Annotated in this window: 51 protein-coding genes (1 of these 51 running past the window's edge); 10 read left to right on the top strand and 41 right to left on the bottom strand. The window is 52.3% G+C overall.

Features of this window, described 5'->3' with window-relative positions:
• The 7 genes from A8O25_RS11575 to A8O25_RS11545 form a co-directional block, all read right to left on the bottom strand.
• Positions 1-509, bottom strand: the 5' portion of a protein-coding gene (locus tag A8O25_RS11575) for an RNA polymerase sigma factor (RefSeq protein ID WP_066834969.1). 46 nt of this gene lie to the left of the window's left edge; the window shows 509 of its 555 coding nt (coding positions 1-509); it begins with the start codon at positions 507-509; its stop codon lies off the left edge, out of view.
• Positions 510-600: 91 nt separating this feature from the next.
• Positions 601-1104: a hypothetical protein gene (locus A8O25_RS11570; RefSeq protein ID WP_066834968.1), complete on the bottom strand. Its 504-nt coding sequence runs from the start codon at positions 1102-1104 to the stop codon at positions 601-603.
• Positions 1105-1178: 74 nt separating this feature from the next.
• Entirely contained in the window at positions 1179-2507 is a 1329-nt protein-coding gene (locus A8O25_RS11565; RefSeq protein WP_153042714.1) for a hypothetical protein, read from the bottom strand.
• A complete protein-coding gene (locus A8O25_RS11560; RefSeq protein ID WP_066834966.1) occupies positions 2435-3142 on the bottom strand; it encodes an exodeoxyribonuclease X C-terminal domain-containing protein in 708 nt (235 codons plus the stop codon). The genes A8O25_RS11565 and A8O25_RS11560 overlap by 73 nt, the downstream gene beginning before the upstream one ends.
• A 1-nt stretch (position 3143) precedes the next feature.
• Positions 3144-4841, bottom strand: a complete 1698-nt coding sequence (locus tag A8O25_RS11555; RefSeq protein WP_066834964.1) for a hypothetical protein — start codon at positions 4839-4841, stop codon at positions 3144-3146.
• Complete coding sequence (locus tag A8O25_RS11550; RefSeq protein ID WP_066834957.1) at positions 4841-5074, bottom strand: hypothetical protein; 234 nt, start codon at positions 5072-5074, stop codon at positions 4841-4843. The genes A8O25_RS11555 and A8O25_RS11550 overlap by 1 nt, the downstream gene beginning before the upstream one ends.
• A gap of 225 nt (positions 5075-5299) precedes the next feature.
• Positions 5300-5575, bottom strand: a complete 276-nt coding sequence (locus tag A8O25_RS11545; RefSeq protein WP_153042713.1) for a hypothetical protein — start codon at positions 5573-5575, stop codon at positions 5300-5302.
• Between the two features lie 396 nt (positions 5576-5971).
• On the opposite strand from A8O25_RS11545, the gene A8O25_RS11540 reads away from it, so the two are divergent.
• On the top strand, positions 5972-6379 hold the full coding sequence (locus A8O25_RS11540) for a DUF5675 family protein (RefSeq protein WP_066834944.1): 408 nt from the start codon (positions 5972-5974) through the stop codon (positions 6377-6379).
• A 119-nt stretch (positions 6380-6498) separates the two neighbouring features.
• Here A8O25_RS11540 and A8O25_RS11535 read toward each other — a convergent pair whose 3' ends face one another.
• The 23 genes from A8O25_RS11535 to A8O25_RS11420 all read right to left on the bottom strand — a co-directional run bounded on the left by A8O25_RS11535 (position 6499) and on the right by A8O25_RS11420 (position 28483).
• The gene (locus A8O25_RS11535; RefSeq protein WP_066834942.1) at positions 6499-6867 is read right to left on the bottom strand and encodes a hypothetical protein; all 369 of its coding nucleotides are present in this window, start codon (positions 6865-6867) and stop codon (positions 6499-6501) included.
• Between the two features lie 18 nt (positions 6868-6885).
• Entirely contained in the window at positions 6886-9012 is a 2127-nt protein-coding gene (locus A8O25_RS11530; RefSeq protein WP_066834940.1) for a hypothetical protein, read from the bottom strand.
• 168 nt (positions 9013-9180) lie between these two features.
• Entirely contained in the window at positions 9181-9438 is a 258-nt protein-coding gene (locus A8O25_RS11520) for a hypothetical protein (RefSeq protein ID WP_066834935.1), read from the bottom strand.
• A 3-nt stretch (positions 9439-9441) separates the two neighbouring features.
• A complete protein-coding gene (locus A8O25_RS11515; protein WP_066834933.1) occupies positions 9442-9942 on the bottom strand; it encodes a DUF6712 family protein in 501 nt (166 codons plus the stop codon).
• 19 nt (positions 9943-9961) lie between these two features.
• A complete protein-coding gene (locus A8O25_RS11510; protein ID WP_153042712.1) occupies positions 9962-10453 on the bottom strand; it encodes a hypothetical protein in 492 nt (163 codons plus the stop codon).
• Positions 10416-11732: a phage portal family protein gene (locus tag A8O25_RS11505; RefSeq protein ID WP_066834929.1), complete on the bottom strand. Its 1317-nt coding sequence runs from the start codon at positions 11730-11732 to the stop codon at positions 10416-10418. Before A8O25_RS11505 ends, A8O25_RS11510 begins: the two co-directional genes overlap by 38 nt.
• A 19-nt stretch (positions 11733-11751) precedes the next feature.
• Positions 11752-12540 carry a hypothetical protein gene (locus A8O25_RS11500; protein WP_153042711.1) on the bottom strand — a complete coding sequence of 263 codons (789 nt, stop codon included), beginning with the start codon at positions 12538-12540 and terminating at the stop codon, positions 11752-11754.
• Between the two features lie 62 nt (positions 12541-12602).
• Positions 12603-12842: a hypothetical protein gene (locus tag A8O25_RS11495; RefSeq protein ID WP_153042710.1), complete on the bottom strand. Its 240-nt coding sequence runs from the start codon at positions 12840-12842 to the stop codon at positions 12603-12605.
• A 123-nt stretch (positions 12843-12965) separates the two neighbouring features.
• Entirely contained in the window at positions 12966-13415 is a 450-nt protein-coding gene (locus A8O25_RS11490) for a hypothetical protein (protein ID WP_153042709.1), read from the bottom strand.
• Positions 13416-13539: 124 nt separating this feature from the next.
• On the bottom strand, positions 13540-14409 hold the full coding sequence (locus tag A8O25_RS11485) for a hypothetical protein (RefSeq protein ID WP_066834921.1): 870 nt from the start codon (positions 14407-14409) through the stop codon (positions 13540-13542).
• Between the two features lie 15 nt (positions 14410-14424).
• Complete coding sequence (locus tag A8O25_RS11480; protein ID WP_066834919.1) at positions 14425-14892, bottom strand: hypothetical protein; 468 nt, start codon at positions 14890-14892, stop codon at positions 14425-14427.
• Between the two features lie 64 nt (positions 14893-14956).
• A complete protein-coding gene (locus A8O25_RS11475; protein WP_066834917.1) occupies positions 14957-15556 on the bottom strand; it encodes an XkdF-like putative serine protease domain-containing protein in 600 nt (199 codons plus the stop codon).
• Positions 15557-15573: 17 nt separating this feature from the next.
• Complete coding sequence (locus A8O25_RS11470) at positions 15574-18351, bottom strand: hypothetical protein (protein WP_066834915.1); 2778 nt, start codon at positions 18349-18351, stop codon at positions 15574-15576.
• Positions 18352-18420: 69 nt separating this feature from the next.
• Positions 18421-20787 carry a hypothetical protein gene (locus A8O25_RS11465; RefSeq protein WP_066834913.1) on the bottom strand — a complete coding sequence of 789 codons (2367 nt, stop codon included), beginning with the start codon at positions 20785-20787 and terminating at the stop codon, positions 18421-18423.
• The gene (locus tag A8O25_RS11460) at positions 20788-21186 is read right to left on the bottom strand and encodes a hypothetical protein (RefSeq protein WP_066834911.1); all 399 of its coding nucleotides are present in this window, start codon (positions 21184-21186) and stop codon (positions 20788-20790) included. It abuts the gene before it with no gap.
• 17 nt (positions 21187-21203) lie between these two features.
• Positions 21204-23039: a hypothetical protein gene (locus A8O25_RS11455; protein ID WP_066834909.1), complete on the bottom strand. Its 1836-nt coding sequence runs from the start codon at positions 23037-23039 to the stop codon at positions 21204-21206.
• Between the two features lie 13 nt (positions 23040-23052).
• A complete protein-coding gene (locus tag A8O25_RS11450; protein WP_066834907.1) occupies positions 23053-23622 on the bottom strand; it encodes a hypothetical protein in 570 nt (189 codons plus the stop codon).
• A gap of 145 nt (positions 23623-23767) precedes the next feature.
• On the bottom strand, positions 23768-24253 hold the full coding sequence (locus A8O25_RS11445; protein ID WP_066834905.1) for a hypothetical protein: 486 nt from the start codon (positions 24251-24253) through the stop codon (positions 23768-23770).
• A 62-nt stretch (positions 24254-24315) separates the two neighbouring features.
• Entirely contained in the window at positions 24316-25035 is a 720-nt protein-coding gene (locus A8O25_RS11440; RefSeq protein WP_066834903.1) for a hypothetical protein, read from the bottom strand.
• A gap of 32 nt (positions 25036-25067) precedes the next feature.
• Positions 25068-26222, bottom strand: a complete 1155-nt coding sequence (locus A8O25_RS11435) for a phage terminase large subunit family protein (protein ID WP_153042708.1) — start codon at positions 26220-26222, stop codon at positions 25068-25070.
• Positions 26223-26523: 301 nt separating this feature from the next.
• Entirely contained in the window at positions 26524-27063 is a 540-nt protein-coding gene (locus A8O25_RS11430) for a hypothetical protein (RefSeq protein WP_066834899.1), read from the bottom strand.
• A 14-nt stretch (positions 27064-27077) separates the two neighbouring features.
• A complete protein-coding gene (locus A8O25_RS11425) occupies positions 27078-27941 on the bottom strand; it encodes a hypothetical protein (RefSeq protein WP_066834897.1) in 864 nt (287 codons plus the stop codon).
• A 29-nt stretch (positions 27942-27970) separates the two neighbouring features.
• A complete protein-coding gene (locus A8O25_RS11420) occupies positions 27971-28483 on the bottom strand; it encodes a hypothetical protein (protein WP_066834895.1) in 513 nt (170 codons plus the stop codon).
• A 739-nt stretch (positions 28484-29222) separates the two neighbouring features.
• On the opposite strand from A8O25_RS11420, the gene A8O25_RS11415 reads away from it, so the two are divergent.
• Together A8O25_RS11415 and A8O25_RS11410 are read left to right on the top strand one after the other, a co-directional pair.
• A complete protein-coding gene (locus A8O25_RS11415; protein ID WP_066834894.1) occupies positions 29223-29423 on the top strand; it encodes a hypothetical protein in 201 nt (66 codons plus the stop codon).
• 408 nt (positions 29424-29831) lie between these two features.
• Complete coding sequence (locus tag A8O25_RS11410) at positions 29832-30974, top strand: DUF2652 domain-containing protein (RefSeq protein ID WP_066834892.1); 1143 nt, start codon at positions 29832-29834, stop codon at positions 30972-30974.
• A 75-nt stretch (positions 30975-31049) separates the two neighbouring features.
• Here the strand turns inward: A8O25_RS11410 and A8O25_RS11405 are convergent, their stop codons facing one another.
• A complete protein-coding gene (locus A8O25_RS11405) occupies positions 31050-32237 on the bottom strand; it encodes a Pycsar system effector family protein (protein ID WP_066834890.1) in 1188 nt (395 codons plus the stop codon).
• Between the two features lie 458 nt (positions 32238-32695).
• Here A8O25_RS11405 and A8O25_RS11400 point away from each other — a divergent pair, with 458 nt between their 5' ends.
• From A8O25_RS11400 to A8O25_RS11395, 3 genes are all read left to right on the top strand, one after another.
• The gene (locus tag A8O25_RS11400; protein WP_153042707.1) at positions 32696-35185 is read left to right on the top strand and encodes a metallophosphoesterase; all 2490 of its coding nucleotides are present in this window, start codon (positions 32696-32698) and stop codon (positions 35183-35185) included.
• A 913-nt stretch (positions 35186-36098) separates the two neighbouring features.
• Entirely contained in the window at positions 36099-36443 is a 345-nt protein-coding gene (locus tag A8O25_RS22665) for a hypothetical protein (RefSeq protein WP_338152744.1), read from the top strand.
• Between the two features lie 167 nt (positions 36444-36610).
• Entirely contained in the window at positions 36611-37525 is a 915-nt protein-coding gene (locus A8O25_RS11395) for a DUF6268 family outer membrane beta-barrel protein (protein WP_066834888.1), read from the top strand.
• Between the two features lie 202 nt (positions 37526-37727).
• Here the strand turns inward: A8O25_RS11395 and ppk1 are convergent, their stop codons facing one another.
• The 4 genes from ppk1 to A8O25_RS11370 all read right to left on the bottom strand — a co-directional run bounded on the left by ppk1 (position 37728) and on the right by A8O25_RS11370 (position 42898).
• Positions 37728-39866, bottom strand: coding sequence for a polyphosphate kinase 1 (gene ppk1 / locus A8O25_RS11390; protein ID WP_082893586.1), 2139 nt, complete (start codon positions 39864-39866; stop codon positions 37728-37730).
• Between the two features lie 39 nt (positions 39867-39905).
• A complete protein-coding gene (locus A8O25_RS11385) occupies positions 39906-40403 on the bottom strand; it encodes a SixA phosphatase family protein (RefSeq protein WP_066834886.1) in 498 nt (165 codons plus the stop codon).
• A 573-nt stretch (positions 40404-40976) separates the two neighbouring features.
• Positions 40977-42179 carry a GTPase HflX gene (hflX, locus tag A8O25_RS11375; protein ID WP_066834882.1) on the bottom strand — a complete coding sequence of 401 codons (1203 nt, stop codon included), beginning with the start codon at positions 42177-42179 and terminating at the stop codon, positions 40977-40979.
• A gap of 8 nt (positions 42180-42187) precedes the next feature.
• Positions 42188-42898, bottom strand: coding sequence for a SirB2 family protein (locus A8O25_RS11370; protein ID WP_066834881.1), 711 nt, complete (start codon positions 42896-42898; stop codon positions 42188-42190).
• A gap of 140 nt (positions 42899-43038) precedes the next feature.
• Between A8O25_RS11370 and A8O25_RS11365 the strand changes: the two genes are divergently transcribed.
• Both A8O25_RS11365 and rfbC read left to right on the top strand, forming a co-directional pair.
• A complete protein-coding gene (locus tag A8O25_RS11365; protein WP_066834879.1) occupies positions 43039-44163 on the top strand; it encodes a glycosyltransferase family 4 protein in 1125 nt (374 codons plus the stop codon).
• Positions 44164-44229: 66 nt separating this feature from the next.
• Complete coding sequence (gene rfbC / locus A8O25_RS11360; RefSeq protein ID WP_066834877.1) at positions 44230-44772, top strand: dTDP-4-dehydrorhamnose 3,5-epimerase; 543 nt, start codon at positions 44230-44232, stop codon at positions 44770-44772.
• 315 nt (positions 44773-45087) lie between these two features.
• Here rfbC and A8O25_RS11355 read toward each other — a convergent pair whose 3' ends face one another.
• The gene (locus A8O25_RS11355; RefSeq protein WP_082893585.1) at positions 45088-46374 is read right to left on the bottom strand and encodes a UDP-N-acetylmuramoyl-tripeptide--D-alanyl-D-alanine ligase; all 1287 of its coding nucleotides are present in this window, start codon (positions 46372-46374) and stop codon (positions 45088-45090) included.
• A gap of 35 nt (positions 46375-46409) precedes the next feature.
• Here A8O25_RS11355 and A8O25_RS11350 point away from each other — a divergent pair, with 35 nt between their 5' ends.
• A complete protein-coding gene (locus A8O25_RS11350; protein ID WP_066834875.1) occupies positions 46410-48644 on the top strand; it encodes a T9SS type A sorting domain-containing protein in 2235 nt (744 codons plus the stop codon).
• 66 nt (positions 48645-48710) lie between these two features.
• Here the strand turns inward: A8O25_RS11350 and A8O25_RS11345 are convergent, their stop codons facing one another.
• Positions 48711-49484, bottom strand: coding sequence for an amidohydrolase (locus A8O25_RS11345; RefSeq protein WP_066834873.1), 774 nt, complete (start codon positions 49482-49484; stop codon positions 48711-48713).
• Between the two features lie 121 nt (positions 49485-49605).
• Here A8O25_RS11345 and A8O25_RS11340 point away from each other — a divergent pair, with 121 nt between their 5' ends.
• On the top strand, positions 49606-50145 hold the full coding sequence (locus tag A8O25_RS11340) for a 5' nucleotidase, NT5C type (RefSeq protein ID WP_066834871.1): 540 nt from the start codon (positions 49606-49608) through the stop codon (positions 50143-50145).
• A gap of 299 nt (positions 50146-50444) precedes the next feature.
• Here the strand turns inward: A8O25_RS11340 and A8O25_RS11335 are convergent, their stop codons facing one another.
• The 4 genes from A8O25_RS11335 to A8O25_RS11315 all read right to left on the bottom strand — a co-directional run bounded on the left by A8O25_RS11335 (position 50445) and on the right by A8O25_RS11315 (position 57549).
• Positions 50445-51593, bottom strand: a complete 1149-nt coding sequence (locus A8O25_RS11335; protein WP_066834869.1) for a pyridoxal phosphate-dependent aminotransferase — start codon at positions 51591-51593, stop codon at positions 50445-50447.
• A 54-nt stretch (positions 51594-51647) separates the two neighbouring features.
• Positions 51648-52226: a uracil-DNA glycosylase family protein gene (locus tag A8O25_RS11330; RefSeq protein WP_066834867.1), complete on the bottom strand. Its 579-nt coding sequence runs from the start codon at positions 52224-52226 to the stop codon at positions 51648-51650.
• A 481-nt stretch (positions 52227-52707) separates the two neighbouring features.
• Positions 52708-53724, bottom strand: a complete 1017-nt coding sequence (locus tag A8O25_RS11325) for a hypothetical protein (RefSeq protein WP_066834865.1) — start codon at positions 53722-53724, stop codon at positions 52708-52710.
• A 708-nt stretch (positions 53725-54432) separates the two neighbouring features.
• Positions 54433-57549, bottom strand: a complete 3117-nt coding sequence (locus A8O25_RS11315; RefSeq protein ID WP_066834861.1) for a PAS domain-containing protein — start codon at positions 57547-57549, stop codon at positions 54433-54435.
• Positions 57550-57671 lie beyond the last annotated feature (122 nt).

Here is a 57671-nt window from a genome sequence, read left to right as displayed (position 1 = left end):
CACAAATCCCTTCCGCGTTTTATCCGCACTTTTACGGTGTTCAGGTTCCAGCCCAGCTGCTCTGCAATCTCTTGGTACGAGTCACCGGCGGCGTACATCTCCAGCGGGATTCTGCACTCGTCTGGCAGCTCCTTGAGCACCCGCAGGGCTAGGTTGTAGTCTGTCTGGTCTTCCTCCTCGTATGGGCTTTCCTGTACCGACAGGGGTTCCAGGAACGTCTGCGCGTCTTCCAGGGCGTCGTACCTCACTGTTGGCCGCTTCAGCTCGTACCGCCCCTTGTCTATGTAGAGGTTTATGGCGGCGGTGCAGAAGTAGGTGTTCAGGTGGCTGTCCAGCCGTTCGGTGTCTGGCTCGTCCCTGAACCGCTCGTACACCTTGATGGCTGCCATCTGGATGTACTCGTCTATGTCGCCAGGGCTGTGGCCGAAGCGCTTGTGGAATGCGCCTATCACTACCTTCCGCATCTTCGGGGTCAGGCAGTCGGTGATGATGTCTACTATGTCTCTCATCACCTATATATGCCGCTTTGCTTCTCCTAAGGCATAAAAAAAGGCCACCGCAAAACAGTGGCCCTTTCCAGGTGTCAACCTCAAAAAATCTTTAGTCCATAAGGATGGCGTCTACGTTGTTGAACTTGCTCAGGCAGTAGAGCTCCATCTTCAGCCGTTCGGCCCGCTGCGGCGTCAGGGTCACCTTGTGGCCGCCTATGCTGTAGCTGGTTATCGTCTTGTCCATCAGGTCGATGACGCCCCACTGGTAGTAGATGTTGGCCCTGAGCTGGTACTTGCCGCTGTCTGCCGGAGACACTGCCAGAGACTTGTCTGTCGCGGGCGCATCGTAGGCGGTGCCGTCAGAAAACTCTATGCGGAACGACTTTGGCTTCTCCGCCTTTTCCGGTACGGTGACGTAGAAGGTCACCAGCGCGGTGCCGAGCTTCGGGCTGGCCGGTGTGAAAGACTTGACGGCGTTTATCATGCCGTTCTCCGCCAGCGTAGGCAGCAGCCGGTAGGTCTCGCCCCGCTTCTTAATCTTGGTCTTCTCGCACTGCGCCTGGGCGGTGAGTGCGGTCGCCGCCAGTGCAGCAATCAGTAATAATCTCTTCATAATCTGTGTTTTAAAGGTCCTGTGCGAGTATAAGAGAAATATTGATTCGTTTTGCGAAGGCCTAGAAATTGGGGTTAAATGGCCTTTTCGGTCGCGTAGAGGTCGTTTACCTTGATGTACTGGACGCCCTCGACGAAGAAAAGGTAGCAGTCTGCCTGTATGTGCTTGTCCTTGTGCTTCTTGTTCAGGCTCTGGTACGACAGCTTCAGGTTGCCGTTGCACTCTTCTGACTCGGTTCCCGGCGCGAACAGCTTAGCACCGGTAAAGTGCAGCCTGCTCAGCTTTCCATAGAAGGAGTTTGGGAACACCGTTAAGGGCTCTCCCGGAAAAAACACCTCCTCAACATCTGTGTAGTCAAGTATCTTAACCATACCTTCCAATTTGGCGTCGGGCTGTCGCTTGACCTGTAGCAACTTCTGGTTGGTTAAACAGATTACATCCCAAAAGCGATGTGCTAGCGACTCATCAAATTCAAATGGCTCTTTGGCTACTACTACATCACTCGTCGCGTAATTCTGTCTACCGATAAACACATTGGAAGCTAATGCTTCTCTTACTGATGAGAAAGTGTACAGCTCGAAGAAAGATTTGCCTTCAGTCGCCAATGCCTTAGCCTGCTCGGTGTAGTCGGTATGGTGGGCCCGGAAAGCGTCGTTTACTGTTTTTCGGGCGCTCTTGCTGTAGGGGTATCCTCGTAGGGTGTCGCTTAAGTTAATGTGTTTTCCTTCCCATTCCAGCCCTACAGTGAAGTTTAAATCAAGCCATCTTTTGCTGTCTTGCTCAGCTACCCGGTGTGTGGTTAGTACCTTGAGTAACGCAAAATGTTCGTCTGCGATGTATAACCTAACCCACTCATTTGGCCATTGTACTGGGTATGTTCCAGGGGCGCTTCTTGGGTCTTTGGTTTCTTCATAGTGCTGCCTGTCCAAAAGTATGTTTGTTGCTATGCGACCTAAATCGTCCGCAATTTCGGCCCGGTAAATTACCAAGCCTTGCGGCAAACGGTTTATGGACTCTTCTATCTGTTGCAGCAAATCATCAAAGCTTTTGCCGTAAAGGTCTTCAGTCTCGCTGACGGTAAGATTGTTTAGCTTGGTCAATCTCTCTCTGGACTCTTCGGAGAAAACCTTGACAGCCCCCGCGACACCTTCCATAAGTTCGGCAATCTGCTCTGGTGTAAGCGGTGACTGGTCTTCGTTGATAACTTTGTATGTACTTGGCATTGTGTTGAAATAAGTAAAGGTTAAAAAAAAAAATGAAGTGATGCGATGGGTGAAGAAAGGCCCGCCACAGGGCAGCGGGCTTTTACTGGGATTAAAAACAAAAATCTTTATTCGCTGGCGGGTAAGTAATTCTCGATGCTCCTGCGCAGCGGTCGCGTTATCTCTTTTGTCATTAGCCACTCAAAGTAGCCTGGGTCTTTGACGAACACATCCTTGAGCGGCTGCCCCCGGTACTTGCCAAATGGCATTAAGTGCACCTCTGCCGCATCTTCCTCTGCCGCGGCAGCTTCTACCTTGGCAGCGTTCTCGGGCTTGCTCAGGGCCGCGTTAATGGCTTCGGTTAGTGGCAATGTGCAGTAGCCGCTTCTAAGTGCCCACAGCAGGTACAGCGGGTTCTCTTCCAGGACCTCGCCCACATTTTTGCCGGCGTACTTGCCGAAGCCTATCCGCACTTTCTCCGGGGCCTTGGCTTTCTTTTTCCTACCGCCGTACAGGTGGATGAAGTCGGGCCTCTTGATGGTGGTCCAGTCGTTGGTGCCGACTTCTCTTATCTTGTATGGCGCCGAGCTGTCCTCCTTCACAAGCGACAGGAAAATGTCGGGCAGGCCGTCTGCTTTGACCAGCACAACGTTTGGCACATTGGACTCCTCGTAGTTCACCTTGTGGGTGTCCAGCATCTTTGTGATTGCGGCAACAGACCGGTCGCGTCTCTCTTTGCGCCAGTTTGCGGTTGCGTTCTTGAAGCACCAGCAGAAGTCCTTGTGGTGGTCGGGGCATTCCGTCGTTTCTTGGGTCTCTATGGCATTTGATTCCATCTTAGTTTCTCTGTTTTTTCTTCTTGAATTTCTCAGCGAAGGCCTTTGCCGGGTACTCCTCGCTGAGCTGGTGCGACTCTACAGTAGGCTTGTCAAAACCGCCCAGTACGAACACCTGTTCCAGCATCACCTGCAGGGCCTCCACATCGTCCGGGTGGCAGTGGAAGCTGTCATGTATGGTCTCGAAGTCGTACTTGTTGACGGACTTGATTACCGCTATCACTGCCGCCTTGTCAATGAACATCACCGACTCGAAGTGCTGTAGCAGCTTGGCCAGGGTGTTGGGCTTTCCTTTCTTCAGGCGGTTGAGCTGAAGCTTGCTGCCCTTGATTCTGAACTGGTCTTCGTCAAAGGCCGGGGCCATCGCGTTGTCTGGGTCGTTCAGCTTTCCTACCAGCGTAATCAGTTCACCGGCCACCGCAGACAGCTTCTCTTTCGTCTTCAGGTAGTTCAGCTGGCCGCTGAAGACGACGCCCAGCAACAGCTTCTTTGCCTTGTCCCTTGTTATCCCCAGAGAAGCGGCTACGTACTCGTAGACCCTGCCCTCGGCTGCCGCGTCCAGGAAGTTCTTTGTGTCCCGGTCGGTTGCGTAAAGCGCAGCCAGCTGGTCAATGGCGTTGCAGAAGTCTTCATAGAACTCCTCTGGCGTATCAAGCAGCATCTTCTTTGCCTGCGCTGGGTGTCTGGCTACCTGGCTCAGCATAAAGAACTGGCTGTTCTTGATGTCAATAGTCCAAGGCAATGCGCCGTTGATTCTGAAGAAGGGCCTCAGGTTCCTGTCCATGTTGGAAAGCGGGGTGTACTTCCTGCCGCCCTTGGCCTCGTAGTCGTTGAACCAGAACTCTTCTTTCAAGTCCTCCAGGTACATCACAGCTACCTGTGGCGCCTGGCCTTGCAGGGTGAAGTAGTCCAGCTTCTTGTTGGTCTTCATCAGGCCGAGGTGAGTGTTGAGCCAGCCTTCCACTATCCGGTGGGTGCGGTCTGTGTCGCAGGCCTGGACAATCGCCTCGGCCATGTCCACCAGCTTCTCGCGGGACTTCTTGATTAGCTTTATCTCCTTCTCGGTCTTCGGTTCCAGGACCTTCAGGATTGTCTCTTCGTTGGTGTAGAAGACTGTTCTGTACTGCTGGTATTCTTCATAGTTCATCGCGTTCCATCTGTCGCATATTTTGTATGGCTTGCTGAACTTGTCAGGCTGGTACGAGCCGCTGCCTGCCGTTCCTCTTGCCTTCTTGGCTGGCGCGTCAAACTGCCTGCGCTCGTCTTCGGTCAGAGAAGCCAGGTGTTCCAGGAACTCTGCCTCCTTAATCTTCTTGTGCGCCTCAACGCTCCTGCCCACCTCGGTCTCCTTGAAGTCGAACACCTCAATGATGCCAGCTTCTTTTAGAGCCGCTATGTAGGCCGGGTACCTTGACACCACCTGGGACTTAATCTTGTCAGAGTGGATGGAGACAAAGCCAAGCTGCTCGAAGTTGGCTGCGTCCCGGTCGTTGTTGTAGAGCCTGCTTCTGCGTACTCGGTGCTCCTTGGCGATGAAGCTCACCAGGTGCATTGCCGTCTCCAGCTTCAGCGTTTTAGGCAAGGCCGCGGCAATCACCTCTGGGGTGAGTGCCTTTGGCAGCTTGCACACCGGGAGCTTTCCCGCTTTCTCCAGTTCGGCTACTCTCTTTGCTCTAGGTACATATCCAGCTCTTGGCATTACTTGGCTTCCTCTTCATCGATTTTTGTTGCTTGCGCAGCCTTCTCTTTGGCATAGTAGCCGCTTACCTTGTTCAGGTCCACACCCGAAATCAGAAGCATCTTCACTATGTCGTTGAGCGAGAACGGAAGCTCCAATCCGTAGCTGAGCTCAAGTTGTAGCATTCTAAGTTCTTGGTGTACCTCTGGCTTTACAGCCACCATCTTCTGCCTGGGTTCTTTGTTCTGTGTCATTGTTTGTGCGTTGATTTATAGTATATATCACTTATATCACCCTCCCTTGGCAGAAGTCTGAGATAAACTGTAACTATTTTAAGATTGGGTCAACGCGGCAAACAGGAGAACGGGGAACGATGAGCGACATTACCCTATAGTATATGTGACCTGATTGGTTGGGGTGGTTTCTGGTTTCTGGTTCTTGTCTGGTTTAAGGAACGATGAGCGACATTACCCTATGTATTATAACGGTAATTCTCCTGGTGGTTCCTGTTCTGTTCTGCTGGGCCTTTCTTTGTATTCCTGGTCGTACAGCTCCCAGAGCTTGGCCAGTTCCTTGTCTGCCTCCTCCTGTGTGATTTGGCCGCGCTGAAGTTCTTTGGCGGTTTCTACCATCGATTCTATTATTGGACATTGGTAGTCAGGCTGCTGTTTCTCCCACTCGATTGCCGCGGCTCTCTGCTCTGGTGTCATGCCCTCGAACGGGTCTGGCTCCTGGGTTTCTTTTTCGGTGTGCATAAAGATAGTTTTAGGTGTGAAACAAAAATTGTGTTTTAGCAAGACGTACCTCTCCTGCTTAGCCAGCAAAGCGCTTTGCGGCTAGAGAAAAAAATGGCCGTACTCTTCCTATCAGGGGTTTTGTAACGTCCTGTTAAATATGTTTGCTGAAATCGGTGTTTGGATTTCTTCTGCAAAGGTATGGGGGCGCAGAAGCGGAAAACGAATTTCCAATGTTAAGAAATTGTTAAGTTTTACTTTTTGGCTGTTCAGGTATTGTTTATTTGAAAACTATTGTCTATGTGTTTAAAAACTTTTGTCTAGATTTTTTAGCTAAAAACCCCTCAAACAGCCTGGAAATGGCACATATATAAAACCGCCGATGGACGCGCAAAAGCGAAAATCGGCGGTTAGTAAATGCAAGTAGAAATCAAAAGGAAAGTTTACAGCGACAAACAAACAACAGGAACGCTGACAGTAAAAGACGCCACAGGCAAGGAGGTGTACAGCTGCCACACCTTGGAGCTGGCAGACAGAAACAACGAACCCAGAGTCTCCTGCATACCGGCAGGGGAGTACACAGTAAAGAAGAGGACCAGCGCCAAGTACGGCCAGCACTTCCACATCTTGGACGTACCGAACCGCAGCTACATCCTGATCCACCTGGGCAACTACCACACAGACATATTGGGCTGCGTACTGGTGGGCAGCGGCCTGACTGACATCAACGGCGACCAGTACAAAGATGTCACCAACAGCAAGGCGACGATGAAGAAACTCTTGGCGTTGCTACCAGACGAATTCTGCCTCCAGATTGTGAAATAGGCTCCACCACCAAATCAGGACCTGCCACCCAAGTAAAACAACTTACAGAAAGCCCGGACTCGATGCCGGAGTCCTAAACGAGAAATGCCAACCTCTAATAAAGGTTGGCATTTTCTGATTTATGTGGCAGGTAGGCTGGGTGCTTCATCAAAGTATTTCGGTACCCCGAAGTGGTAGTCAAGCAGTCCGTTCAGTATCGACTTCTTGACAATCGGAATCCCGATGTTGTCCTCAAAAAAGTCGTAGTCGTCCTCAGACAGGGTGAACTCCACAGTGCTTTCGGCCAGCACATCGTTGATGTTGCCTTCCGGAACAAGGTAGCAACGGAACCTGACGGTGATGTTCCTGTCCGGTTCGTTCGCGTTAAACATCAGTAGCTTAAATATCTTCCTCAGCCCATTCTGGTGGCCGGTAACGAGTTGAGTTACACCTTTGCCTATCGTCAGGTCAAATTCTGCATCATTTATTATGTATTGGTGGTTGTCCATAGAAATCGAGTTCATTTTTTATACCAACTCTGACACAGTGGTCACTCCGTTGATGTCTACAGTTGTGTAGAATACCTTGCCGCTGGGCTTGTGTTCATGAAGCACATTGACATTGGTGTAGGGGCTGTTGATGGTCTTGTTGGCAATCTGCACCATTGTCCTGACCTCACCCAGCTGGCCCTTGAAGGTGTTGCTTAGCATTCTCACAAAGCAGCAGTACTGCACTGTGCTGTGGAAAACATTGCTTGAAAGGCTTTGGCTGTTGTGGTTGGCCTGGAAGACTCCCTTGCAGATGTTGCCGTTGGCAGAGGCATGCCCAAGCGAGATGTTCCACCGGAAGTTCCCCACAAACAGGTTGTTCTTGAAGTCGTCCGTAATGGTGGATTGTTCCCCATTAGCATTGAATACGTTGAACCGGAACCAGTTGCCGGTGTGCAGCTGGGCGCAGGTTCCCTTCCAAACGTTGTCATTGCAGTGGTCCTTCAGGTAGATTTCAACAGCCCGGTTAAGGAAGGTCATATTGAAGCAGCTGTTGCCAATCTTGATGTCGTAAATTGGCTGGGGCGTTGAAGCGGTGAAAGGCACAATAAAGACTATATTGTTGTAAAGGCTGAAGTCCTGGGCATTGAGGCCGATGCTTATATTGAACACATAGGCAGGGTCGATGAAGAATTCGCTGTTGCCCTGGCCGTCCGTAAGCCGGTTGAATGTGTAGAAGTCCCTGTAGTCGTCCAGGACGGCTGTGACAGGATAGCCGCAAAGGTTAGGGGTTGGCGACATCGCTACATAAGGTGTGGCCTGGGTTGTGCTGGCAGGGTTCCAAGCCTGGCACCAGTTATGGTTTGCCGCCGCATTAGAGGGTGTGATGCCGACAGTGCCTGACAGGCAGCAGATGTACAGCACATTGTTGTACATCACTATGCTGTTCCTGGCATAGGTTGTGGCCGGGTCATAGGCTGGGGCCGAAATCCTCCAGCGCCTGAATTTGACGTTCCTCCAGTCGTAGTAGAGTTCTATGCTGTGCTTGGTGTCCTTGCGGTAGATTATCTTTCCGGTTCTGGGTGTCACTCCGTCCTCACACAGATTGTCGAAGAAATCAAAATAGATGATGTCGGTCTGGTGATTAAGGGAGTATGCCTGAAGCGCGAAACGGTTTCCTCCTGTTGCCAGAAGCAAAAGACCTTCTGTCGGGCCTTCGTTTATGACCGTTGTGTAGGGAATATTATGCTTTGTGCGGTGGTCCGTAAGGTAGTAGTAGCTTCCGACCTTCAGCAGGCCTTCTGAGACCAGGGCAGCGAGTTCTGCGTAGGTGGCATTGACGACAACGGCCGAAGAACCTCCTGTGTCCAGGTTACCGTTCCTAGGCTCTATCCTTACCTCGAAGTGGTCGGTTTTGATCTGCCTCAGTTCTATCTCGTTCCTGACACCGCCAACGAACGATCTACCCGTCTGGTCCACCCTAACCGCCTTTTCAACACCGTCCACAGTTGCCTGGGTAATGCCGGAAGATGCCAAGAAACCAGTCAGAGTGTCTTCCGGATTCTTACTGTCGATGCTAACGCGCACAGGCAACGTCCTTTTTACGTTGGTGAGTATGTTTGCTTGGAATGCCTTGGCCACACCTGGCTCAGACGACAGGTAGGTGAATGAGCTTTTAAAATCGATTGTAACGGGAATGCTGGCTCCTGGGGCGTATGTGGAACTCTGTGCGAATTCAAGGTCCCAGAACGGAATGTAGCTGTGGCTCTGTGTACCGCCAAGTTCTGTGCCCTTCAGGTACCCTTCACCAAGCTGGACTACGTAATGTGCGATTTCAGTCCCCCAATTTTCAACAGTTGCCGGATAGTCTACGCCGTCCACTCGGACAAAACAGTCCTCCAGCGGCTTAAGTCGGTAGAGGCGTCCTGAGTTTGCGCCGTCAGTGGTATTTTTTTTCACATAGCGCTGCAACCCTTCTGCTTTTTCCGAAGTGAGGGTGTCATAAAGCTGCGAAAGGCTATCCACAGAATCAATACCTCCGCCGCCTATAGCTTTGCCGTTTTTGGTCAGTTCGCCTGTAAAGTTTACGTCCGAATTCACATTCAGCTTATCACCCGGTTCACTCGTTACGTTCTTGTTATTGAGTTTTATCTTGGTTTGCTTCACTTATTCATTACTCGCCTTTTTTCTTCCTTGTTGAACCCGTACAGGCCCAGAATCACAGGAAGTATGCCCAAAGCCAGCTCACCGCTAAGCTTGTCGTATGCTACCGCCCAGCCAATGCCCACCAACAACACAGTGGCTACTAGCGAGCTCTTCCAGCCTTTGTATACATTACTTAGTTTCATTCTTGATTTTCTGGTAGGTCTCCAGTTCCGTCAGTTTTAGCAGCACCTGCTGTAGAAGGTCTTTGACTTCCTTCATCTCTTTGTTTCGCTCGATTTCCTGTATGTAAAGCTTGTCGATGTTCTTTTCGTTTGACTCAATGCGGCTTTCTAGTTTGGTGACTTTGATGTTCCAGGTAATAAGTGCGCCTATGGCGGTCGCCAGATAGCCCACTATTGTCAGAACGGTGCTCATTTCAATGGTCATTGCTTAGCCTCCTATCCAAATTTTAGGCTCGTCCAGAAAGACAATGGGCGAAACCCCGGAGGTGGGCTTTGGCGCGTCTGGCTGTTCGTTTGAGAAGTACTGAGGGAAGTCTCCTCTGTTGTCATTCAGGAAACGCTCAATGTAGGACTTCATCTGCTCGGCCTTGGAGAGCACTTCTGAACGCTGCATCTTCATGAGTTCCACAGATGGAGCGTCTGCTTCTACCTTGTTGCCTTTGTTGTTGACCTCGAAAAGGTTGAAGATTAGGTCGTAGTGCACCATCAGCGCGAAGTAGGCTTTTACCTTGGCAAGCAGTTCAGTCTGTTTTGGTGTGATGGCGGTGTCGTTCTGGGTATGGTCCAGAAGCAGGTCGTACAGCGGGATGGAAAGCAGCTCCTGTAGGTAGAAGTCGGTGACGTTCTGGAAAGAAATCTTCAGTACCGTTGAGTCCTTTACTGCGATGTTTACCCGGCTTTTCAGGTATGCCTCATCGATTAAATACATTTAGTGTTAAGGGTGTTTTTTAGCCAGACGACTGGTCTTTTATGTTGAAATCGGCGAAGTCCGAAACGAACTTTCCTCTCTCGAAACTCCAGATGCCGGTCACTATTACAACCAGCCCCGGTCTGAAGCTGCGCCAGTTACCGTTGATTGCCTGGCCTACGTTCTTGGTGTAGCGGCCGGAAGCGTCCCGGATTGCTTTGTTCTTGCTGCCCGGCGAACTCCTTCCGGTGTCAAAGTACCTGATGGTCCTGGTGGAAGTGTTTCTTCTTTTTGGCTTCTTGCTGGTGGGTATCAGGTCAATGTTCCTGGTGCCGTACCTGGTGCCGCTTTCCTGCCCAGACCTGCCGAGCCTTTTGTTTTCCTCGTTGTTGGCGTAGATGAAGACGAATCGCACCCAGGTCTTTCTGCTCCAGAAGTAGAAGTCATCTATCGCAGCAAGCTCAAAACGGGCCATTTCGGGCTCCGTCATCGAGTTATATTTCTGGATTTGGTTCTGTAGCTTCTGGTACATCTTCGGTCTCCTCTGGGTCTTCTACATCGCCGTTTTCGTCGATGTGTGAGTCAAGAATGTCTTCCTTGCTGTAGCCATGCTCGGACAGCCAAACCTCAGGCTTAAGGAAGTCCATCTTCCAGGCTGGCACCTCTGAGTTCGTCATGAGCGCAGAGCTGGTAATTTCTAGCTCATAGTCTGTGTATCCGTTGAAGTCCAGCACCCGTTCCATGAAATTGATAAAAGGCTTCTGGAGCTGGCGTATCACTGTGTTGTAGTAAATCTCGAGGGAGTCTCTGTAGAGCTTGCCGTCGCTGCCTAGCTGGCTACCGTCTGGCGTAACACCTGCGACTATCGGGTTGCCTCTGTGCGCAGTTGAAATCTCAGATACATTTACCTCTCTTCGGGTCACAACTTTATCAGCGTTGTCTGTTGCGTTAAGTGGTGTAAGTGTGATTGCTTCCGCATCCTCGGTAACGGTCACCATTAATTTTGATGCGTTCTCAGCTCCGGTGAATGCTTTTGTGGTTTTGGTGATAAACTCAGCCTTCTGGTCTTCGGTCATAGGCGCATTCACATTCAGTAAAGCAGACCCGAAGAAACCGTTCAACACATCATTCAGAGCGAACTTGCCTACTTCATTTGCCATCATTATGTAAGTCAATGCGCTGGCGTAACTTACAAGCGGGTAGAACGGGTTGCCGAGTGCTCTCTTGTGGTAGAAGAAAATCTGGGTAGTCTGGTTTATATTGTTCGGATTGAAGCGTTCGTAGTAAACTGGCGTATTTATAGTAGTATTCGTCCAGTCTGCACTAGCCCAATATCCCTGCACATTCCCTAACTCGTCCAGGTTCTTGTCTACCCGTACCTTTGAGGAGTCCAGGTAGTCCACTGCGACGATTTTGTTCTTCAGCTTGTTGTAGCGTACCACAACAGCGAACGTCTCCAGGACTGAAAGGTCGTTTGCCACCAGCTCCAGCAAGTCGTCGGCAGACTGACCTTCTTGGTTGATGTTCTCCAGGAAAGGCGCGATGTCGTCTGAGTAGCTGAGGCCTTCCGAGAGTATCAGTTCGGCGCGTTTGTTGACAAAGCTCTGGTGCACCGTAGAGAACGGCACCAGCTTAATCAGGAAGTCCGGCCAGAAGTTGTTGTCGCCGTAGTTCACCCAGGCATTGGTGCTATACCTTAGGTTGGTCAGGTTCACCGTAGGCATCTTCACCTCGGCCAGCTGTACGTTGAAGACGCTGGGCGAAGCTTTGGCGGGTGCTGTCGCTGGTGTCTTATTTATTCTCTTTTTCAAATCATTGTTGAGGATTTTTTTAGGCGATTACCGACCATGCGCCGCCTTGGAATACCAGCTGCACAGAGCCAAGGTCAGAGTTGATTTGGAAGTCTGACTCACCGTCTATCAGATAAGAACCGGACTCCAGAATGACTGGCGAAATGCTGGCATCGAATGTGGCCTTGAAGTAGTGTGACTGGCCTTCTACCGGTGCAATAGGGAGCAGCACAGTGTATGGTTCAGGTACCTTAATGAAATGCAGGTCATTAGTCACCTGTGAGTTATTGGCCACTACGGTAACCACCTTGTAAACATTTCTTGATGATGAGTTTCCCCCACCTGTATTGCCTCCAGTGTCTGGTGTGTGGCCAATTGGAGGGTTTGAGTAAGAAGGCTGCGGGGTAGTGCTGTCGAGTTCCGGGTTCAACGTAAGAGTAGTCATTAGCCTGTAAGAGACCTCTTCCACTTCATTCAGCTGTTTGGTGACCAGCTTTACGTTGTAGGCGCCGTCTTCCGTACCGGCGTCATAACTTGCTGAAAGGCCCTGTTTGTAGCCAAGCAGCCAGAAGCGTCCGTTGCGGTCCTCTATGATAGCAGTGGTGTCGTTCTTAACCAGTTCCTTTATCTGCCTGCCTGTGTCGGTTTTCAGCGCAGGAACTCTGAAGCTCACCTCTACCGAATAGACTGTGCCGGCCTTTGAGGTCTCAGACTTGACAGAGAAAGCAAGCGCCTCCAGCCTGTCCCACATGCCGAAGTTGCCTGTCATTGTGAGTGCGTCCACCTGATTGTCTACAAAAGCGTAATCAGTGACCTTATCTGCTTCCACAAGGAACAGCTTTCGGCAGCCAGTCAAGCTGAAGTATGTATTGTTTGTGAAGCTGTTTATCATTACTGGACGGTGGCTTGTTCGGTGTAGATTGTGGCGCCTTCGGCGTCAGTGACAGTGAGTGTGCAACCGCCCAGAAGCTTGGACAGGTCAGCCGATTCTACAGTCAGTATGTATGAGTTGTGGAACTCCTCAGCCTCGAATGAAAGCTCTAGCTCCCGCTCCGAGATGGTGTTCCTGAGTATGATTTTCTGGCCCGCCTCAATCTTGGGCGAATGCGTCTTGTAAAGAAGTACGCGCATCGGTTGGCCGTTCGTTAGTGTTATCATTCACCCTTATATATGTCGCGGCCCTGGATTTATTTGGCAATAAAAAACCCTTGCCACAGGATGCGGCAAGGGTAAAAAAGACTGTTTTTGGAAGGGTTAGACTGCTGGAGCGTCAGTAGTGTTGATTAATGCGGTTACATCAGCGGTCACTACAGGGGCGTTGCCAAGGTTCTCACCAGACAGGGTGAAGTTCTGGGCACCGTCTTCGTCGGCAGAGTTGTCTGTGAAGGCAGAGCACTTTAAGCCGTTGGTCTGGCCAAGCATTATCCACTTGCCGTTGGGCTTCTGAACCAATGCAACGTACTCCATTCCAAGAATCACAGAGTGCGCTTTTACGTTGTTTTCGTTCTCCACCTTGAAGGTAAGAGTCTGGGCGATGTGCTTAGCGTTTAGCTCGTTGGTGTAGGAAGCTGACTTCTTTACAAAGACAATCTCATGGAAAAGCGCACCAGTTTCCAGGGTGATGGCAGTAACGTCAGTTCCTGCATTACCTCCACCTGTTACGCTTGTGATTTTGGCTTTTTCAATCAGAGCAACTCGAAGCACACTTGGAAGCGAGAACTGAGAAGTAGCTGCGCTGCCGAAGGTTGAGTTCAAATATGGCATTTTGTGCGGTTGTTATTTTTAGAGAGAGGGAGCGTTAACTCCCTCACTTAAATTGTTTCAGTAATTAGACTACTGGCGCAGCGTAGATTACTTTTTGAGACGGAACACAAACGGCTGCGTCCATAGTGAACACAGACTTGATGAACATCTCGTCTCCGGTGTTGTTCACCTTGTCAACCTGGATGGAACCCATATCAGAGATAAGGTCAGTCGCCCAGATGAAGTCGCTAGGACGTCCAGCTGCCATAGTATTGACACCAAGCGGAACGTAAACGATTTTAACGTCCAGGAAGTAGTCGGCGTCCTCGCCAGTAACGATGAAGTCTCTGTAAGTTGCTGCAAGGTTAGCCTGACGAACCAGTTTCTTCACAGAACGGTCAGCGTAGATGACAACGTCACCGGATTCAAGCAATTCACCGTCGATGGCATCGTATACCTTGTTCAACTCGTCTTTCAGGTTGGCTACCGAAAGAGTTGCAGCGGCAACCTCTGTCACATCGGCATCTCCCTGCAAGATGGTTTTGATTTTAGCCCAGAAGTCGTTCTCCATTGCCAGAGAGATTTTAGGCTCCATCAGGCCAAGAACGGCAGACAGGTACTCGTTAGACTCAAGCTTAGCGGCACCAGCGGGCATATCCTTGCTGAAGCGAGAGAAACGAACGTCCTCGAAGTTGAAGGTCTTAAGGACCATCTTCTTGATTGGCGTCACAGTCGCGTCAGCGAAGTTGATTGCGCCTTGGCTGTCAGCTGCGGTAGCATTTACCTTGTAGTCTTGGATCGTAACAGAACCGCCAAGAGATGTGATGGTAGTTTGCGCCTTTACGTTGTCAAGCAAGCGCACATAGCTCTTCGCGATGGTGTTGTTCGCGAAAAGGATTTCAGAGAAGATTTCAGAGAAATGTTCACCGGCATAAACTTTAGGGGTGTAAGTCATTAGTGTTTAGGGGCACTATTTTTGGCTAGCTTTTAGGGCTGCTAGTCTTTTTTGCGCTGGGGATAGGTCTGATGCCTGTGCGCTAAGGGTTACTTTTGAGTCGGCTGGCTCTGCTTCTATCTTGGCCAGTTTCGCGCTTAGCTCTGCTTTCTCTGCGTTGGCAGAATCAAGCTGTGACTGAATTGCGGCTACTTGTTCCTTAAGTCCAGCGATTGAGGCTTTCAAAGTATCAATCTCGTTTTCCTCGGCCAGTTCCTCCTCCTCTTTTTCCTTCTCAGGGTCAGCGGCAGGGGTCTCTTCTGGTGTAGCTTCTGGCTGTTCTTCGGCTGGCTTGTCCTCGGTTGAGGGAGAATCTTTTTTCTCTTCTTCCTCTTCCTCGGCTAGCTTGGCTTCCGCAGCAGGTTTATCCGAACTAAAGGCCCAATTGATAAGTCTGTCGAAGGCGTTGCGGGCCTTTTCTTTCTTCTCGTTTTCGTTGGTCATATTAGGGGTTTCGATTATTACCCTTATATATGTCGCAACTTGGTTTCATCTCATTTGTGGTGTGCTAGAGGTCAAGCAAATCCACAAGGTCATTCAGAATGTCCTCTGCCTGGTCTTTCTGGGTTTCCAGTTTGATGTCTGCGAGAACGAATTTGCCTTCAAGACTGAAGCCGTTGCGAGATTCAACTTCTGCCCATACTTTAGGGTCTGGGAAGTGGTAGGTGGCGAATAGGGTGCCAGGTACAATACCTTTGAAACCTAGTGCTGCTGACTTGTCTATGGCGGGGTCTTCAACAATCCAAGATTCAATCAAGATACCCTCAATTTCATCATGCGCAGAGTGGTCCAGGTTGCTGTGTTTGGTCTCGCCCTGACGCATAAACTTGTTGCGGATTCTCTCGATTTCATCCCTGCCGAATGTCATGTAGTATTCAAACCCTGTTTCCTTAATTCTGCGGTAGACAAGCTTTTCTGGAATAAGGATTGGCCCAGTGGCATACTGCTTTGCCTTATCTGATGCCAGCTTAACAGAGTAGTCTTCTTTCGCCAGCTTGACGAAATCAACTTCTATGGCCGGGCGGTCTACAACAGAAATAAGTTGTATTCCCTTAGTGTCATCTAGGTCGTCTACATCAAATCTGTAAACTGGTAAGTCTTTGTTCATTTCTGAGTTGGTATTTTTTAGGCGTAAGCCGCTGCGTCCATCACCTGGACTCTGGTCTGGGCTTTCGAGATTTCGTCCACACCTACCGTAATCGGTTTCTCCAGATTTGCCTGGAGCATTGAGTTCAGCGCGTCCAGTTTCATTTCAAGGCCAGCATTTGGGTTGATTTCCTGTGCAAGGTTCGCACCTACCATACCGCCGTCAGCGTACCCTCTCAGGCGTTGCGCTTCCAGGTTGTTAATCAGTGCGCCGTTCTTCTTGACGATCTCCTGCGGAATGACGTACTCGCCCTTGTGTACCACACCGGCCACCTCGTACTTGCCGCCGTCACCAGTGTAACCGCCGTCAGCAAACCCCTTGGCAGCGTTCTTCACAGTGGCGATTGCTCCTACCAAAGTGGCTGTGGCAGCGATGGCCAAGGCGATGTTGTCCCAGCCGCTAAAACCTTTATCAGCTATTTCAAAAATGGTAAGAGCTGCTTTGGTGCCGACCATAACGGCTTGGACTGCGGCAAGTGCAGCAGATAGCTGGGCCTGTTCCTTCAGGGTCTCCTCTTTCTGTTTCTCGATCTTGAGCTTGTCCTGCTCGGCCTTCTTGATGCGGTTGTCTTCGACCTTACGTTCTTGCGCAAGCTGCTTCTCTTTCTTGCGTTCCTGCTCCAGCTGCTGGATTATTCTTTCCCTTGCTGTGCCTTTGGCAGTAAGAAGCTCGTTCTCCAGGGCATCTATGTTGGACCTCACTTCAGACGATTGGCTGTCTATCTCACTGAGCCTGCCCTGCACCTCCTGTATGAAGCTGTCGAGTTCTGACATCCTTGCATCAAAGGCACTGATTGCGGCATCGGTGACGGAGTCGGAAATGCTCTGAATGGTGCTTGAGATGGTAGAATAGGTCTCCATCGCCTGGGCCATCATCTGTTCCCGGCGCTCTATGTCTTTCTGGTGGTCAGCTTCCTTCTTAGCCTGGATTGCGTCGTCTATGGCCTTGGTCTGGTTGGCGTAGTCCAGGTCTATGGCGACTTTCTTGTTGGCGTACTCCTTGTGCAGTGCGGCCAGTTCCTCCGGAAGTATGCCCTTGACGGCTTTCTCCCTTTCGTACCAGTCAGCCAAATTCTTTTCGTCTGCAGTTTTGGCCATCTGCAGGTAGTCCTTCTGAAGACCGAACTGGTTTCTGAAGCCTGCCTCAGCAGCCTTTAGCTTGAATGCCTCCAGGTCAGCGACGCTGCTACGCACACCTGCGTCTACAAGGCGTTTGTCGTATTCCTGGTTGGTTGCTTTTACCGCTGCGTTATACTCGTTCTCTGCCGCAATCAGTTCGTTTTTAAGCGTCAGCAATGCAGCCGCTTTATCTGAAGTATTGGCAAGTGTTTCGTAGGCTTTTACCGCCTCGCTGTTGTATTTAAGCTGCTCGTCCAGGATTGCCCTCTGGATGGCAAGCGCCTCCTCTCTGGAAACCGCTTCGGCCAGCTGTATTTCGAGCTTCTGTTTGGCGGCCTCATACTCATTTTCTAAAGTGTCTTTTACCCGATCCGCGTTCTCTTTTGCCGCCGCGTAGATTTTCTCGTCTGACTCCAGCTTCAGGCGACTGGCCTCGGCGTTGTTTGCATTAATCTGGGCCTGAAGCTCAGACTCCTGCTTGCGCATTTCAATGGACTTTGCACCTCTTGCGTCAATGGCGTTCTGTGCCGAAACGTAGGTGAGCTGCGCCTTCAGTACATTGTTTTCCAAGGCGAGCTGCTGTCGTCTAGCGTTCATGGCAGCTTCTGCCGCCTTCTTTCTTTCCGCCAGTGATTTGAGGTCTGAGTCAGCTATCTGCTGGTTTGCCTCTATGATGTTCTGGAGTGTCTGTCTCTGCTTTACAGCTGCGGCGTCTGCCTCTTCGTAGGCTTTCTTTAGCTTGAGAATGGCGACACCTTTGTTGCCTGCTTCCTCAATTTTCTTTCCCAGCGCGGAAACGGCGGCACCTGCTTTGTCAATGGCGCCTTCTACTCCGGTGTAGAGCTCTATTACCTTGTTACCTGCTTCCTTGAAGTCGCCGCCCTTTACAGCGTCCCAGATTTGGGTCAGAATGACAAACTTGCCCTTGAAGTAGTTGATGATGTCGTCCAGTAGAATCTTGGGGGATTCCGCTACTTTCTTGAAGTAACCTGAAATGTCGTCGCCCACTTTCTTGAAAGTACCGCCAAGCTTGTCGATGTTGCCTACCGCTGTGACAATCCACTTGCCGAGGGAGACAAGGCCATCTATTACCAGATTGGTGACGCCTTCCAGGTATGCCATTCCCTTGGCCATTTTCGCGCTGCCTTCCGTTGACTTTGTGAAGTAGGAAACCAGCGCACCAAAGGCGATTACAAGAAGGCCAATACCGGTAGAAGCGAATGCAGCCTTCAGAATGCCCATTGATTTGGCTCCCTTGCTGCCGAACATCTCTATGGCTTTGGTCAGGTAAGCGTTCTCGATACCAAGCTTCTGAGTGGCCGCTGTAAGAACTTCTGTGGAGTCAACAGCTTCGCCAAGGGAAGCAGTCATACTGCCGATGCCGTCTTTCAGGCTGGACGCTACGCCCTTCAGCTTGTCCAGTTTGGAGCTGTTCAGTTCGTCAACGTTCTTCTGGGCCTTCTCCAGCTCAGTGGAAGTCTCGGCTATTTTCTTCTGTAGGTCCTGGAAGTGTTTTGTGCCTTGCTTGGCACCGGCAAATTCTGCCTCCAGCTTGGTCAGCTGCTCTTTTAGATTAACTACCTCCTGGATGGATTTGTCTATGCCATCAATGTTGAGTTTGTGGGTCTTTGTGGCCATTTAGAAATGAGGGCAGGAGGCGATTTTTACCGCCTCCTGCCCTTATATATGTCTCTGGGAGAGACCTATTTATTGGGTCACCAGCTTGTAGAGCTTGATTCTGGCGACGTTGCTGGAGACTTCGTAGTTCTTGATGCTCTCCAGTAGGTATAGCTCGTTGTCTACACTTATAATGTTCCTTCCGTTCAGCTGCTCGTACAGGACAGGGTTCACCTTGAATGGGCCTTCTGAGTAGTTGGACCAGTTCGTCACCAGAAGGTCGTTCGAGTAGAGTTCCAGAAAGAGAGACTTGCTGCCCTCCATGCTAAGAGACTCGGAGTCCAGCTCGTCAATTTTGGCCAGCGAGACCAACATACCGGTGTCGTTTTCGGTGTAGATGTTGCCCGTTGTGCTTGGGTTCAGCCTGAACTCCCTGGTGGCTGGCAGCAATTCAATTTCATATCCCGGCTGCTCCCTCATATTGAAGAAAGCAAGCTTAGGTATGTGCTTGCCATTGTTCATAAAGTACTGGTCTACCGGGAAACCTCCGGGCAAATTTGGGGTTCTTGGGAACTTGATGTAGTAGACGTTCTGCGCGTAGGTGTTTTCCCCAGATGCCGATGTGTGGGTGCCTGGTTTAAGGTAGCCAGCGCCGTAGTAAAGCGCCAGCTTCGGCTTGTAGTTGAACTCAGACCTTGCCTCGAAATCGTTCAGGATAGAAGCGTCAACAACCTCTGTGGCCGGTATGGCGGCAGGCACCAGGTCAAAGCCAGTCTCAGCTGGAATGATGTCGCCGTCCCACCTTGCAATTGGTATCTTCAGGAAAGCCAACGGTGCAAACGGTAGCTCGTAGACGTCACCTTCTACAGTAGCATTCACCCTGTCCATGTAGTCGGTGTAGGTGAGTATGTGATCAGATTCATCAGAAGCCCACTTGAAGTAGGTGTCGGCAATGTCTTTGTCGCTCAGCGGTGTCTCCTCGAACTCGTCAAGGTTCATGGTTGCGCTCAGGTCCAGAATGTTGTTTCTGTTCAGCGCGAACCACTCGTCCCTGGTGTAGAGAATCACCTTGCCTGCATTCTCGTCTATGTCGTAGTAGAGGTTGAAAAGCTTGAAAACCGCCTGCACAAACTCAAGCTGCGTCATTTCAGGAAGGAACTTAGCAGGGTCCAGAGTGGTAGGTCCGTCCAATGCTGTAATCTTGAACCAGCTGTTGTCGCTGTTGGCAATCAACATCAGGCCCTCTGGGTGAATATCATTCCGTACCGCTACGTATACCTGCGCCTGGTATTGCTTGCCCTCTTCCAGATAAGCGGTGAACTGTGTTCTGTTCAGGTGCTCATTGTTTGAAACAGACAGTGTAGTATTGAGAGAAGTGTTCAGAGTGGCGTAGTCTGTAAGCCCATAGAAACTGAAAGAGGAGTAATCAAGCGGCGGTGTGCCATTAGGTCCTTCAGTGTACTGGCTGTCTGTTATCTCTCTGAAAAGCAGGTGCTGTTTGGTCTCTATCTTGGTGCTGCCGCCGTTAGTCGCGTTGTGGGCATACGTCTGGGTCTGAATATCAAAGGTGTAGCTGCCGGTGTACTTGCAGGTGTAAACTCCGTCGTTACCCAGGCTGAATGACAGGTCACCGCTTTTCTCGGCATTGTACACTGCATAACCGGTAGGCTCTATGCTGTAGAGCTTGTAGTCGCTGCCCTCAAAAACTGATGCCTGGTTGTAGTAACCGTAGGCAGTTTTGGTTGACATCAGGTTCAGCGCAGCGTAGTTATAAGGTCTGGAGCTGCCGCTGAAAAGCAGGATCATTCTCCTGAACTCCTCGCGGTCCAGAACAGAGCCTTCCAGAGTGTAACCAGCGTCTGCGAAGATGTTTTTGAATATTGCTTTGCCGAAATGGCTAAGGCCGAAATCCTCGTAGAAGAACGGGTAATATGTACCGTTCACCGTACCGCCCAACAGGTTTTTGATTCTGGCGAAAGAGTCCACAAGGTAAGTGAAAGCTATCTCTGACTCCTCGCCAACCAAGTCCTTGTCCAGGTATTCCCAGACAGTTTTGTCACCTTCAAATGCAAGAGGTGTGAAAGACTTAATATCCACCAGTTTCTTTTCTGCGTTCAGAATGTCCACCAGTCTGCCGCCGGAGTTGGCCACAACGAAACCCTCAAACCCGGTACGGCTGACTTTGTTCATGATGAACTCTCCCAGAATGACCGTAACGCCGTCCACAACCACCTCGCACCTGTAGCTGGCTTTGAACTTGCCGATGGCCTGGCGTTCGTTCTGGAAGTCGAAAATAGCTTTGTTTACCTGTGTAATCGGGAACTTGATGGTATATGAACGGGCACCCGTTTTCTTGAGGGGGTTCCTGAACTCGCTCACAATCTTGTCGAGCGTCACTTTCAGGTCCTCTGAAATCTGGGCGTACTTTCCGTTGATGTATATCTCTAGTCTTTTCACTTAAAGGCTGATGTGGTTTTTCTCGAACTCGGGGGATACGGTGAGCTCGATGGTGTATAGCTTCTGTAGGTTGTCGTACTTCACAGACTGGTCAGAAATCCTGACGTAGCGCCCGTTTATGCGTACCACAGGGCTGTGCAGCAAGTCATTTACAAGCCAATGGTATGTCGCCTCGTCCAGATAGGTGGAGTAGTAGGTCTCGGTCCTGGAAGAACTGACGGAAGACACCCGGTCAGCGCCAAATGCACCGAACAGGTTAGCCTTGAATTTCAGCTCTGAGTCTTTGTACCTAGTGAACTGCACTATGTCAAAGCTGCCCTTCAGGTTCATGAACTGAATCTCCACCGGATTGGGCAGAGACTCAGCTACATTGTATGTCTTGGTGTTGGTTATCTTCATCTTTTGTTTGCGCTGTTTTAGATGCCCCCTGGACCACCTATGCCGCCGCCGTTCTGCCAGCCTGCGTTGTAACCGGCGTTGTATGCGTCATTGTCTTCTATCGACATCAATTCATCTAGTGGCGGGTTAGGGTGGTAAGGTGAACCGTTGATTGCATCTTGGTAGCCTTCGCTGTAGCCTTCTTGGTACCAGTCTCTGGGTATCTCATCAAGCGCCGGTATGGTGACGGTGACAACGGTATTTGAGCCTTTCACATAGTCACCGAACTGTGAGTTCTGCAGGGTAATTGTCAGCATCTGCTCGAATTCTGATTTGCCCATACTGTAGCCCATTCTCCTGCTTGTACCGTTGGCAGTCATTGAGACAGACTGGTTCCCGGTGTGCGTTGGCGAGATGGTGTAATGGATGTCATAGAAGCTGCTGGAAGCCTTGGATGCGGTGAACTCCAGTGTGAAGTCGTAGAAATTGCCGTTGTCCTGCTCTGAGTACAGCGTCATATTGACTGTGTTGACAGTGGCGTAGCCTGCATTGTAACCATTCAGCCAGTAGGTGGCAGATGCTCCGGTATAGTAACTTGGTGCGGCTGTTTTCTTGGCCACCGCATTCTGTGCGTCTGACTGGCCGGTAGCGTAGCCATCGTCATAGACTGCCTTGCCGTCTGGGTAGCCTTCGCTGTAGCCTTGCTGGTATGCTGCGCATTGTTCAGTCGTTGTTCCGTTTGGACAAGCGTTGTTGGATGCTTGGTTGTTGCCTCCGTCAGCGAATCCTTCATTGTAACCGTCCTGGTAGAATTGTTTCCTGTGCTCGCCCTCGGCGTAGCCTGCTGAGTAACCGTTCTGGTAGGCAGAGCAGTTGATGCCTGTTCTGACTCCGCAGGAATTGTCTTGCGGTGTGCCACCAGTAGAGTCAGCCAGACCTTCGCTGTAGCCCTGGTCATAATGGATTACCGTATCTGCGTAACCATCACTGTAGCCGGTCTGGTAATCAGAGCAGTCTGCGGCTGTCATTTCCACCGTACAGGCTGGCAGGCTGTAGGATTTGGTGGAGCCTGCCGTCTGGCCGATGGCATAGCCTTCGTCGTAGTAATTTTTGGAACCGCTGTTGGTGTAGTCGATGTAGACTTCGTACCGTTTCAGCTGAGCCCTTTTTGCTGCGTCAGGTTCAATCAAAGAAGGCGCTACGCTGAAAGTGTAGATACCACCCTCGGTCACAGGGCCGGTGGTCACAACCGTATTCAGTACAGAAGAACCGTCTTTGTAAAACTTGCTGGCCACCAGGTTGAGCTCCTTGTCTATGCCGTAGCGGTCATTCAGCACCAGAACACTGAGCAAGCCTCTCTGGTCAAGGCGTATGTCGCTGCCGTTTGGCTGGTTTGTGAGATAGTTCACAGGTGCTGTGTAGTCAGCCAGATAGTCTTCCAAGTTCTCAGTTCCTTCCAGGTCAAGCGCCGTTCTGAGGGCAAACTTTACGCTTGAGGTGTACTCAACCGTCTTCACCTGTAGGGTGCCGTTGAACGTCAGGACACCTGCTTTCACATAGTAGCCAACGTAAGCGGAAGTATCTCTCTGGAAAGCCAAGTTCGGGTCAGGCAGGGCGTAGTCAGCGAACGCGTACTGCAAAACAGAGCTGACGTCAAAGACGTAGGTGCCATCGCCTTTGCCGCCTATGGAAAGAGTGGTGAGAAGCTGGCCTCCGCTGGCAGGCTGGGTCTCGGTGATGTTGTGCGACGCTATCCTGTAGATTTCGCAGAAGGCTCGGTCTCCCACCTGGTAATCTGACTTGCTGAAGCCGAACTCTATCTTGTTGTATGCCGCCTGGATGAAATTAGGCTGCCTGGTAAGTGTTAAGGCCAATGTGTGGTTAGTGCTATTTCTTGTCGTTGAAGTGGAAGTCAACGATGCTCAGTATGTCAGGAATCAGCTGCTCCTCTATCACCTCTGAGATTAGTTTCTCGGCGTATTCCAAAGACGCCTGAATGAATGGCCTTGCCTTTATGCCGTTCCTGAAGATGCTCTGCTGTATTGCCCAGGCAGCGTCGTTTATGGACTTGCTGGACACCTTCCTGAACCTGCCTGTCTTCTGGTCCCTGCCCCCGATACGGTAGCGTTTAAGCCACTTTATGAGCGCCTGTATGGGCACTTTCTTCGCGAATGGTCTTCTGCCAGTCTCCAGGTATTGGGCTTGTTCTGGGAGGTCTATGCGTACCCCATCGGTAGTGAATTCCACCTCTGTCCTGGTGACGAAACTGCTGGAGCCGTCTTTCCTGAACTTGTGCCTGCCGCCTTTCTCAGCTTCCGCGATGATGTATTCCTTAATCATTCTGGCGGCTTCTGCCAGTGGTTCATTCAGTTCTTTCTCCAGCTGCTCGGCTGTGAATACGCCACCTTGGCCTTTGCCTCTGGTCACCTTCTTAATCCTGCTGAACTTCGTTGCCATCACCCTTATATATGTCAGGGCCAGACAGGTATTTGACAGCAGAACCACCAGATAAGCCCACACACCAGATACTTATACTATAGGGTAATGTCGCTCATCGTTCCTTTTTTAAAACAGAAAAGCCACCCGTTTAGGTGGCTTTGTCTTAGAGTATGTTGCCGAACTTTGGTATGCCTGATAGGTCGGGCTGTTGCATACCCGAATTTAGCCTGGCTGTGTACCGGGCAATGGTTATGGTGAACTCACCGTTGCAGGTGGCCAGCCGGTCGTCGCCCTCGTCGTAGTAAGGGATTCTGTTGGCGAAGCCTACGTCCATCTGTGGGCTGAGCTCCTGTAGCTGGTGGTGTATCTCGTCAAATATCTGCGTCACCTTAGACATGGCCAGAAACTCGTCGCCGTCTGCCGGTATGCGGTCAGCAATCACTAAGTTAATGCTGTAGGAATCTGATTGCTCTGAGTCCTGGTTTATCTGGAAGTTGTGCTCCAGGAAGGCGAGAGGGTAGAGGTTGTCTTGGAAATCGTTCAGGTCAAGGCCTGTCTTGAACTCAGCTACGGCAAGATGCGCTTCACACACCGCCTTGATTACGTCCCGTATGCCTTTCAGCCCTTGGATTGTTAGTTGTACTGGCATTTATCATTTCTGCGGATTTTGTCGTTCGAGCATCTGTAGGCCCTTCTGGAGTATGGTGTTGTCTATTTCGTAAGCATAGTGAGCCAGGACATCGGCAGCTTTCGTATCAAATACAAGTTGAAGCTCAGTAACAGATTTCGCCATCTTGTGAGCCAGCCCGTACCAGCCCCACCGTTCGCTAAAATCCTTCTCAAACTCAGCTCTTTCTCCGTCACTTCCGCCCTCAGCATTGAATATTGATGGGAAGCCTGCTGCGATAGCTTTCGCCTGAGTAAAAAAAAACTGTTGATGCCGAGTACGGTCTCTGCGTCCAGATTCTCGAAAAGTTCAGCTCTGGCTTTCAAGTCCTTTTCTTTAAGCGGTTTCTCGCCCACTTTTCTGCAAAGTATGGCCAGCTTCAACAGGTAGCCCTCTTCAGGTTTCTCAGCGAAAATCTTGTTGATGGTCTGGAAGTCTGCATACTCTCTGAAAGAAGCGTCTTCCAAGTCCCTTACATAGAAGGTCTCGTCGTCAATTTTGAAGTGGACCACCGGCTTGTTGTAGTCGAGTGCCTTGTCAATGAAGTCCAGCTCGTTCACTACCTTAGAAATCAGGTAGGGGTTGCCGTCTATCAATTCATCATAGGTCAGGTCAGTGAAAACAGCCGCGATACGGGCTGCCTTCTCAATGTCGCCCATTGTTCCTGCGTTAACTTTCATCAGCTCTCTGAACTGCTTGAAAGTCACCTCGGACCAGCTGGTGGGTAGTACGTATTTCTTCTTGTCGAATTTAATCTCTTTCATCAACCTTATATATGTTCTTCGGTTGGCGGCATTTAAGAGAATCCGTAGTAGAAAGACTTGCTCTTGGTTACCAGCTCCTGTATGGCGTACACCATTGCGTCCACCATATCGTCGTTTTTACCATTAGGGAAGATGCTCACCTGGTCGAGGAACGGCTGAACATAAGCGCCCTCAATAAGTACCACCCGCATTGACTCTACTATGTCAGTCACACCGTAGGCCCGGTCTTCTTTGGACTCTTTGCCCGGTTGCAGTTCTTTCAGGTTGAACATTGTGCTCTCTCTCAGCTGCTGAATCAGAGACTGGCCTGAAGCCTTGCCTTCTATGTGTACTCGGCTGCCTGGTGTAGCAAACTTTGGAACATATTCTTTGATGTATTTCAGCAGCTCAGGAAATTCAAAGTGCTTGGTGCGCACCTCTCTGATGAAGACTATATTGCCTACTCTGGCAGCAACTACGATGGCAGACGGGTCGTTTTTCTTGTTGCTTGTGAAGGCTGTGTCCAGAAAGAAATGCCAAGTAACTTTTTGAGTTGCCGTCATTTGCTGGAACTCCTCGTATGAAATCACCTTGAAACTGGATTTCTTGAACATACCGCCACCGCTTGGGGCGGGTGCCTGCATATACTGGCCAGCATACTTGTAAGGCTTCTTCTTTAGAACCTCCAGCCTGGAATGGCCTAACCTTACTGGGTCAAAGAGACCGTTTCTGTAGTGCTGTTTGAGTTCTGCCGGTTTTACGTCTTCGTTCAGTTCGGCAGGAATGCAGATGTGGTCAAACTGCTCTGGGTATTGGTCTAGCAGGTAACCAGTCAAATCCTCTTCTGACAGGCGCTGCATCACAATTATTCTTAGCCCTACCTCTGCGTTGTTAAGGCGGTTTTCTATGGTGTTGTCCCACCAGAAATGTACGTCTTCCACCTTGGCGTCTGACTCAGCTTCATCTGGCTTCTGAGGGTCGTCAATCACAATGATGTCTGCGCCCATACCGGTAATGGTACCGCCAACGGAGGTAGAAACCCTGGCGCCTCTGGCAGTGGTCTCGTAAGATGTCTTGTTGTTTGCATCTTCGGCCAACCTGACATGAGGGAACAGCTTGCGGTACCACTCAGACAGGATCAATGTGCGGCCGTCAAGTGCAAGCTTGGTTGACAGTGTGGCTGCGTAAGAAGCGGTAATGAACCGCATATATGGGTATTTGGCCCAGACCCAGGCAGGAAAACACACCGAACAGATAAGGCTTTTTGAAGTCCTTGGCGGTATGTTGATGATGATGTCCCTAGTCTTCTTCTCGCCGATTGCGATGCGCTCTACCTCGGCTTGTAGACGGTCGCACACATACTTGATTATTGGGGAGTCAACGTATTTTGTGTGCGGTTCCAGGACTTTGAAAGCCCGTTTGAAAAACTCGTAAAAGCTTGATTGGCAGATGGCAGCTTCAAGCAGTGTGGGTGTTATTCCTTGTAGTTGGTTAGCGGTTCGTTTATTTTTATTCAATTACATTTTCGTCCGTATTTTGGTCTGCCTCTTCGTAATCGGCTTCTTCATAGTCCACATCTATAATTTGCCCAGGCATAAGATTTTGAAGCTGTAGAAGTAATTCCAGCGGAAGTACAGACAGGTCTAAGGTTGGCTGGTTGGTGTTGACGTTCTGGTCAATTCTAATAATGTCCAGCCCTTCTATTTTATCGAGTTTGGTGCGTACGTCAGCGGCTTCTTTGTACTTGCCTTGTTGGTACAGCTTGGAGTATAGATCCCTGTATTGGGCTCTTGCCAAATTAAGCCTGGACTCCTGCTCTGCCCGGTCCGGTGCTTTGGCTAGGTACTCTTTAACCTTCTTGAGGTAATTCTTTGCAGTGCGCTCGGTGTCCTCAAACTTGGTGGCGAACTCCCGAACGATTTCCATGTATTTGACACCCTGAATCCATCTCTCGTAGCAGAAGTCAAAGCGCTCCTCTTTTCTTGTTTTAGCGACTTGAAGGGAGCTGTTCATGATAGCAACTCCCTTAGTCTTTTTCTTTTCTGACATTTTACTGTGGGATTTTATTCGTCCTCTTCCTCGAAGTTCACCAGGAGAATGGTGTCTCCCAGCTTGATGCCGTACCAGCCGGTGAGCCAGTCTTTCTTGTCCAGGAGAAGCAAGGCCGTTCTTTCGAGTTCGGCCTCAGCAACTTCTTTTGAGCCAACTTTTAGGCAGACGGCGGTGAGGATTGTTGCGTAGTCTGCGTCTGGTGTCACAGTGACTGTCGTCACTCGGCGGCCTTTCTTCTCGCATCTTTCGGTGACTGCCCTGAGGTCCTTTATCGTCTTTATATATGTCGGACTGAGTGCACATTTCTTTTCACCTGAGAGTATGTACTCCTTGTTTGCCTGCACATCTGCCTGGATTTTCTTGACGATGCGGTAGCAGCGGTTTCTGTTTACCCTGGTGACTTCTGCCAGCTTGTCAAATGTGTAACCCTTGAAGCTGTGCGCCTTGTAGATGGCGGCTTCCTCTGGTTCGTAGCGGCCGTAGACGTACTCCTCAATTCTGGTGCGGACGTCAGCCACATCTGTGATGATGGGGTCAGTAGTGGGTTCCGGTGCTAGGATAGTTTCCTCTATGCCGTCTATGCTGGTGAACTTACCGGCTTTCAGGTCCCGGCGCTGTTTTATGCCCTTGTTCTTGTACTGGTACCAGAAGGACTTTATTATGTAGTTCCTGACGTCGTTCCAGTTGTTAATTGTCGGGCGGTTCTCTACGCGCGCCAGCTTCTCTGCGGTTGAGAGAATGATGTCGGTCAGGATTTCCTCGGAGTAGCTGTCCTGGACGATGGCGTCAAAGTTGTCTCTGAGGTGTTTGAGGCACATCCTTTTCAGGTCCTCGCGCTTGGCTGTTGTTATTTCGAAAAACTCTTGGGTACTCAATTTCAGTCATGGGCGTATTTTTTAGGTCGTTAGACGACGGTGTACTGCTGGTAGAATTCCTTCTGGATTTCTGCCTCAGACGGTATTTTGTAGCGAAATTTGAGTGCGGCCTCTACTGGAAGTGCGTAGTAAGGTGAGTTCCTTCTGCCAGAGTTTGCAGCCATCGTTGACTTGGTTCTGACCGCGTTCTGCGCCTCAGGTTTAGGCATTTTCGAGAGGTTGAAGAAAAGGACAATGCCGTCTGTGTAGTAGCACTGGAAGATTGCGGCGCGACCGGTCTTCTTTGCCTCGGCCACCAAGAAGTCGTACTTCTCAATCTCTATCATTGCCGTTGGGTACTGTGTGGACGCGCAGTCTCTGATTTTAAACTCGGCAAGCACAGGCTTACCGGCTACCTCGTAGGTTGCGTCGTAACGGTCAAAGCCTGTTGTGGAAGTGAAGTTGAAGTTCGAGAACTTCGGGAATTGGTTGGTCTCTGTGTAGTATCTCTCCCTGAATGAGGAGTAGACGAAACGTTGTTGGTAAGATGAAATTGGGGTCATAACGGTGACTCAGATTTCATTTATATATCTGAGTGCCGTATGCCCTTTTCCGCATTTTGGCTAAAAATTTGAATTATTTTTCAGCAGGCGGCAACTGTACTTTACTGGTGTCTACACAACATTACATAGGGCGCGCAGAGAAGAAAGAGCCCCCGGCAGGGACCGAACCAAATCTGGAATTAGCAAGGGAGTGAACCAGAGACCGAACAAGGATGCCGCAGTCCGAAAAAAATAATTGCGTTTCGACGAAAAGTTTCGACGTAGCGGAGATTTTTGGGTTGGTGGGATTTATAAGGGCTTGGGAACCAAGCCGCTTAGCGCAGCGCAGGGCATTCGCCCGCCTAGGAAACTTCTATTCTATCCGTTGAACTACAGGGCCTTCTTTCTCTAATGAGAGCAATACTGAATCGCAAAAGTAAGGCAAAAACAGGAGCAATGGAATCAAAACCGAGATAAATTCTTAAGAAAGAAACTGTGTTGGCGAGAAGCCGGAGCCTATACAAATGATTGGCTGCCACTGGTTTTTCGTTGCTTTCTTCTTTTCTGTGAAATAGAGTTAAGTAATTGACATAATTAAAAATGGTAAAGATTTATTTATAAAATTTAATTGAAATTGAAAATAAAGACGTATATCGTCCTTAAATGGGAGAAATATATTTTAGTGAATACTAGTTTATTCACCCTTGTTTCTATATTTGTGTCATTATTTAATTAACTTGTTTAGACCAACCCTAATACTATGAGAGAGCAACTCAAAAGCAAATTAGACAAGATGCAGATGGAGGTTATCCGGGACTGCCAAAATGTAGAAGATGTTCAATTGATGCTGGGTATTTTCAGCCAGATGAATGAGGCATTGAATCAAATTCCTGATTCCATGAACAAGCCTAAAGGCGCAAAAAGAGGCCGTAAGCCAAAAAACGCTGAAGCGAATTCCTAAGCAGCCATTGCCTGGTTATTACTGTAGGGTGGAAGCAACTCTTTTTAAGGTTGTTTTCACCCTATATTTTTGGGGTTTTTTAATCTTTTCAAGAGCAGAATTAAATAAAATGGCACTAATAGCCTGTGAAGTAAAGGACTGGGAGCGGGTATGTGAAAAGTTGGTCCAGGCCTTGCATTTTAAGAATTGACGGGGAAATAGGCGTTGGTAATACCCGGTAAATAAGCTGCCAGACAGAGACAGATTGTATGGCTTGCCTGGCTGGGAGGGGAGAGCCAAACGGGAAAACAGTTTATTTTCAAAAAAGTTATAAACAAGTAACCCCTTTTAGTAAAGGAATGTGTGGCATCTCCGTATAAGTGGCGATGTGCTTCGCTAAAGCAGGGCATTCTTATCTAAAATTGATTCATGGAGTCAGCGGTCACCAATCTTTCATTTTTATCCCAAGAGGCAGATGATTCACAGCCGGCGCTGTTGTTTATCCCGGATATTAGTGGCTTCACGCGCTTCATGCATGAAAATGGGGTGCGGTACAGCCGTAACCTCATTGCTGACCTGTTAGAGATCATCATAGAGGGCAACATCATTAACATGGAGTTGTGCGAGATACAGGGTGATGCCATTCTGTTCTACAAGCTGGGAGACCCACCCTCTATTGAGGCCATTGTGAGCCAGTGCAAGCAGATTTTCCTGGACTTCCAGAACTACCTGAAAATCATGCAGCGTGACCGGGCCTTGCCCAGCCCGCAGCTGTCTGAGAATAAGCTCACACTCAAGATAGTGGTGCATTATGGCCGCATTAGCATCACCCAGATTAGAGACTATACCAAACTCATGGGCACAGACGTGATTGTAGCCCACCGTCTTCTTAAGAACAATATTGAGGGGGCTGAGTATGTGCTGCTCACAGAGGGATACCTCAACACGCAGAAACAGGAAGAGGTAGAGAAGTGCTTTGGTTGGACTCAGTTGAAAGAGGGGGCCAACCAATATGAGCACCTGGGGGAGGTGAAATACAAGTACGCTTTCCTGACCCCGTTGCGTCTGCTGGTCACTGACCCGGAAGCAGAGCATACCACTGCCAAATATCCTAACACGTTTTCCTTGAAGGCAAAAATTGGGGCACCCCTGGAGCTGGTGCTAAGGGTGTTACAGAACTACCGCCTCAAACCCAAATGGTTGTACAAGGTGAAGCGCGCGGTGTATGACACCAAAAAAATAAACCGGATTGGCACCAATTACCTCTGTGAAATGGAGAAGGGCGGTATAATAGAAATGCAGACCCTGCAATGCCGGGAAACCCCTACCCGCATTGAGTTTATAGAGAAAATCGCCAACTTTAAAATGTTCCCTAACGCGTTGCTGTTCTTTTACCTGCAGCCCGCCGGTGAAGAAACACTGCTCACGCTGGAGTTTCATTACAGCCGGGTTTCAGTAGGGGATTATTTCTATGATATATTTGGCCGGAAACAGATTAAGGGCTTTATGAAGACGTCTTTGCTGCAGCTCAAGAAACTCTGTGAAAAGCTGTATCAGACCAGGAAAAAGTAACTTGGCTTTCATTGCTAAAACAGGAAAGGCTGCGATCATTTCGCAGCCTTTCCTGTTTTAAAAGAAATCCTTCTGCTATTGGGCAATGGCTATCACAAAAGATAGAACCGTTAAAATGATCCCAATCATAAAGATGGTGTAAGAGATGCGCAACAGGCGGTATTTTTTGCTGAGAACGTCTCCTAAATAGTAAATGTCAGTAATCATGTTGTTGTAAAGGGCGTTCTTGTTACGCATAATATCATGCATGCCAGACTGGAAATCCTCCAGCGGAATTTTGGTGAAATTCCCGAAAAACAACAGGTTGATTCTGCGGCTGGTCAGCTTGTTGGGCCGCAGCCTGAAACTGGTTACCTCAGGCTGTGCTGAGATAATGGCAGAGATCACAGAAGCCAAAGAGGTGGCCAGGAGAATCCCTACCGGGATCATCAGAATGGGGTTCCGGGTAAATTCGGCACCAATGATAGAAGACTTGGTGCCCAGATACGTGATGATGATAGACATGATGATAGAGTTGAGGCTGATCATCATGTTGGCCTTGTTATCAGCAATGGCACTGAGGCTGATGTGGTTGTCATAGGTGCTCTTGAACATGGTTTCTATACCACGTTTAGGCTGGGCAAGTGTCTCCCGGTCTTGCTTCTCCTTCTTTTTCTTTTTCTTGGTGAGGTCCAGCAGGTGGTTGCGCTGCGCCTGAATATTCTTGCTCAGCTGTTTTGAATACTTAGCCTGGGCCGTCTGTGTTCTAAAGCTCACAGAAAGCAGAAAATCCAGTTGGAACTGTGCCCACTCAAGGTCTGAGAAAGTGCGGTTCATGAAAATCTCCCACTCCACCCGGAGCAGCTCTGCGGTGGCGAAAAAAGTTTCTTTGCCTATGTTGGCAATGTCAGCATCTACCAGTATGTCTTCCAGAATGTGGTGGGTGAGCTGCCCATGCTTGGTGGCCATAATACAGCGGGCCACCTGGGTGATACTCTCCTCAGCGTAACCTTCTTCGCGCAGAAAAGTGGTGGCCACCTCTACGCTCTCATCTTCATGCCCTTCATAGGTAGACACGTAGCCCGTATCATGGAACCATGCCGCCAACAGCAGGATTTCTAACTCTTCTTCAGACAAGTGGTAGCCCTCAGAGAGTTGCCGCGCCTCCTTGACCACCTCAAAGGTGTGCTTGTAGTTGTGGTAAACCAGTTTCTTAGACAACTTCTCCTTGAAAAGCGCAAACACGTAATTGCCTGCTTTCCTGATGAGATCTTCTTTTTCCATAAATTAATTGGAGCGGCACAGTGGTAGCAAACGCTTTGCGTAGTGGAGCATGGCTACTTTCTGTGAAGTGTGAATCCAAAGGTCTACAACGCGAAATCAGCCGTGAAGGTTAGCACGAATCAGGCAGCAGGCAATGCCCTGGAAAGTGGGCGCAGGTGTAGGGCCAAAGGCAACGCTTTCTGTTTTGGGGCTGTTTTTCAGAAAACACCCCAAAACAGAAGTGGGAAACGGGCACGCTGAGAGGCGGGCGGGGAGGTGCCCATCAAGGTAGAGCCCAGGTCCGGAAGAACCTATGGGCTTTATTATGGAATAAATATATTCTACTGCTGCTATTTTATAGAAGGATAGACTATCCCTGAAGGGCTGGCTTCGTATAAGTACCAATTTCACTACAGCTGACTACACAACCACGCTCACGGGTACAGAACCGGTACCATTGAGTTTTGCAGGTTTTCTACATGAAAAACTATTACAGCCTTTTAATTGCCCCGCTCGTTTTGTTTTGCCTTTTGCAGGCATGTACAACGTCAAAGCCCTATTACGCCCGCACTGCCCAAGACTGGCAGCAGCAAGTACCTAAAGACACCTCTGAAATTGCATATAGTGTGTTTCTGATTGGAGATGCGGGTGCTCCTCTCACAGACAAGCCTGACCCCACTTTGATGCACCTGAAATCACAGATAGACCAGGCGGGGGTGAACAGTGCGGTAGTGTACCTGGGGGATAACATCTACCACAACGGGCTGCCTGAACCGGGGGCCTATGACCGCAAGACCGCAGAAGAGCGCATGAAGGCGCAGTTAGACATTTTAAAAGGTTATCCGGGGGAGAAATACATGATTCCCGGTAACCATGACTGGGGCGGGGGCAGCGGCTCCCCAGACGGCTGGAACGCGGTACGGCGCGAGGAGCGCTTTGTTGAGGAGTACCTGGCAGACAGTAACATTGTGGTGGGAACAGATTTCTTTGTACCCGGTAACGGTTGCCCCGGCCCGTTTGAGGTACTCATTGAAGATGATATTGTGCTCATTGCCCTGGACTCGCACTGGTGGCTGCACCCCTATGAGAAGCCCTACGGGGATGACAATATTTGCGGAGTAGCCAGTGAGGTAGACATGCTGGTGCAGCTGGAGGACATCATTGACAAAAACAAAGACAAGAACATTCTGGTGGTAGCCCACCACCCCTTGTTCAGTAACGGTATTCACGGCGGGTACTTTACCTTAATGGACCACCTCTTCCCGCTCACTATTATCAGGAACTGGTGGGCCCTTCCCCTGCCTGTCATTGGGTCCATTTATCCGCTGTCTCGCAAGTACGGTGGGGTGGCGCAGGATATTCCGCACCCAAGCTACCAGGCCTTTATCAACGGGTTGCTTGGCATCTTTGAGAAGTATGACAACATTGTATATGCCGCCGGCCATGAGCACAACCTGCAGTACTTCAAGCAGGGCAAGCTGCCGCACATTGTGAGCGGGGCGGGTTGTAAAACCCAGCACGTAAAAAACGGGGGTGAAGCCTTGTACGCCCACAAGTCACAGGGCTATGCCCGGGTCAACTACTATAAGAACGGCGAGGCCTGGGTGGAGTTCTGGGCCAAGAATGATGATGATGAGCCGGCCTACCTGGCCTACCGAACCCCCATGTATGCCAAAACAGTGGTAAAGGAGCAAGAGATTGCCATGCCCAAAGAAGATTACGCAGACAGCACCATAACCATTGCCGCCAACCCCATGTACGCTGCGGGCGGGGTGAAAAGAGGTCTGCTGGGGGAACATTACCGGCAGGAGTGGCGCACCAAGGTCTCTATGCCGCTGCTAGACCTGGGTACGGCCAAAGGTGGTTTGACTCCTTATAAGAAAGGGGGCGGCAAGCAAACCTCTTCTCTGAAACTGCGCAACGAAGAAGGGCGGGAATATTCGCTGCGGTCAGTGAACAAAGACCCTACCAACGTGCTGCCCGTGGCGCTGCAAGAGACTTTTGCCCGCGACCTGCTGCAAGACCAGATTTCTGCGCAGCACCCCTATGGGGCCCTGGTGGCGGCTAAGCTGGCAGGTGCCGCCGGGGTGTACCACACCAACCCGGAGTTGGTGTACATCCCCAATGACCCGCGGCTGCGCCAGTACCTGGATGAATTCAGCAACACGGTGGCTTTCTTAGAGGAAGACGCAGATGAAGACCACGCAGATGTGGCCAGCCTGGGCAACGCCACCAACATAGTAGGAACCGAGAAGGTGCTGGAGCGGCTTCGCAATGACCATGACAACCGCGTGGAGCAAAAAGAATATGCCCGGGCCCGTTTGTTAGACATGCTTATTGGCGACTGGGACCGGCATGAGGGGCAGTGGCGCTGGGTAGAAACCCGGTCAGGCGAAGACAACCGCTCCTTCCGGCCGGTGCCTGAGGACCGGGACGTGGCTTTCTTCAAAGCAGACGGCCTTATTCCGTGGCTGGTGAGCCGCCGGTGGGCCGTGCGCAATTTCCAGAACTTTGGGTATGATTATGCAGACTACAAAGGCCTGAACCTGACCGCCCTCACCGTTGACCGTACCTTTTTGTCTGGCGTGACCAGAGAGGAATGGATCAGTCTGGCCCAGGAGATGAAGAGCTCCATCTCAGATGCTGAGATAGAGGAGGCGGTAAAGCAGATGCCGGCAGAGGTGTTCCCCATCTCCGGCCCGGAGATGATTGCCAAGCTCAAATCACGGCGGGAGCTGTTGCCGCAGGTAGCTGAGAAGTACTATCTGGAGCTGGCAGAGAATGTAGACATTGCCGGCAGTGACAAACGCGAGAAGTTTGAGGTGCGCCGCCTCAGCAATGACCAGACCGAGGTGGTGATGCGCAAGATCAACAAAGAGGGAGAGGTGAGCAAGGTACTTTACCGGCGCTGTTCCAGAACAGGGAAACCGAGGAAATCAGGCTGTATGCCCTGGGAGGGGATGATGTGATTGAGGTGACGGGAAACGTAGGCCGGAGCCCAATGATCAGAATTATTGGCGGTGACGGCGAAGACATCATCAGAGACAGCTCGTATGTGGGCGGCTGGGTGCGCAAAACCAAGATCTATGACTTCACTGGGGAGAAAAACACTATTTCCCTCGGCCGCGAGGCCGAAGATAAAACCGAAGATTTTCCGGAGGTGAACCTGTATGACCGGGACAACTACAAGCTGCCGTACTTTGGGCCGCGCCTGTCTCTGGAGTACAACGTAGATGACGGCCTGTTCCTGGGGGGCGGGGCTGTGTACCGCAACCACAAATTCAGGAAAACACCGTATGCCTCTGAGCATTACCTGCGGGCCAACTATGCCTTCGCCACCGGCGCCTATAACATACGCTATGACGGCGAATTCAAGCAGGTGCTCAATGACAACCTGGACTTAGGCATCAAGGCTGCTGTTTTTGGGCCGCAGTACCAGATCAACTTCTTTGGGCTGGGCAATGAGTCAGAGCAGGACCTAAACAAGAGCATAGAATTCTACAGGGTGCGCATTGCCCGGCTCATGGTCAACCCGTCACTCAACACCAGCTTTACCCGCTACGTGCGCATGGGCATAGGGCCGTTCTATGACCAGTTCCAGGTGCAGCACTCCCAGGACCGGTACATTGATGAGGTGCTGCCAGAAGAAGGGTTTGGCACAGCCCGTTTCACCGGGGTGCGGGCCTTTATAGACCTGCAGGCGGTGAGCACGCCCATCAACCCCCGTATTGGGTTAAAGTGGCTGAATGAATTTACCTACAACCACCAGCTGAATGGGCAGAGACACAAATTTGGACGGCTGGGGTCTGAGTTTATCTTCTACATAGGGCCGCGGCTCCCGTTCCAGCTCACGCTGCCGCCCGGGTTGGCGGTGCCCATAACATTGGTGACTTCCCCTTCTACCAGGCCAACATGCTGGGTGGCCTTACCAACCTGCGCGGCTACCGCCGCACCCGCTTTGCCGGCCGAAGCATGCTGTACCAGAATACAGAGGTGCGGTTAGAGGTCTTCAAGTTCAACGTGTACCTGTTCCCCGGCAAGTTTGGCATCATGGGCTTGGTAGACCACGGCCGGGTGTGGAATGACGGCGAAAACTCCAGCAAAATACACCGCGGCGTAGGCGGCGGGATCTGGGTTGACGTACTCAAGCAGGCGGTGGTGAACGCCACGTATTCCATAGGCGAAGAAGAAAAATTGTTCAACCTCAATTTCGGGTTTCTCTTTTAAGAAGGAGGGGCGGTTATCCTGACACATAAAACTCATATGAAAAAGTTATTGACAGTATTGGCAGTTCTGGGGTGTTGGGGGCTAGAGGTGCAGGGGCAGGGTTTTTTCACTGACTCAGTGAGGGCGGCCGGGCGCAGTATGACCCGCAGGAGCTGGCCAACCCCTCTGTGCTGGGGCAGGCGAAGAGCCGGGGGGTGATTGTGCGCTATGAAACCCTGCCCCGGTTTGGCCTGCGCTCTGAAGGCAAGCAGGGCGATATTGGCAACTCAGAAGCCAAGGTGCTCAGAAGTAATAAGTTTGAATTCAAGGCCTATGCCCCCGTCTGGAACCGGCCGCACCTGAAAGTAGTGGTGGGCGGCGGCTATCAACTGGAGGAGTTCAACTTCAAAGAACCCGCCAACATTGACTACCCCCTGTACAATACCCTGGAAGACAAAGATCTGCGTTCGTTAGACGGGCAGCTCATTGTACTGCGGCCCATTAACCAGAAGAATTGGTTGCTGTTCAGGGTGAAAGGTGAGCTGAACGGTGATTACGGGAAGTACAGCCAGATCAGCTTTAGCCGGTACCTGAGAACCTCTATGGAGGTGATTTATGGCTGGAAAAAGAGCCCCTACCTGTCTTATGGCGTGGGCGCGCAACTGGGGTATGCGTTTGGGCGGCAGACCATTTACCCGGCGTTCATGTACAACCGCACGTTCAATGACCGCTGGGGGGTTGAGGCCATCTTCCCGGCAAATGTCACCTTCAGGCGCAACTTCTCTGAAAAGTCTTTCTTCTACCTGGGCTACAAAATTGAAGGGGCCAGCTACAACATCAACATCAACAATGACCAGTTCAGCCAGTATGAAACCGTGGAGCTGCGAAAGTCTGAGATCAGGGGCCGCTTTAGATGGGACCGGGAGATTTATGATTTCCTGTGGTTCGGGTTAGAGACGGGCTACCGGTACAACCACAAGTTTGGCGTGTATGACGGCGAGAACAAGAAGGCCAACCCACTAATTGAGAACCACATCAAAGATGCCATCTTCTTCAATGTAGAGCTCTTCCTGGTGCCACCCCGCCGGTTCTTGAAGCAATAGCTGGTAGGTCTGTTTTGGAGCCGTTTTCCTGAAAACAAAGCAATAAAAAAACGGCAGGCGCTCAGGAGCCTGCTTTTTTTATTGCTTTTGGGTGGGCACGGTTTCTGTTTTAGAGCTGTTTTTTGAAAAACAGCCCTAAAACAGAAACCGCACCGGTCACTCTGCTCTGGTTGAAAAAAGAAATCCGCAGGGCGGAAAGGGACTATTTGCGGGTATCTGCCGCCGGGGGGACCTCAAAGCCGGCGGCGGCGGTTTGCTGCCGCAGAAAGTCATAGATGGCGTACTGCGCCCGCACGGTGGTGGTGGGGTCTTCAGAGATCCAGTAAGTGTTGTCTGCGTTGCGGGCCTTCTGGTTGTCTTTCCGCTGAAGGTCCAGCAGATGCCTGATCTCCTGCCGCAGGGCAGGGTTGTAAAGCGGGAACCCCACTTCTACCCGGCGGCTCAGGTTGCGGTTCATCCAGTCAGCAGAGGCAATGTAGACTATCTCCTCGCCGCCGTTGCCAAACACATAGATGCGGCCGTGCTCCAGATAGCGGTCTACAATGCTGCGCACCGTGATGTTGTCGCTCACGCCGGATATGCCCGGTAAGAGGCTGCAGATGCCGCGCACCAGCAACTCAATTTTTACGCCTGCCTGGCTGGCCGCATACAGCTGCTGAATCATGCGGGTGTCTTGCAGGGCGTTGATCTTGACGAGCATATAGGCAGGTTTGCCTTCCTGCGCCAGCTGCATCTCCCGCTGAATAAGCTCCTCAAACCGTGTTCTTAGCGTAAGGGGGGCTACCAGCAGGTGTTCATAGGTGTAGTCTTGCAGGCCGTCTACCAGAAAGTTGAAAACCTGGGCCACCTCCTGCGTAAGGCGCTCATCTGAGGTGAAGAGGGCGTGGTCTGTGTAGAGTTTTGCGGTTTTCTCATTAAAGTTGCCGGTGCTCAGGTAGGCGTAGAGTTTGGCATGGCCGTCTTCCTGCCGTGACACCAGGCCAATCTTGCTGTGCACTTTGAGGTCAGGCACGCCGTAAATCACATTGGCGCCCGCTTTCTCCAGTTTGTTGCCCCAGAAGATGTTTGACTCCTCGTCAAAGCGGGCTTTCAGCTCTACAATCACCGTGACCAGTTTGCCGTGTTCGGCGGCCTTGATCAGGGCCTTGGCTACCTTTGACTTGTCTGCCACCCGGTACAGGGTAGCGCTAATGCTGGTGACTTTGGGGTCTGAGGCGGCTTCGTCAAAAAAACGCAGGGCGTAGTCAAACTTCTGGTACGGGTAATGCACCAGAAACTCCTGGGTCTGCAGGGCGTCTAAGAGGCTGGGGGCGTTCTCCAGGCCCGGGTGGGGCAGGGGGGGCTGCGGTTGGTAATACAGGTCTTCCCGCTCAAACGCAGGAAACCCGAAGAAGTCCCTGAAGTTATGGTAGCGGCTGCCGGTCACCAGTTCATCCTGGGTCAGGCCAATGCGCTCCAGCAGGGCCTGCAACATGCTTTCTGGCGTTTCTGGGTCATAGAGCAGCCGGCTGGGGTGGCCTTTCTCCCGCTTCTTCAGGCTCTTTTTGATCTTGGCCATCAGGTTGCCTGAGACTTCCTCCTCAATGTCCAGCTCGGCGTCCCGTGAAAGTTTGAGGGCGAAGGCTTCTACGTGCGCAAAACCGGGGAACAGGTCTGGCAAGCCAATCCTGATCACGTCATCCAGCATCATGACATACTGTTCGCCCTGCTCTGCCGGGAGTTCTACAAACCGCCCGCCGTGCTTTTGGGTGGGCAGTTCCAGAATGGCGTACTGCTCTGGCTGCCCCTGCTGCGGCACCAGCCTGATCATGAGGTAGACCGTCTGGTCTTTCAGGAACAGGGGGCTGGGGTTGGAGCTGAAAATAATTGGCACCAGCAGGGGCTTGACAGTTCTCTGAAAATAGGAGAGCGCCGTTTCCCGTTGCCGGTCATGGCACTCCTGCTCATTGATCAGGTGAATGTGCTCCTTCTTGAGCTCCGGGATCAGCTCATTTCTGAACACCTGCCCAAACTCCTTCTGCTGCCGGCTTACTTCGGCCAGAATCTTGTCCAGTTCCTGGGCCGGGTCTTCCCTGAGTTTCTCGCGGGTCTTCTTTTTCAGCTTTACCAGGCGGCGCATGGTGGCCACCCGCACTTTAAAGTACTCATCCAGGTTAGAGGAGAAGATGGCCATGAACTTGAGGCGCTCCAGCAAAGGAACGCGCGGGTCTTTGGCTTCTTGCAGCACCCGGTAGTTAAATGAAAGCCAGCTCAGCTCCCGGCTGATGAGCGGTGTCTCTGGCTTGTCCGGGTCTGCCGAAGAGGAGGTGTCAAGGGAATGTAGTTTATCTGTTTCTGCCATTGGTGTCTGGTATGGTGGGCGCGGCGCCTAAAGCGGACTCTATCTGTAGTTTTTAGGGAAGTCCAGGAAAAGAAGTTTTGCGTTGTCCGGGCCAGCCTGCCCCCAGTAGTTCACGTCAAAGCTGAACGCGGCCACCCCGGCGGTAGGCAGGTTGGCAATGGTTTTCTCTGGCGAAAGCTGATTGGTGATTTCTGTGAACGTGGGGTTGTGGCCCACCAGCATTACCCGGTTGTACTCATCTGGCAGGGACTGAATGAAGAGCAGGAGAGACTCTGCGTCAATGCGGTAGAGTTCTTCCTGCACCCCAATCTTCTCCGGCTCAAATTCCAGCTCTTTGGCCAGGAGCGTAGCAGTAGAAAGTGCCCGTACCGCTGAACTGGAAATGATCAGGTCCAGCTCCACCTTCCGGTCAGCCAGCTCCTGCCCAATCAGGGGCGCGTCTGAGCGGCCGCGTTTGTTCAGGGGGCGGTCATGGTCACTCAGATCCTCAAATTCCCAGCTTGATTTTGCGTGCCGTACTAGATATAACGTCTTCATGTAAAAACTTCGTCAAAAAGTATAAGCGGCCACTGCGTTTTAAGGCTTGTTTACATTTTGATTTTGCAAGCGAAAACGGGGAGCGAAAGGTTCTGTCGAAGCGTTTTTTGAGCAGCATAGCAAGGCTATGGTGCGAGAAAAAAGCAAAGTCAGGTTCTTTTGATACCCGTTTGCAGCGCAAAAGGCAAATTTAAACATGCTCTTAGGGCTGTTTTCTCAAAAACAGGCTAAAAACGGCAACACGGCTTCCCCCTCTTTACTGGATTCGGGGGCAAATAGTTTTGCGGGGAAACAGGGGGTGTGGGGGTGGGAATCAAGGCCGGCAGGCCGCCTGCAAAAGGTGAATCTGCTTCTGTCTGTGATGCGCCGCGGGTGGGAAAAAGATTGCTGCCCCGGTGCCGGGCGCGGGTGACCCGGTAGACACCCTGGCTGGCAGCGCTAAAGAACCTGCAACCTGCGCAAAGGAAGGAGCGCGAGGTGGTGCGGGGAGTGGGGCTTTACTTTTCTGTTTTCGCTGTTTTGGCAAAAACAGCCCGAAAACAGAAAAGTAAAGCCCCTCAGACTCTCAGCAGACTACCACTCCTGTGGCGCCTGGTTGTTGGGGTAGCGCTCAAGGTGAATCCTGGAGACATGCTGCAACAGCACCTCGCGCAACTCATCAATGTTGGTACGGTTGGCCGCTGAGATGAACACGGCCGGCGTATGTTCCTTGGCCATATAAGAAGACTTCAGGTCAGAGATGTCTGGCCGGGCCTCGGGGCTGTGCTCCTGCAGCTCCTGCTCCCGCTCCTGCAGGTACAGGTCTGTCTTGTTGAACACCAGAATCACGGGCTTTTCAGCAGACTGGATATCTTTCAGGGTTTCATTCACCACGCCAATGTGCTCCTCAAAAGACGGGTGCGAGACATCTACCACGTGCAGCAGCAGGTCAGACTCCCTGATCTCGTCTAAGGTAGACTTGAAGCTTTCAATAAGCTTGGTAGGTAGTTTCCTGATGAACCCAACCGTGTCTGAGAGCAGGAACGGGATGTTGTCAATCACCACCTTGCGCACCGTGGCGTCAACGGTGGCAAACAGCTTGTTCTCTGCAAACACATCTGATTTAGAGATGAGGTTCATGAGCGTTGACTTGCCCACGTTGGTGTACCCTACCAGTGACACGCGCACAATGCCGCTGCGGGACTTGCGCTGCTCAAAGTTCTGCTTCTCAAACTTCTCCAGTTTCTCTTTGAGCAACGAGATCTTCTCGCGCACAATACGTCTGTCTGTCTCAATCTCGGTTTCACCGGGACCGCGCATGGCCACGCCCCCGCCGCGCTGGCGCGACAAGTGGGTCCAGAGGTTGGTCAGGCGGGGCAGCAGGTACTGGTACTGGGCCATTTCTACCTGCGCCCGGGCGGTGGCGGTCTGGGCGCGCAGCGCGAAGATGTCCAGAATGAGCAGGCTCCGGTCTATGATTTTCACCTGCAGCTCACGCTCCAGGTTGCGCACCTGTGAGGGCGAAAGCTCATCGTCAAAAATGACCATGTCTACTTTATGCTCCTTCACATACGCCACAATCTCTTCCAGCTTGCCCTTGCCCACGTAGGTGCGCAGGTCAGGCTTGTCTAGCTTCTGGATAAACCGCTTCAGGGTTTTGGCCCCCACGGTCTCGGTCAGGAAAGCCAGCTCATCTAGGTACTCCTTTGTCTTTTCATCGGTCTGGCGCCATTGCGGCACGGCCACCAATACAGCGGTCTCCTGTTCTTTAGCCGTTACGTGGAGTTGGTTTCTCATGTGGTAAATTACTTTTTAAGTAGGGTGGTGTACAAGGCCAGTGCTTCTATTTCCTGTTCTGTCAAGGTAGCGCTGAAGCCCGGCATCAGGCCCCGCCCGTTGGCAATCACCGCCTTCCTGTCTGCCTGGCTCAGAGAGCTCTGCTGCAGGCCAACGGCCCCGCTGGCTCCTTTTTGGCCGTCTTCGCCGTGGCAGGTGGCGCACAGCTGGGTGTAGATGGCTTTGGTGTTTTCCAGTTGGGTGCCCTGCATCTGTGACAGAATAGGGTGGTTGGCTTGCGCTTGGCCAGTAGCGGCTGTCTGTGCTTGCCTATCTGGCAGAGCGGTGGCCTCCTCTTCTGTATCAGGACGCATTTTCAGGCTTTTAGTTTCGGCTACGCCGTAGACATACAGAAAGAGCAGGAGCCCCAGTGCGGTCAGCACCTTGCTGTGCCGCTTGAGCCCCACTATCCCCACCGGGATGGCCGCCAGCACCAGCACCACCTTGGCCAGGAACCAGGTGGGCAGAGTGCCACTGCCGTAAAAGGCCCTATAGCCAATTAAATACGCCCCCGTCACCAGAATCAAGACGCCAAACACCAGGTCCAGCATCAGGGTAGAAGCTCTGATTTTATTCAGCCGGTCATGCTTGTTCAGGAAGAGCAGGATGGCCTTCAGCACAAAAAAAACCAGAAACAGAATCACCACCAGTACGTGGGTGTTAAGAAAGTAAGCGGTCATAGGCCAACTATAAACTACAGGCTTTGTACGGCTGCAAAGTACGCAAAAGGGTGAAACTAGCCCAGATGCCCGCACAGTTTCTGCGTATAGGTGCGGGTTAACCCACTGGCTGTACTATCTTTGTCTTTTAAACTACGCCCATGCGCATTGCCATTGTCATCAACAAGTCCTGGAACATCTTCAATTTCCGTCTGAGTCTGGTCAAAGCCTTGCTGAAGGCGGGGCATGAGGTGGTGGCCATTGCCCCTGAAGACGCGTACTCAGCCAAGTTGGTGGCCGAGGGCTGCCGGTTTGTGCATTTGCCCATGGAAAGCAAAGGCACCAACCCGCTCAAAGACCTGCTGCTGATTCAGAACTTCTACAAGGCGTATAAGCAGGTGAAGCCAGACGTGATCTTGCAGTACACCATCAAACCCAATATTTATGGCAGTATTGCCGCCAAACTGGCGGGCATCCCCACCATCAACAACGTGTCTGGTTTGGGCACGGTGTTCATTGTAGAGAACCTGGTCTCCAAAATTGCCATGGCGCTGTATAAATTCTCGTTCCAGTTTCCGGCCAAGGTCTTCTTTCAGAACAATGATGACAAAGAACTTTTTCTGGGCCGAAAACTGGTGCGCGAGTCGGTGACAGAGGTGATTCCCGGCTCCGGCATTGATACCACGCGTTTTCAGCCTGCGCCCCAATTCAAGCGCCAGGACCCGTTTGTGTTCCTGATGGTGTCACGGGCGCTGTATGAGAAAGGGCTGGTAGAGTATGTAGAGGCGAGCAAGATCCTGAAAGCCAAATACCCCGCCGTGCGGGTGCAGCTGCTGGGGGGCATTGACGAGGAAGGCAATATTGGGATCAAGCGCACCGTGGTAGAGCAATGGGCGCAGGAAGGCTGGCTGGAGTACCTGGGCACCTCAGACAACGTGGCCGGCGTCATGCACCAGGCAGACTGTGTGGTGCTCCCGTCTTACCGTGAAGGTACGCCGCGTACGTTGCTGGAAGCCGCCGCCCTGGGCAAGCCCATTGTCACCACCAACGTGCCCGGCTGCAAAGAAACCGTGGTAGACGGCTACAACGGCTACCTCTGCGAAGTAAGGAACGGAGCAGACCTGGCCGCCAACATGGAGAAGGTGCTCAACCTGTCTGAGCAGGAGCTGCAAACCCTGGGCCAGAACAGCCGCCGCTTAGCCCTTGAGAAGTTTGACGAGAAATATGTGATAGACCGGTACTTTGCCGCCATTGAGGCCGCTACCGGCAAACCGGCCAGAAAATAAATCCTGGCGGTAGCGCCTCTGTTGACCATAGGCCGCCGCTTACCACCAAAACATTAACTGAGAAACATGCAAGTGACTACCTACCCCATAGCCGGCGTTATAGAGATCACCCCGCGGGTGTTTGCAGATGACCGCGGCGCCTTTCTGGAAACCTTCAGTGCGAAACAATTTGCAGAGGCGGGAATCACAGACACTTTTGTGCAGGACAACCGCTCCATTTCCAAGAAAGGCGTGTTGCGCGGGCTGCACTTGCAGAAGCCACCCTATGCCCAGGCCAAACTGGTAAGCGTGGTGGTTGGGAAGGCGCTGGACGTGGCGGTAGACCTGAGAAAAGGCTCACCCACCTACGGGCAGCACGCCACCTGCCTTCTGGAAGCCGACAAGCACAATATGTTCTTTGTGCCCATTGGGTTTGCGCACGGTTTTGTGGCGCTGGAGGAAGGCACCGTTTTCCAGTACAAGTGCAGCAATTACTACAACAAAGAATCTGAGGGCGGTCTGCTCTGGAATGACCCGGCGCTAGGCATTGACTGGGGAATTGAAAACCCGCTGGTATCTGAGAAGGACGAAGTGCTCCCTACCTTGGCTCAATTTGAGTCCCCGTTTTAAGTGACACTGCCAATGGCAGTTTAAACCTCACCGTTCTACCAGAACGGTGAGGTTTTCTGTTTTAGGGCTGTTTTCCCAAAAACAGGCGGAAAACAGGATCAATAGAAATCATTCTGAAATAAACGGCTGGCAAGCTGGAAAGGCAATGTAAGATAGGGGCTGCCCCTGGCCGCCAGGAACCTTCCGGGAGGCAACAAGGAAATGGAAGGGAAGCCTGCCAAAGATTTTGGTGAAACCTCACAGGTCTTTAAATGCGGTGAGGTGTTTGCGTTTTGGGGCTGTTTTGAGAAAACAGCCCCAAAAAACGCAAAATAGTTACAGCAGCGCCACCAGCGTCTCCAGGCCAATGCCGCGGGAGCCTTTGATCAACAGGTGGCTGTTGCGTACCGGGTGGTCTGTCAGCCACTGCTCCAGCGCGCTTTTCTCTGCAAAATACCTGAAGCCAGGGTTTACCTCTGCGGCGTAGCGCATTTCCTTTCCGCAGAGAAAGACCTGGGCAAACGGCAGTTGATCTAGCTGCTTGCCCAGAAGCCGGTGTTCAGCCTCGCTTTCCTGGCCCAGTTCCAGCATATCGCCCAGAATCACTACTTTGGGCTCACCCGCCATCTGCGCGAAGTTGGCCACTGACAGAGCCATAGAGCTGGGGTTGGCGTTGTAGGCGTCCAGCAGAATGGTGTTGGTGTCTTTCTGTACAACCTGCGAACGGTTGTTGGTGGGTACATAACCGGCAATGGCAGAGTTGATGTCTGAATGCGGAACCCCAAAGTACTGGCCAATGCAGGCGGCGGCCATCATGTTCTCAAAATTATAGGAACCCATGAGGTGCGTGTGCACTTCTTTGCCATCTGCGGCGCGGTACATCACCTGCGGGGCAGCCTGGAGCAGTTCACCGGTATAATCATTGCCGGGCTGGTAGTAGGTGACTTTCTTTTCTAGGCGGCGTACCATCCTCATCAAGTGTTCGTTAGAGGTATTGACGAACACTGTGCCGTTGGCTTTGTCCAGGTGCAGGTAGAGCTCACTTTTGGTGCGGGCCACGCCTTCCAGACTACCAAATCCTTCCAGATGGGCTTTGCCAATGTTGGTGATGAGGCCGTGGGTGGGAAGGGCGTAAGCGCAGAGTTCGGCAATGTCGCCGGGGTGGTTGGCCCCCATCTCAATGATAGCCAGCTCATGCTCCGGCTGTATGCCCAACAAGGTGAGCGGCACCCCAATATGGTTGTTCAGGTTGCCTTTGGTGCAGAGCACGTTGAATTTTTTGCTGAGCACGGCATTGATGAGCTCTTTGGTGGTGGTTTTCCCGTTAGAGCCCGTAATGCCCAAAACAGGTATGCGCAGCAACAGCCGGTGGTGGAGGGCCAGGGCCTGCAGGGTGTTCAGCGTGTTTTCTACCTGAATGATGTTTGGGCCGGTAATAGTAGGGTCTTGCACCACCGCGTAACGGGCGCCCTTGTCCAACGCGGCCTGGGCAAACTGGCTGCCTTTGAAATTGGGGCCGTCTAAGGCAAAAAAGAGGGTATTGTCTTGTTCGGCCCTGGAATCTGTGCTTACTTTCCGGCACTCCAGGTATTTTTGATAAAGGGACGCCACGTGCTCCATCATATGTTTTGTAACTTTAGTCAAACCAATAGATACGAATGATTCGTGCATTAAAGGTACTAGCCTTTTTCATAAGTTACATAGCCCTGGCTCCCTCTATTGCCTGGGCCCAAGCCCCCGTGCGGCTGCAGGAAGTAACAGGCCCCGCCGTGCAGAAGCAGGGGAGCTCCCTGCCGCTGCCCTGGGCGGGTGGTATGAACAGCCCCCAGTTCTCCCACATAGACCTGAATCTGGACGGGCAGCCAGACCTGTTTGTGTTTGACCGGAGCAGCCAGCGCGTCTCCACGTTTCTGGCCGTGCAGGCGGGCGGGCAGTGGCGGTACCAGTTCGCGCCGCAGTATGCCGCCGCCTTTCCCCGCGATCTGATCTATTTTGCCCTGCTGCGGGACTTCAACTGTGACGGCGCCCCAGACCTGTTCACGGCCACCAACGCGGGTATCAAACTCTACACCAACACGTCTGCGCAGCACGGCAAACTGACCTTCTCACTCACGCACCCGCTGCTGCTCTACAACCGAGACGGCAACATTGTGGTAGGCGCGGAAGACATGCCCGCCATTGTGGACATGGACGGGGACGGGGACCTGGATATTCTTACCTGGGAGTGGTCTGGCGGCAGAACCCTGGAGTATTACCAGAACCAGCGGGTGGAGCAAAACCTGGGCTGCGCCGAAATCACCTTCACCAAGGTGACCAACCGCTGGGGCAACCTCACCCGCTGCGCCGGCTCCTGCAACAGCTACCGGTTTGGCGGCGAAAGCTGTCCTTCGTCCCACCACGTGGGCGGTTCCAGCGTGCTGCCGCTAGACGTAGACGGCAATGGCGTGCTGGACCTGCTGGCGGGGCATGATGACTGCGCTGATCTGGTCACGCTCCTGAACACAGGTACAAACCTGCTCCCCAAACTCTCCAGCGCTGACTATAACCTTCCGCCAGACATCACCGGGAACCAGTTCAGCGTTTTCCCGGCGGCCTATTACCTGGATGTCACCTTTGACGGCGTGCCAGATCTGGTGGTGGCCCCCAATGCGACCAGCAACTCCCACCAGAATGTAGACCTGAAGAACTCGGTTTGGGTATACGCCAACACCGGGACCGCCCAGGCACCCAGATTTCAGGCCCCCAAGCAGCCGTTCCTGCAAAACCAGATGATAGACGTAGGGGAGGGGGCGGCCCCTGCCCTGGCAGACCTCACCGGTGACGGGGTTTTGGATCTGCTCATTGGCAATACCGCCGTGCTGGAGAATGGCCGCTATGCCGCTACCCTCACTTTTTACAAGAACAAAGGCACCAGACAGCAACCGGTTTTTGAGGAGGAGGCCATAGATTACCTGTCTTTCTCTGTGCTTGGTCAGCAGGCCCTCAAACCCCAACTGCTGGATCTGAACAAAGACGGTGCCGTTGACCTGGTGTGGAGCATTTACAACACCACCACCTCCCGGGTAGAGCTGAAGTACCTCCTGAACCAGGCCGCCGCGGGGCAGCCCGCACAATTCTCCCGGCAGCAGGAGGGCACCATCACCGGAGTCCTGTTCTTCAGGGGAGACAGCCCCTACCTCACAGATGTCAACCAGGACGGGACAGTGGATTTATTGATAGGAAGAGCGTCTGGGGCACTGCATTACTACCGGAACACGGGCAGCAACACCGCCCCCGCCTGGTCATTGGTGACAGAAGCCTTGGGTGGGCTGGACGGCAGCAGCGCGTATGGCCGGCTACAGGTGCAGGTGGCTGACCTGAACAAAGACGGCAAGGCTGATCTGCTAACCTCAGATGACAGCGGGGAGGTTAAGGTGTACCCAGACTTTGCCGCACACCTGGCCGGTGCATTCCCGGTAGAGGCCAACGTTCTTTGGCAGCCAGCCCTGCAACAGTACCAGCCGGCTATTTTTGGGGCAGGCGCCGCCGTGGCCGTGGGAGATCTGGATCAGAACAGTGATCAGTTGCCAGAGGTGCTCATTGGTACCCGGGCGGGTGGTCTCCGGTTTCTGAAAGTAATCAAAGAGCCGCTGGGCCTGGGAGAGGAGCCCCCAGCCCTTGCCGGCCTGAAACTGTTCCCTAACCCTGCCCGGGGCTTCACCCAATTGCTGACCCCCCAGGCGGCCACCTATGTGCTCTACAACGTGGCGGGGCAAAATATTCTGGCGGGGAAAACCAGCGCTGACCAGCTGCACCAGATTTCAACCGCCGCCACGCCAGCGGGCCTGTACCTGTTAAAGGTGGTGCTGGCTGACGGCAAAACCATCACCCATAAACTCGTGGTGCAGCCGTAGCGTTGGTTCCTGTTTTGGAGCTGTTTTTAAGAAAACGGCTCCAAAACAGAAAATCTGCCTATTCTGCTACAAAAGCGTAAACGCATCTGCGTCTATATGCCAGGGCAGTTTTTGACGGGTTTCCTCCAGGTGCGCGCGGGAGAGGGTGACGGTGGTGGTGGCTTCCTCATGCTCATGGTGCGCCAGTTCCTCCCCCAGAAGGTTGTACGCGGCAGAATCACCGGCATACGCGTGGCCGTTGCCATCCTGACCAACGCGGTTCACGCCAATACAGAACGCCAGGTTCTCAATGGCGCGGGCTTTCAGGAGCGTCTGCCACGCCAGCCGCCGCCGGCTGGGCCAGCTGGCAATGTAGATAAGCACATCATAGGCAATGGGCGTGTTGCGGGAGAAAACCGGGAACCGCAGGTCATAGCACACCAACGGGCAGATGCGCCAGCCGTTCAGTTCTACAAGCAGGCGGTCTTTGCCGGGGGTGTACGCCTCACATTCGCCGGCCATTCTGAACAGGTGGCGCTTGTCATACTGGGCGTGGGTGCCGTCTGGCCGCATCCAGATCAGGCGGTTGTAGTAGTGCCCGTGCTCGGCAATGATCAGGCTGCCCATGATCACTGCGTTTTGCCGCCTGGCCATGAGGCGCATCCAGTTCACAGACTCCCCACTCATGGGTTCGGCCAAGGCCGGTGCCTCCATGCTGAAGCCCGTGGTAAACATCTCTGGCAGCACAATCAGGTCGCTGCCAGGCACCTCCTCTATTTTCTGCTGGAGCTTTGCCCGGTTGGCGGCGGCATCATGCCAGTGCAGGTCGCTTTGGATAAGGGTAACGCGCAGGTCAGCCATTTTAATTAATTGAGAATTAGGAATTGGGAATTATGATTTACTGGTTTTGAGTAGAAAAGGTAACTTACTGACTTCAATCCCGATAAAGGTAGGGACTTTCTCAAAACCGAAATACAGCCGCATGGAGTACCAGAAGAAAAAAATTGCCATTGACATGGATGAGGTCATGGCTGACCCTATTGATAAATTCATTGAGCTCTACAACCGCGACTGCGCCCTGGAACTCACCCTGGAGGCACTGCATGGCAAGGAGGTCTACGAGGCTGTGCCGGAGGAGCACAAAGACAAGGTGTGGGAGTACATCAACGCCGAAGGTTTCTTCAGGGACCTGAAGGTGATCCCAGACAGCCAGGAAGTCATCAAAGCCCTCACGGAGAAATATGAGGTGTTCATAGTAAGCGCCGGCATGGAGTTCAGAAATTCACTCATTGACAAGTTTGACTGGCTGCATGACCACTTCCCGTTCATTAGCTGGAAGAACATGGTGCTCTGCGGTGACAAAAGCATTATTGGCGCTGACATCATGATTGACGACCGGGCCAAAAACCTGATCACCTTCTCAGGGGAAAGGAAACTGCTCTTCACCTCTACCCACAACGTGAACATTCTGGAGTTTGAGCGCGTGAACTCCTGGCGGGAGGTGGCTGAGAAACTGTTGTAGAAGGTTTCTGTTTTGGGGCTGTTTTTAGAAAAACAGCCCCAAAACAGAAATTGAGGCCAGCAGGGGCAGGCCCTTGGGGTTGTTCTAACGGTGAAAAACCTACAAGGGCAACCACAAGCGCCTACCCCCTGCGGTATTTATTCTGTGCAGAGTGGTAGCCAAGGGTTTCTACTGGGCATAGTAGGGGCTTAAGGTTCTACAAGGCCAGTGGAATCTGCCTGTTTTCAGCCTGATTTCCCAAAAACAGGCCGAAAACAGACTAAGGGCGCTGAACTCAAGACTCAGAACTCAGAACTCTCTTACAACCGGCACAGCCGCTCTGCCGCCGCCCGCAGTGTCTCCTCCTTCTTGGCAAAGCAGAACCTGATTACGCGGTGGTCTTGGCCGTCATGGTGGAACACGGAGACCGGGATCACGGCCACGCCCGCTTCTCTGGTGAGCCACTGGGAGAAATCTACGTCTGGCAGATCAGAGAGCTGGTCATAGCGCGCCAACTGAAAGTACGTGCCGGCGCAGGGGAGCAGGTCAAATTTGGAGGGCCGCAGCAGCTCCCTGAACAAGTCCCGCTTCTGCTGGTAGAACTGCGGCAGCGCCAGATAGTGCTCCTGCTGCTCCAGAAAAGCGGCAATGGCGTGCTGAAAGGGCGTGGCGGTGCTGAAGGTGAGGTACTGGTGTACTTTTCTGAACTCAACCGTCAAGGCCGCGGGCGCAAGGCAGTAGCCCACCTTCCAACCGGTGGTGTGGTAGGTCTTCCCGAAGGACGAGACCACAAACGCCCGCTCAGCCAACGCCGGAACCGTGAGCAGGCTCTGGTGCGGCTGCCCGTCAAACACCATGTGCTCATACACCTCATCGCTCAGAATCAGGAACGGGTACTGGTCTGCCAGATTTGCCAACGCCTCCAGGTCTGCTCTTTGCCATACCGCCCCGCTGGGGTTGTGCGGCGAGTTGATGATCAGCAGGCGGGTCTTGGCAGATAGTTTCTCCTCTACCAGCTGCCAGTCAACAGAATAGTCAGGAAAGGTGAGGGGCACAAAAACGGGCACCCCGCCGCTCAGCTCAATAGCCGGCACATACGAGTCATAACAAGGCTCCAGCACCAGCACCTCGTCTCCCGGGTGTACCACGGCGGCAATAGCGGCAAACAGCGCCTCTGTGGCCCCGGAGGTGACGGTAACCTCTGTGTCTGGGTTGGCACGGTGGCCATACAGCCACTCAGTCTTGCGGCTTATCTGCTGCCTCAGCATGACTATGCCGTGGCTGGGCGCATACTGGTTGTGCCCCTGGCGCATGGCCTCAGAAACCAGCTCCACCAATGCTGGCGGGCAGTGGAAGTCTGGGAAACCCTGTGACAGGTTGATGGCACCGTGCTGCTGCGCCAGCTGGCTCATGGTAGAGAAAATGGTGGTGCCCACGTGAGGCAGTTTGCTCTGAAAGGAGAGGGACATCTGTTTTTGACCTGTTTTCGTGAAAATAGGCAAAAAACGGCAAGCGGCCATCTACTACTGGGGCAAGACCGCCTGCACCATCTCCTGCAGGGCGGGCACCACTTCGCGCTCAAACAGGGGGTGCCGCTTGAACCAGGCCATGTTTCTGGGCGAGGGGTGGGGCAGCGGAAGGTACGTTGGCAGGTACTCCTGCCAGGCGGCCACCGTCTCTGTGAGGTTGGCCTTGGCCCTGGTGCCTAAAAACGCCTGCTGCGCATAAGCGCCTATGAGCAGCGTGAGCCGGATGTTGGGCAGCAAGGGCAGTAGCTGCGGGTGCCAATGCCGGAAACACTCAGGGCGGGGCGGTAAGTCTCCGTTCTTACCGGTGCCCGGAAAACAGAAGCCGGTGGGCACAATGGCAATTTTGCGCTCGTCATAGAATTCCTGGGGCGTGAGCCCCAGCCACTGCCTGAGGCGTTTGCCGCTCTGGTCGTTCCAGGGAATGCCGGTGGCGTGTACTTTGGTGCCCGGCGCCTGCCCCACAATCATGAGCGTAGCCGTCTCAGACGCCCTGAGCACGGGGCGGGGCGCATGGGGCAGTTGGGCGGCGCAGATCTGGCAGGCGCGTATCTGGGTGAGCAGGTCAGGGAGCATGGGGTATTCTCTGTGCAATAAGTTTCTAAAATAGACCAGGCACGTTAGGTGAAGTTTGTTTCGGCCGCAGGCCGAAGGAACACCTGCACCCGTTCTGTTCTTGCCTGTTTTCAGGAAAACAGGCCAAAAACAAAAAACGGCCAAGCCTGGGCGCAGATGACAAACAGAACCCTTTCTACAGAACCGTGCCTTCCTGTTTTGCTGAAAGGAAGGTTGGGCAATCTGACAAGCCCTTCATTCCTGCCACAGCGGTTGGGGGGCTGCCCCGTTTCAAAAGGGGAATGTCTCTGTTCTTAACAAAAGAAGCCGGAGCTAAAAAGTTCCGGCTTCTCAAGAAGGTGTTTTATGGGGCAAGTAGCGGCTCATGGCCAGGCTCCTCTGGCGGGGGAAGAAGGCTGAGGAGCAAGATGGCGCCGGCCAGGCCGGTCAGGAGCATTGCAATCATAATGGTTTTCATCTTGTTGTCGCTTTGGCCGTGCTACTAGTAGTAGCGCGGGTTGCGGTTGCCACTGTAAAAGAAGGAGTCATCTCCTGAGTCTGTTTCATCTGACCAGCGCGGGCCGCTTTCATTGCCGCGGTCACGGCGGTCACGGTACTCATAGTCATGGCGGTTGCCACTGCGGCGGTCAGCTGACTGGTCATTGTCATGGCGGTTGCCGGTAGACCGGTTCCAGAGGTTCTGGGCGCCCTGCTTCATGTCTTGCCAGGCCTCTCTTACGCCTTCGCCCATTTCGCCTAAGATGGCGCCTTTGTCCCGGTCACGGCTGCGGCCGTCATTGGCGGTATAGCGGCGCTCCTCATACCAGGTGTGGTTGCCGGAGCCGTAGCGGTAGTCATCATCTTTAAAGCGGCTGCGTGACCCTGGGTACTCATTGTACGGGTTGCTGTCTGGGTTGGGCAGCTCCTGGCGCACGCCCCGGGAGTCCATGTACCCGCCGCGGTAGTAGTTTTCATTGGAGTCATCAAGGCGGCGCTGCCGCGAAAGCTGGTCTTCTGAGTGGACACGGTCATTGCCCCGGCCCTGGCCGTAGGAGTCCTGGCGCGCAGAGTAGTTGCCGCGGCCGTCTCCGTAGGGGGAGAAGTGCGTGTGCTGGTTGTTGCTGCTATACTGGTTGCCGCTGTAGTTCTGCTGGCTGCGGTTGCCCGGCTGCTGGTTGTTCTCAAACCCCGAGCGGGAGCTGTGGCCGCGGCCGTCCCCGTAGTTCAGGTTGTTGGGGTTGCGGTAAGTGCTGTACTCCCGGTCACCGTAGTGTTTGTCACGGCTTCCGCCCCAGTCTGCGTTGGTGGTGCGCTGGTGCGTGTCTTCCGGAAAGTGGCTGCGGCTCTGGTTGCTGTAGCCGGTATGGAAATTATTGCCGTTGTTCCAGTCGTTGCCCTGGGCGCGTTGGTTTGGTTGGCGGTGCTGCTGGTCACGGTTGTACAGCTCACGGCCTATCTGGTGGTTCTCCGTCTCTTTGCCTAGGTCAGGAGAGGTGTGATTGCTCTTATTATTCTGCATGTCAGTATGGGTTAAGGTTTTCTCTGTGCCCGCTCCGCACTGGAACCGGCGTAGTAGAATGTACGATAGCCTAGGCAGAGGGTTAAGCAAGGGAGGCGGGGAGGTGCGTTTTGTACGTATTTTTTGAAAACAGCTTAAAAACAGGAGTTGCCGCCAAACCTTTCTTAACCAAACCAGTATGAGGGAGAAATAACCTGATTTTCCTGTTTTTATGAAAAGATATCTACCTCTGCTGGGCATATTCCTGCTGTTTTTTCTGGTAGTCTCTGGTTTTGCGCACGCAGCAGTAAGATCTGCCGCACCTGTTACGGTGCAAGGGCAAACCTGGGCCCCGCAGCAGGAGGTACCCGTTGCCCCGGCTGCCTGAGCAGCCCCTGGTTCTGCCTGAAAGGCTGGAGTGTATCTTGGTATTCCCCAGTCTCAGAGAAAAGTAGCTGCCTGTAAAGGTTCCTGCTTCTGTTAAAGGAAATAATGCCCCGGCGGGCATGCCGCAAAAGGCCGTTGGTGGTGCACCAGCGGCCTTTTGTTTTAGAGCTTGTTCAACTTTTGCCTTTGCAGGCCAAAACGGGGAGCCAAAGGTTCTTCTCCAGTGTTTTTAGGGCAGCAAAGCGGCGCTATGGGGCGAGGCAACCGCCAGGTCAGGTTCTTTTGCGGCCCGTTTGCCGCGCAGAAGACACATGTACACCTGCTCTCTACAGAGCGAGGCGTTTATTCTTCCCCCAAGGGTTCAGACGCTTCTTTCATGTAGATCTGGAAGGTAGTCCCTTTGCCCACCTCGCTCTGCAACTCAATGTAGCCGCCGTTTTTCTGCACAATGCGGTTAATGATGTAGAGGCCAAGGCCTGAACCCGCCACGTGGTTATGGAACCGTTTGAACATCTGGAACACCTTGCTGCCGTACTTCTCAAGGTCAATGCCCAGCCCGTTGTCTTGAATGGTGAGCCTGATAAAATCACCGTGTCTTTCAGTTTTGAGGTGTACGGCCGGCGGGCGCTCCGGTGAGCGGTACTTAATGGCGTTGCTGATCAGGTTGTACAAGATGCTTTTCAGGTTTACCCGGGAGAAGATCACCTGGGGAACCTCTTTGAAATCTACGTACAGCTGCGCCTGTGACTCTTTTACCATGTCTTTGATGCTGAGCGTGACTTCGTCTAGCAGGTCATGCAGCTCAATTTCATCCCGGTGGGCGTTGATGTTCTTCTGCACCTTTACAATCTCAGCCAGGTCAGAGATGGTGGCGTTGATCTGGTTCAGGGCCTTGTCAAACATGCTTATGAGCAGCTCTGCATCCGGGTCATGGAACGTGGCGTTTTTGGTGAGCTCTTTGAAGATGCCCGCCATGTTGATGATGGGCAGCTTGAGGTCATGCGACGCCGTGTACACAAAGCTGTCCAGGTCTTCATTGATGCTGCGCAGCTCCCGGTTGGTCTGGGCCATGAGTTCCTCATCCCGCTTCTGCTCCTCAATGTCTGTACAGGTGCCAAACCACCGGAGAATGTTGCCCTCTGCATCACGCATAGGAAGGGCCCGGCCTAAGAACCAGCGCCATTCCCCGTCAGAGGCCCGTCTGAACCTGTATTCTACCTGGTAGGGTTCTCCGGTTTCCAGGGAATACTGCCACCGGGCAGATGCCCGCTCCTGGTCATCTGGGTGTAATAGGTTGTTCCACATTTGCGTGCCTTTGCTGGCTTCCACATCATAGCCGGTGTAGTCTACCCAGCGCTGGTTAAAATAGTCATGGAACCCGTATGGGTCTGTGGTCCAAACCAGCTGGGGCATGCTGTCTGCCAGGAACCGGAAATGCTCTGTGCTTTCCTGCAGCGCCAGCAGCATCTGTTTCTGGTCATGTATGTCTGTGTTAGAACCTACCCACATGGTGATCTGGCCTTCTGCATCCCGTACAGGAACCGCCCTCACCAGATACCACCGGTAACCACCTTGATCTACAGAGAACCACCTGTTCTCAATAGCGAAATCATGACCAGTGGCCAGAGAATGCCGCCAGCTGGCAATGGTCGCCTCCCAATCTTCTGGGTGCACGTAATCTTCCCAGCGCCAGCCAATCAATTCTTTTTGCGACCCTCCTAAGAAATTGTACCACCGTTGGCTGTAATAGTCAATGTACCCATCTGGGCGGGCGGTAAAGGTCATGTGCGGCAACGCATCCAGAATGCTCTTGATACGGTCATGGGATGACTGCAGCGCGCCGGTGAGTTTTTCGGTCTCCTGCTTGGCCAGTACCCGCTCAGTGACCTCCACCACCAGAATCATAACGCCTTCTACCTGGTTGTCTGGGCTGAAAAGAGGCTGGTAGATGTAATCAAAGTACCCTAATTCCAGGGTGCCGCTGCCGTTGCGGTCCAGATAAACCGGATGTTCATTGCCACGGTACAATCTGCCCGTAGAATAAACCCGCTCCATGATGTCAAAGAAGCCTTGCTCCTGCAGTTCTGGGAGCGCCTCTTTGTAAGGTTTGCCTACAATATCACGGCCGCCCACCAAGATCTTAAAGTTAGGGGTGGCAAAATCAACGATCCATTGTTCGCCCTTGATCACCGCAAACTGCACAGGCGCCTGGGCCAGCATGCGCTGCACGTATTCATCCCGCTCCCGTAGGTGCTGCTGAATGTCTTTCTGTTCCTGTATGTCTGTGTCTACCCCAATCCAGGACTGTATCTTGCCTTGTTCATCACGCAACGGGGTGGCCAACATGGTAAACCAGCGGAACTGCCCGTCTTGGGCCCGTTTTAGCCGGGCCTGGTTGATATAGTTTTCCCCGGTTTTCAGCGAGTGGGACCATTTTAACAGGGTGGCTTCTAAGTCATCTGGGTGAAAGATATGATCCCAGCCCTCATCTGGCCGCTGGTTGCCGGTATATTGATACCAAGCCTTGTTGTAATAATAGATATAGCCGTCAGCGCGGGCTACCCACGCAATCTCCGGAATGCCTTCTAACAGGGCCCGCACGTGCTGCTCACTGGCTTTTAGCTCTGCCGCATACCGGTTCTTCTCTGTAATATCCAGCATGGCGCCTATCATGCGTACGGGTTTGCCAGACGCATCACGGGCTACAATGCCCCGGTCCAGAATGTCTGCGTACGTGCCGTCTGCCTTTCTAAAACTGTATTCGTCCTGCCAGTGGGTGCCGCCGTGGTCAATAACTGCGTGAATGCTTTGGACCACCCGCTCGGCCTCATCTGGGTGAATGCGGCCGTACCAGGAGTTGATGTCCTTCTCAATGTCTTCTTCCTTATAGCCGAAGGTGGTTTTAAAGCCGTCATTCCACCAGATGGTGTCATTTAGCAGGTTCCAGTCCCAGATCACGTCATTGGTGGCTTTGGCAATCAGTTCAGACCGCTCCAGATTGTCTTTGGCTATCTTTTGCTGGGCGTACCGTTCCTTGTATTCCAAGGTCACGTCTTCCACCTGGTGAATCAGGTACAGAACCTCTTCGCCGGCGGCATCCAGAACGGGGGTGTTGAGGGGCTGCCAGTATTTTTCCTCAAAGCCCCCACCCAGCTCTGCCGGTCTGGTTACATCATACCGTTGTACCTCCATTCTGTGGGGCACTTTATGGGTGTAGGCACGTTCAAGGGACTGGCGCAGGTTCAGGCTGCCGTTGGCTTCAGGCGCATCTGGGTTGTCTGGGTATACTTCAAACAGGCGCCTGCCTATAATGGAGCGGTCTTTTAAGGTGGCGGCAAGGTAGGCCTCTGTGGCCTCCAGAATGGTTAAGTCTGGGGAGAGGAACAGGTACAATCCAGGCAATGCCCGCATGACAGGCAGTAAATCCAATGCAGTGGCAGCGGCTGGTACAGGAGTCATATTTAAAAGCAGGGGCTCAAATCTGGAGGCGTTTTCCTGAAATTACAAATCAAACAGCACTTTTCCTCTATAGTTTCTGTTTTTCGCTGTTTTGAAACTTTTAGCCAAAAACAGAATCCGAA

It is taken from the genome of Rufibacter ruber (assembly GCF_001647275.1).
GTDB classification, from domain to species: Bacteria; Bacteroidota; Bacteroidia; order Cytophagales; family Hymenobacteraceae; genus Nibribacter; species Nibribacter ruber_C.
This window is presented reverse-complemented; position numbering and strand designations above follow the sequence as displayed.

Bases quoted from the DNA above. Each gene is read 5' to 3' on its own strand.
- A8O25_RS11570 (WP_066834968.1), bottom strand. From the start codon at position 1,104: ATGAAGAGATTATTACTGATTGCTGCACTGGCGGCGACCGCACTCACC.
- A8O25_RS11560 (WP_066834966.1), bottom strand. From the start codon at position 3,142: ATGGAATCAAATGCCATAGAGACCCAAGAAACGACGGAATGCCCCGAC.
- A8O25_RS11555 (WP_066834964.1), bottom strand. From the start codon at position 4,841: ATGCCAAGAGCTGGATATGTACCTAGAGCAAAGAGAGTAGCCGAACTG.
- A8O25_RS11550 (WP_066834957.1), bottom strand. From the start codon at position 5,074: ATGACACAGAACAAAGAACCCAGGCAGAAGATGGTGGCTGTAAAGCCA.
- A8O25_RS11545 (WP_153042713.1), bottom strand. From the start codon at position 5,575: ATGCACACCGAAAAAGAAACCCAGGAGCCAGACCCGTTCGAGGGCATG.
- A8O25_RS11540 (WP_066834944.1), top strand. From the start codon at position 5,972: ATGCAAGTAGAAATCAAAAGGAAAGTTTACAGCGACAAACAAACAACA.
- A8O25_RS11535 (WP_066834942.1), bottom strand. From the start codon at position 6,867: ATGGACAACCACCAATACATAATAAATGATGCAGAATTTGACCTGACG.
- A8O25_RS11520 (WP_066834935.1), bottom strand. From the start codon at position 9,438: ATGACCATTGAAATGAGCACCGTTCTGACAATAGTGGGCTATCTGGCG.
- A8O25_RS11515 (WP_066834933.1), bottom strand. From the start codon at position 9,942: ATGTATTTAATCGATGAGGCATACCTGAAAAGCCGGGTAAACATCGCA.
- A8O25_RS11510 (WP_153042712.1), bottom strand. From the start codon at position 10,453: ATGTACCAGAAGCTACAGAACCAAATCCAGAAATATAACTCGATGACG.
- A8O25_RS11495 (WP_153042710.1), bottom strand. From the start codon at position 12,842: ATGCGCGTACTTCTTTACAAGACGCATTCGCCCAAGATTGAGGCGGGC.
- A8O25_RS11485 (WP_066834921.1), bottom strand. From the start codon at position 14,409: ATGACTTACACCCCTAAAGTTTATGCCGGTGAACATTTCTCTGAAATC.
- A8O25_RS11480 (WP_066834919.1), bottom strand. From the start codon at position 14,892: ATGACCAACGAAAACGAGAAGAAAGAAAAGGCCCGCAACGCCTTCGAC.
- A8O25_RS11475 (WP_066834917.1), bottom strand. From the start codon at position 15,556: ATGAACAAAGACTTACCAGTTTACAGATTTGATGTAGACGACCTAGAT.
- A8O25_RS11470 (WP_066834915.1), bottom strand. From the start codon at position 18,351: ATGGCCACAAAGACCCACAAACTCAACATTGATGGCATAGACAAATCC.
- A8O25_RS11460 (WP_066834911.1), bottom strand. From the start codon at position 21,186: ATGAAGATAACCAACACCAAGACATACAATGTAGCTGAGTCTCTGCCC.
- A8O25_RS11450 (WP_066834907.1), bottom strand. From the start codon at position 23,622: ATGGCAACGAAGTTCAGCAGGATTAAGAAGGTGACCAGAGGCAAAGGC.
- A8O25_RS11445 (WP_066834905.1), bottom strand. From the start codon at position 24,253: ATGCCAGTACAACTAACAATCCAAGGGCTGAAAGGCATACGGGACGTA.
- A8O25_RS11440 (WP_066834903.1), bottom strand. From the start codon at position 25,035: ATGAAAGAGATTAAATTCGACAAGAAGAAATACGTACTACCCACCAGC.
- A8O25_RS11435 (WP_153042708.1), bottom strand. From the start codon at position 26,222: ATGCGGTTCATTACCGCTTCTTACGCAGCCACACTGTCAACCAAGCTT.
- A8O25_RS11430 (WP_066834899.1), bottom strand. From the start codon at position 27,063: ATGTCAGAAAAGAAAAAGACTAAGGGAGTTGCTATCATGAACAGCTCC.
- A8O25_RS11420 (WP_066834895.1), bottom strand. From the start codon at position 28,483: ATGACCCCAATTTCATCTTACCAACAACGTTTCGTCTACTCCTCATTC.
- A8O25_RS11415 (WP_066834894.1), top strand. From the start codon at position 29,223: ATGAGAGAGCAACTCAAAAGCAAATTAGACAAGATGCAGATGGAGGTT.
- A8O25_RS11410 (WP_066834892.1), top strand. From the start codon at position 29,832: ATGGAGTCAGCGGTCACCAATCTTTCATTTTTATCCCAAGAGGCAGAT.
- A8O25_RS11405 (WP_066834890.1), bottom strand. From the start codon at position 32,237: ATGGAAAAAGAAGATCTCATCAGGAAAGCAGGCAATTACGTGTTTGCG.
- A8O25_RS11400 (WP_153042707.1), top strand. From the start codon at position 32,696: ATGAAAAACTATTACAGCCTTTTAATTGCCCCGCTCGTTTTGTTTTGC.
- ppk1 (WP_082893586.1), bottom strand. From the start codon at position 39,866: ATGGCAGAAACAGATAAACTACATTCCCTTGACACCTCCTCTTCGGCA.
- A8O25_RS11385 (WP_066834886.1), bottom strand. From the start codon at position 40,403: ATGAAGACGTTATATCTAGTACGGCACGCAAAATCAAGCTGGGAATTT.
- hflX (WP_066834882.1), bottom strand. From the start codon at position 42,179: ATGAGAAACCAACTCCACGTAACGGCTAAAGAACAGGAGACCGCTGTA.
- A8O25_RS11370 (WP_066834881.1), bottom strand. From the start codon at position 42,898: ATGACCGCTTACTTTCTTAACACCCACGTACTGGTGGTGATTCTGTTT.
- A8O25_RS11365 (WP_066834879.1), top strand. From the start codon at position 43,039: ATGCGCATTGCCATTGTCATCAACAAGTCCTGGAACATCTTCAATTTC.
- rfbC (WP_066834877.1), top strand. From the start codon at position 44,230: ATGCAAGTGACTACCTACCCCATAGCCGGCGTTATAGAGATCACCCCG.
- A8O25_RS11355 (WP_082893585.1), bottom strand. From the start codon at position 46,374: ATGATGGAGCACGTGGCGTCCCTTTATCAAAAATACCTGGAGTGCCGG.
- A8O25_RS11350 (WP_066834875.1), top strand. From the start codon at position 46,410: ATGATTCGTGCATTAAAGGTACTAGCCTTTTTCATAAGTTACATAGCC.
- A8O25_RS11345 (WP_066834873.1), bottom strand. From the start codon at position 49,484: ATGGCTGACCTGCGCGTTACCCTTATCCAAAGCGACCTGCACTGGCAT.
- A8O25_RS11340 (WP_066834871.1), top strand. From the start codon at position 49,606: ATGGAGTACCAGAAGAAAAAAATTGCCATTGACATGGATGAGGTCATG.
- A8O25_RS11335 (WP_066834869.1), bottom strand. From the start codon at position 51,593: ATGTCCCTCTCCTTTCAGAGCAAACTGCCTCACGTGGGCACCACCATT.
- A8O25_RS11330 (WP_066834867.1), bottom strand. From the start codon at position 52,226: ATGCTCCCTGACCTGCTCACCCAGATACGCGCCTGCCAGATCTGCGCC.
- A8O25_RS11325 (WP_066834865.1), bottom strand. From the start codon at position 53,724: ATGCAGAATAATAAGAGCAATCACACCTCTCCTGACCTAGGCAAAGAG.
- A8O25_RS11315 (WP_066834861.1), bottom strand. From the start codon at position 57,549: ATGACTCCTGTACCAGCCGCTGCCACTGCATTGGATTTACTGCCTGTC.